The organism is Dysgonomonas sp. GY75 (genome assembly GCF_015234155.1).
In the GTDB taxonomy this organism is placed as follows: domain Bacteria; phylum Bacteroidota; class Bacteroidia; order Bacteroidales; family Dysgonomonadaceae; genus Dysgonomonas; species Dysgonomonas gadei.
Genome location: NZ_JADCLQ010000030.1, coordinates 1 through 57,671, shown reverse-complemented (window position 1 = coordinate 57,671; position 57,671 = coordinate 1). Strand labels below are relative to the sequence as shown.

The 57,671-nt window shown below is 41.1% G+C and carries 43 protein-coding genes (1 of these 43 running past the window's edge); 16 read left to right on the top strand and 27 right to left on the bottom strand.

Annotation, left to right across the window (positions count from 1 at the left end; all coding sequences use genetic code 11):
• Positions 1–637, bottom strand: the start of a protein-coding gene (locus IR083_RS11295) for a catalase (protein WP_194224416.1). Its footprint begins 869 nt before the window's first position; only the first 637 of its 1,506 coding nucleotides appear in the window; it begins with the start codon at positions 635–637; the stop codon falls past the left edge of the window.
• A gap of 208 nt (positions 638–845) precedes the next feature.
• Here IR083_RS11295 and IR083_RS11290 point away from each other — a divergent pair, with 208 nt between their 5' ends.
• Positions 846–1,142 (top strand): putative signal transducing protein, encoded by a 297-nt coding sequence (locus tag IR083_RS11290; protein ID WP_194224415.1) that lies wholly within the window; start codon positions 846–848, stop codon positions 1,140–1,142.
• A gap of 42 nt (positions 1,143–1,184) precedes the next feature.
• Here the strand turns inward: IR083_RS11290 and IR083_RS11285 are convergent, their stop codons facing one another.
• The 6 genes from IR083_RS11285 to IR083_RS11260 all read right to left on the bottom strand — a co-directional run bounded on the left by IR083_RS11285 (position 1,185) and on the right by IR083_RS11260 (position 10,231).
• Positions 1,185–2,381, bottom strand: a complete 1,197-nt coding sequence (locus IR083_RS11285; protein ID WP_006800146.1) for an ABC transporter permease — start codon at positions 2,379–2,381, stop codon at positions 1,185–1,187.
• Between the two features lie 12 nt (positions 2,382–2,393).
• On the bottom strand, positions 2,394–3,563 hold the full coding sequence (locus IR083_RS11280; protein WP_194224414.1) for an ABC transporter permease: 1,170 nt from the start codon (positions 3,561–3,563) through the stop codon (positions 2,394–2,396).
• 35 nt (positions 3,564–3,598) lie between these two features.
• The gene (locus IR083_RS11275) at positions 3,599–4,591 is read right to left on the bottom strand and encodes an HlyD family secretion protein (protein ID WP_006800144.1); all 993 of its coding nucleotides are present in this window, start codon (positions 4,589–4,591) and stop codon (positions 3,599–3,601) included.
• A 35-nt stretch (positions 4,592–4,626) separates the two neighbouring features.
• On the bottom strand, positions 4,627–6,018 hold the full coding sequence (locus IR083_RS11270; protein WP_194224413.1) for a TolC family protein: 1,392 nt from the start codon (positions 6,016–6,018) through the stop codon (positions 4,627–4,629).
• Between the two features lie 179 nt (positions 6,019–6,197).
• Positions 6,198–7,352, bottom strand: coding sequence for a Gfo/Idh/MocA family protein (locus tag IR083_RS11265; RefSeq protein ID WP_194224412.1), 1,155 nt, complete (start codon positions 7,350–7,352; stop codon positions 6,198–6,200).
• 53 nt (positions 7,353–7,405) lie between these two features.
• Complete coding sequence (locus IR083_RS11260; RefSeq protein ID WP_194224411.1) at positions 7,406–10,231, bottom strand: FAD-binding and (Fe-S)-binding domain-containing protein; 2,826 nt, start codon at positions 10,229–10,231, stop codon at positions 7,406–7,408.
• A 537-nt stretch (positions 10,232–10,768) separates the two neighbouring features.
• Here IR083_RS11260 and eno point away from each other — a divergent pair.
• The 3 genes from eno (at position 10,769) to pepE (ending at position 14,071) form a co-directional block, all read left to right on the top strand.
• Positions 10,769–12,064, top strand: a complete 1,296-nt coding sequence (eno, locus tag IR083_RS11255) for a phosphopyruvate hydratase (RefSeq protein WP_006800140.1) — start codon at positions 10,769–10,771, stop codon at positions 12,062–12,064.
• A gap of 137 nt (positions 12,065–12,201) precedes the next feature.
• Complete coding sequence (locus tag IR083_RS11250) at positions 12,202–13,230, top strand: N-acetylmuramoyl-L-alanine amidase (protein ID WP_194224410.1); 1,029 nt, start codon at positions 12,202–12,204, stop codon at positions 13,228–13,230.
• A gap of 133 nt (positions 13,231–13,363) precedes the next feature.
• Positions 13,364–14,071, top strand: coding sequence for a dipeptidase PepE (gene pepE, locus IR083_RS11245; protein WP_194224409.1), 708 nt, complete (start codon positions 13,364–13,366; stop codon positions 14,069–14,071).
• Between the two features lie 17 nt (positions 14,072–14,088).
• On the opposite strand, the gene IR083_RS11240 is transcribed toward pepE, so the two are convergent.
• The 4 genes from IR083_RS11240 to IR083_RS11225 form a co-directional block, all read right to left on the bottom strand.
• Positions 14,089–14,715, bottom strand: a complete 627-nt coding sequence (locus IR083_RS11240; protein WP_194224408.1) for a 4'-phosphopantetheinyl transferase family protein — start codon at positions 14,713–14,715, stop codon at positions 14,089–14,091.
• Positions 14,715–15,476 carry a DUF5040 domain-containing protein gene (locus IR083_RS11235; RefSeq protein WP_199343225.1) on the bottom strand — a complete coding sequence of 254 codons (762 nt, stop codon included), beginning with the start codon at positions 15,474–15,476 and terminating at the stop codon, positions 14,715–14,717. Before IR083_RS11235 ends, IR083_RS11240 begins: the two co-directional genes overlap by 1 nt.
• Before the next feature lie 124 nt (positions 15,477–15,600).
• Positions 15,601–17,382 (bottom strand): biotin/lipoyl-containing protein, encoded by a 1,782-nt coding sequence (locus IR083_RS11230; protein WP_006800135.1) that lies wholly within the window; start codon positions 17,380–17,382, stop codon positions 15,601–15,603.
• A 388-nt stretch (positions 17,383–17,770) separates the two neighbouring features.
• The gene (locus IR083_RS11225) at positions 17,771–18,334 is read right to left on the bottom strand and encodes a YdeI/OmpD-associated family protein (RefSeq protein WP_194224406.1); all 564 of its coding nucleotides are present in this window, start codon (positions 18,332–18,334) and stop codon (positions 17,771–17,773) included.
• A gap of 803 nt (positions 18,335–19,137) precedes the next feature.
• Between IR083_RS11225 and IR083_RS11220 the strand changes: the two genes are divergently transcribed.
• Positions 19,138–20,181: a hypothetical protein gene (locus tag IR083_RS11220; RefSeq protein ID WP_194224405.1), complete on the top strand. Its 1,044-nt coding sequence runs from the start codon at positions 19,138–19,140 to the stop codon at positions 20,179–20,181.
• 94 nt (positions 20,182–20,275) lie between these two features.
• On the opposite strand, the gene gltA is transcribed toward IR083_RS11220, so the two are convergent.
• From gltA to IR083_RS11205, 3 genes are all read right to left on the bottom strand, one after another.
• A complete protein-coding gene (gene gltA, locus IR083_RS11215) occupies positions 20,276–21,748 on the bottom strand; it encodes an NADPH-dependent glutamate synthase (protein WP_194224404.1) in 1,473 nt (490 codons plus the stop codon).
• A 68-nt stretch (positions 21,749–21,816) separates the two neighbouring features.
• Positions 21,817–22,599 carry a sulfide/dihydroorotate dehydrogenase-like FAD/NAD-binding protein gene (locus IR083_RS11210; RefSeq protein WP_194224403.1) on the bottom strand — a complete coding sequence of 261 codons (783 nt, stop codon included), beginning with the start codon at positions 22,597–22,599 and terminating at the stop codon, positions 21,817–21,819.
• 262 nt (positions 22,600–22,861) lie between these two features.
• Positions 22,862–24,517: a tetratricopeptide repeat protein gene (locus IR083_RS11205; protein ID WP_194224402.1), complete on the bottom strand. Its 1,656-nt coding sequence runs from the start codon at positions 24,515–24,517 to the stop codon at positions 22,862–22,864.
• A gap of 271 nt (positions 24,518–24,788) precedes the next feature.
• On the opposite strand from IR083_RS11205, the gene IR083_RS11200 reads away from it, so the two are divergent.
• Entirely contained in the window at positions 24,789–25,232 is a 444-nt protein-coding gene (locus IR083_RS11200) for a hypothetical protein (protein WP_194224401.1), read from the top strand.
• Positions 25,233–25,463: 231 nt separating this feature from the next.
• Here IR083_RS11200 and IR083_RS11195 read toward each other — a convergent pair whose 3' ends face one another.
• Both IR083_RS11195 and ybeY read right to left on the bottom strand, forming a co-directional pair.
• Positions 25,464–26,387, bottom strand: coding sequence for a YeiH family protein (locus tag IR083_RS11195; RefSeq protein WP_194224400.1), 924 nt, complete (start codon positions 26,385–26,387; stop codon positions 25,464–25,466).
• A gap of 4 nt (positions 26,388–26,391) precedes the next feature.
• A complete protein-coding gene (gene ybeY / locus IR083_RS11190) occupies positions 26,392–26,811 on the bottom strand; it encodes an rRNA maturation RNase YbeY (RefSeq protein ID WP_194224399.1) in 420 nt (139 codons plus the stop codon).
• A gap of 213 nt (positions 26,812–27,024) precedes the next feature.
• Between ybeY and fbp the strand changes: the two genes are divergently transcribed.
• The 3 genes from fbp to IR083_RS11175 all read left to right on the top strand — a co-directional run bounded on the left by fbp (position 27,025) and on the right by IR083_RS11175 (position 30,488).
• The gene (gene fbp / locus IR083_RS11185; RefSeq protein WP_194224398.1) at positions 27,025–28,056 is read left to right on the top strand and encodes a class 1 fructose-bisphosphatase; all 1,032 of its coding nucleotides are present in this window, start codon (positions 27,025–27,027) and stop codon (positions 28,054–28,056) included.
• A 65-nt stretch (positions 28,057–28,121) separates the two neighbouring features.
• Positions 28,122–28,673 carry a YcxB family protein gene (locus IR083_RS11180; protein WP_194224397.1) on the top strand — a complete coding sequence of 184 codons (552 nt, stop codon included), beginning with the start codon at positions 28,122–28,124 and terminating at the stop codon, positions 28,671–28,673.
• A 618-nt stretch (positions 28,674–29,291) separates the two neighbouring features.
• Positions 29,292–30,488, top strand: coding sequence for an MFS transporter (locus IR083_RS11175; RefSeq protein WP_194224396.1), 1,197 nt, complete (start codon positions 29,292–29,294; stop codon positions 30,486–30,488).
• Between the two features lie 4 nt (positions 30,489–30,492).
• Here IR083_RS11175 and IR083_RS11170 read toward each other — a convergent pair whose 3' ends face one another.
• The 4 genes from IR083_RS11170 to IR083_RS11155 form a co-directional block, all read right to left on the bottom strand.
• The gene (locus tag IR083_RS11170; protein WP_194224395.1) at positions 30,493–31,878 is read right to left on the bottom strand and encodes a hypothetical protein; all 1,386 of its coding nucleotides are present in this window, start codon (positions 31,876–31,878) and stop codon (positions 30,493–30,495) included.
• A gap of 7 nt (positions 31,879–31,885) precedes the next feature.
• Complete coding sequence (locus tag IR083_RS11165; protein WP_006800122.1) at positions 31,886–32,755, bottom strand: hypothetical protein; 870 nt, start codon at positions 32,753–32,755, stop codon at positions 31,886–31,888.
• 205 nt (positions 32,756–32,960) lie between these two features.
• Positions 32,961–33,815, bottom strand: coding sequence for a hypothetical protein (locus IR083_RS11160; protein WP_194224394.1), 855 nt, complete (start codon positions 33,813–33,815; stop codon positions 32,961–32,963).
• 78 nt (positions 33,816–33,893) lie between these two features.
• The gene (locus IR083_RS11155) at positions 33,894–39,458 is read right to left on the bottom strand and encodes an alpha-2-macroglobulin family protein (protein WP_194224393.1); all 5,565 of its coding nucleotides are present in this window, start codon (positions 39,456–39,458) and stop codon (positions 33,894–33,896) included.
• Between the two features lie 223 nt (positions 39,459–39,681).
• Between IR083_RS11155 and IR083_RS11150 the strand changes: the two genes are divergently transcribed.
• Positions 39,682–40,662 carry an acyltransferase family protein gene (locus IR083_RS11150; protein ID WP_194224392.1) on the top strand — a complete coding sequence of 327 codons (981 nt, stop codon included), beginning with the start codon at positions 39,682–39,684 and terminating at the stop codon, positions 40,660–40,662.
• A gap of 10 nt (positions 40,663–40,672) precedes the next feature.
• Here the strand turns inward: IR083_RS11150 and zupT are convergent, their stop codons facing one another.
• Positions 40,673–41,467 carry a zinc transporter ZupT gene (gene zupT, locus IR083_RS11145; RefSeq protein ID WP_006800118.1) on the bottom strand — a complete coding sequence of 265 codons (795 nt, stop codon included), beginning with the start codon at positions 41,465–41,467 and terminating at the stop codon, positions 40,673–40,675.
• A gap of 233 nt (positions 41,468–41,700) precedes the next feature.
• Here zupT and IR083_RS11140 point away from each other — a divergent pair, with 233 nt between their 5' ends.
• The 6 genes from IR083_RS11140 (at position 41,701) to IR083_RS11115 (ending at position 47,139) form a co-directional block, all read left to right on the top strand.
• Positions 41,701–42,411 carry a type 1 glutamine amidotransferase gene (locus tag IR083_RS11140; RefSeq protein WP_194224391.1) on the top strand — a complete coding sequence of 237 codons (711 nt, stop codon included), beginning with the start codon at positions 41,701–41,703 and terminating at the stop codon, positions 42,409–42,411.
• Positions 42,408–43,784 (top strand): MFS transporter, encoded by a 1,377-nt coding sequence (locus IR083_RS11135; RefSeq protein WP_194224390.1) that lies wholly within the window; start codon positions 42,408–42,410, stop codon positions 43,782–43,784. The genes IR083_RS11140 and IR083_RS11135 overlap by 4 nt, the downstream gene beginning before the upstream one ends.
• Before the next feature lie 522 nt (positions 43,785–44,306).
• The gene (locus IR083_RS11130) at positions 44,307–45,593 is read left to right on the top strand and encodes an Nramp family divalent metal transporter (protein WP_194224389.1); all 1,287 of its coding nucleotides are present in this window, start codon (positions 44,307–44,309) and stop codon (positions 45,591–45,593) included.
• 76 nt (positions 45,594–45,669) lie between these two features.
• Positions 45,670–46,122 (top strand): hypothetical protein, encoded by a 453-nt coding sequence (locus IR083_RS11125; protein WP_194224388.1) that lies wholly within the window; start codon positions 45,670–45,672, stop codon positions 46,120–46,122.
• A gap of 23 nt (positions 46,123–46,145) precedes the next feature.
• A complete protein-coding gene (locus IR083_RS11120) occupies positions 46,146–46,445 on the top strand; it encodes a Dabb family protein (RefSeq protein ID WP_194224387.1) in 300 nt (99 codons plus the stop codon).
• A gap of 1 nt (position 46,446) precedes the next feature.
• Entirely contained in the window at positions 46,447–47,139 is a 693-nt protein-coding gene (locus tag IR083_RS11115; RefSeq protein ID WP_194224386.1) for a DNA alkylation repair protein, read from the top strand.
• Between the two features lie 51 nt (positions 47,140–47,190).
• Here the strand turns inward: IR083_RS11115 and IR083_RS11110 are convergent, their stop codons facing one another.
• The 6 genes from IR083_RS11110 to IR083_RS11085 form a co-directional block, all read right to left on the bottom strand.
• Positions 47,191–49,404, bottom strand: coding sequence for a TonB-dependent receptor (locus tag IR083_RS11110; RefSeq protein ID WP_194224385.1), 2,214 nt, complete (start codon positions 49,402–49,404; stop codon positions 47,191–47,193).
• A 107-nt stretch (positions 49,405–49,511) separates the two neighbouring features.
• Positions 49,512–49,970, bottom strand: a complete 459-nt coding sequence (locus tag IR083_RS11105; protein WP_006800110.1) for a hypothetical protein — start codon at positions 49,968–49,970, stop codon at positions 49,512–49,514.
• 226 nt (positions 49,971–50,196) lie between these two features.
• On the bottom strand, positions 50,197–52,668 hold the full coding sequence (locus tag IR083_RS11100) for a bifunctional UDP-N-acetylmuramoyl-tripeptide:D-alanyl-D-alanine ligase/alanine racemase (protein WP_194224384.1): 2,472 nt from the start codon (positions 52,666–52,668) through the stop codon (positions 50,197–50,199).
• 19 nt (positions 52,669–52,687) lie between these two features.
• A complete protein-coding gene (locus IR083_RS11095) occupies positions 52,688–53,668 on the bottom strand; it encodes a GSCFA domain-containing protein (RefSeq protein WP_194224383.1) in 981 nt (326 codons plus the stop codon).
• A gap of 186 nt (positions 53,669–53,854) precedes the next feature.
• A complete protein-coding gene (locus IR083_RS11090; protein ID WP_006800107.1) occupies positions 53,855–54,628 on the bottom strand; it encodes a LytR/AlgR family response regulator transcription factor in 774 nt (257 codons plus the stop codon).
• A 14-nt stretch (positions 54,629–54,642) separates the two neighbouring features.
• Positions 54,643–57,435 carry a sensor histidine kinase gene (locus IR083_RS11085; RefSeq protein ID WP_194224382.1) on the bottom strand — a complete coding sequence of 931 codons (2,793 nt, stop codon included), beginning with the start codon at positions 57,433–57,435 and terminating at the stop codon, positions 54,643–54,645.
• Positions 57,436–57,671 lie beyond the last annotated feature (236 nt).

Genomic DNA, 57,671 nt, shown 5'->3' with positions numbered 1-57,671 from the left:
CCCAAACATGCTCTCCTTTTTCATTGTACCACATATATGTATGGCTCGAAAAACCATGCATGTGACGATAACCGTCAGGTGTCCCTCTGTCGGAGAAAAGAATGGTAACCTGATGGATACTTTCCGGAGTGAGTGACAGGAAGTCCCAGAATGCATCCGCATCTTTCAGATTGGACAGCGGGTTTCTTTTTTGTGTGTGGATAAAATCGGGAAACTTTATACCGTCTCTGATAAAAAATGTAGGGGTATTATTACCGACCATATCGTAATTGCCCTGATTAGTATAAAATTTTAAAGCGAAACCGCGAGGGTCACGAGCAGTGTCGGCAGAACCTTTCTCGCCTCCTACAGTGGAAAAGCGCGCGAGCATCTCAGTTCGTTTGCCAACCTGTGAGAGGAAATCCGCACAAGTGTACTTTGTCACATCGTGTGTTACTTCAAAATAGCCGAACGCACCGGAACCTTTGGCATGTACAACTCTTTCGGGAATGCGTTCCCTGTCGAAATGAGCCAGTTTTTCTACGGTATGTACATCAGACAGCAAAGTCATTGTGTGTTTCTGAGTAGTGATGGAGGCCTGGTCATTGTCTACGGGATTTCCCTGATTTGTAGTTAGAATCTTTTTGTTCTCTTCCATAATGCAGTGTGTTTAAAGTGGTATGTAAGTTAAAATAACTGTTTGATTCAGATGTATATAGATAGTCTTAATTATTAAAACAATCAGATCGGCGTTTTGTTTTAATAATAATGTCCTATTTTCTGATCATAGTTTAACAAAGGCAGATGATAACTTGGATAAATTATAGGTTATATGTATCTTTAAGAACAACTAATTGTATAATGCTATGAGTGAAATGGTAACAGTAAAGACTTCAAATATTCCTGGGGAATTAGCTGTCGCAAAATCATATTTAGAAGATAATGATATTTATTGTTTTCTGAAGGATGAGCTGATAAATCAGGTTCATCCCTATGCCGTAGGCGGGATAAAGCTACAAGTGAGAGAGGAGGATGCGGAAGAGGCAATCAAACTTTTGCTTGAAGGCGGCTTTACCCGGAAAGAAGATTATGAAATACCCGAATCCACCTTGTTTTTGGTAAAATGGTATGAGAAAATAGCCTCATGGTTTGGGAAGAAATAGGAATGCTATTTTACTCCTACCGGGTAGTGAGGAATCAAAAAATTATTTTCTAACCATTCCCCTATATTCCGGGTCGTAATTTTGTATCCACCACTTATACATGAATACTGCGGTGATGCAATATATTCCGGCCTGTATCCACAACGCGATATATTCGAACCAGACGTCGCTTAATGTCGCCCCCATTGTATTTATCTTTATAAAACCGTGAATACCCGGTGTAGATGGAGCTATATAGGCAATTGCCTTTATAGGTGCGGGGATAGCTGTCCAGGGCCATGATATGCCCGAAATGAATATGAAAAGTACGCTGGTGAAAACAAACAGCATCATACCGAACTCCCGTTGAGAACAGAAGTATGACAATGTCATTGCAAAGAATGTAGCAGCCAGCAGGAAAGGCATCAGAAAAGCTGCAATAGTAAGGGGATCACCTATCTGAGGGAATTTGAAAATATAAGGTATGACTCTCAGTACCCATACAGATATAAGCATATAAAGTGATGCATAGCAGAAAGCTTTCCCTATGGTAAGTTTTACCGGGTGAACGCTTTTGCCTTGCGCTGTATGAGAGGCAATCGTAAAACGCTTCCTGTCGTTGTGTGTACCAACTAGTGTAGCTATGCCTAATATAAGTGTCTGTTGTATAATCAATATTAAGATCGCCGGAACAAGGAAACTGGCAAAGCCATTTTGAGGATTATACATCGTTACCCACTGGTTTTCTACTGTCTGACGTGTTGCGGCATCTTCTTCCTGGCTTCCTCCGCCTGTTTCTGCAACCCGTATATCGGCTCCCATATCGAGGGATACCTCTGTTGCACTTAAAAGCATAGCCTTATAAAACAGCAGGCTGCTCATATCGGAGAATACACTGATCTGTGTTTGTTGCTGTGTGTTTATGTTTTTGCTGAAATCTCTCGGGATATACATGATACCGTATGCCTCTTTCTTTCTCATGGCTTCACGGGCTTCTTCCATATCTGTTGCATATCCGATAATCTTCACGTCGGCTGTAGCATCTACTTTTCGTTTGAATTCGCGGGATAGGGCAGAGTTGGAATTGTCTACGACTACCACTTTGACTTCATGCACAGTCTCATTATTATATATAAAACTATATAAAACAGGGTAGGCGAGAGGCACAATGAAGAACAGGAGTATGACGGCTCCGTCTTTGAAGACAACCTTTAGTTCATTGATCCAAACATAATATATATCGAGCAGTAATTTCTTCATGCTGTTTCTGATTTATTCTTCATAAATATTATCCGTCAGCATTTTTCTGATCACACCGAAGAAAAAGGTTGCAAGCAGTACAAATGCGAGTAAGGCTGCATACTGATACATAGAATATCCTACAGGGATACCATTGAGTGCCTGGTCTACATATATGAGGAAGAAATGACGCAGAGGGAAAAAGTTACTCAACGCACTTAAACTACCATCCATCGCCAACGTGGAAAATGAAAATCCGGTGATAGAGAACGATACCATTCCTATAAGGCTTGCAATGCTTAAAGACAAGCGATAGTTGCGGAATATACCCAGCAGGATAACGCCCATTGCCTGCGCCGCCAGAATAAGGCAGAGATAATTCAGGAACATTGGCCAGAATCCGCTATGCAGTGGGAACTTATTGATATAATAGAATATCGATATGAAAAAGAACGCAATGCCCGTATAGATAATGGTATATGGCAATAATTTTCCAACGATTACCTTTAATATCGAGTTGTCTCCCATTGCCATCAGATTACGTCCGCTACCCGCTTTTATTTCCGAACCGAAACAGGATACTGTAAACATCAGTATAATAAGTTGTAGTATTCCGGGCATCAATATATTATTCAGATAAACCGAATAGTTGAGCCAAGGGTTACCCAAGGGGTGCGCATCTATTGTTATCGGTTGTAGTATCGGCATTATCTGGTTTTCCGTAAAGCCCTTTGCTTCGGCGGTTTGCAGTCCTACGGCTGCTGAGGCCAGTGTGGATATCGTCTTTAAGTCCTGAAACAGGAGAGAGCCGGATATAAGGAATGCATTGTTCGTATAATAAACAAGTTTAGGGCGGTTCCCCGATATGGCGTCTTTTGTAAAATCTTTTGGGATGGTCAATATTGCATATATTTCCATCCGCTCCATCTGCTGTCTTGCTTCCCTGAAAGAAAGACTTTTGTACTTGATATCTGTTTTCTCGAAAGCGTCGAGCTGGCGAATCAGTGTACGTGTGGTGGTTGTGTTGTCGAGATCTACAACCGCAATAGGAATGCGTGACGGCAGTCCGCTGCTCATCATCCACAGCAGTATAATCATGGATAGTAAGGGTGCGACAAATATCCCCCAGATACATATTTTGGAAGAGGAGATGCGCAACCATTCCCTTTTGAATATTGCGAATATGCCGGTTTCTTTGGTCATCTATCTAGTTACGGGTTGCAGATTGTTTATTATTCTTATTCTTTTATGATCAGGGACATTCCAGGAAGCACATCTATCGATTTGTCATTGAAACGGGCCTTTACTTCAAACGTTTTACGGTCGTATTGTCCCGTTGTCTTTGTAGCCTTCCACGCAGCATATGAGCCGAGGTCTTTAACGTAGTAGACGGTCATCTCTACTTCCTGATCCAGTGCCGGTACATACGCTTTAAATGTTTTACCCAAGTCTTTATAATCTTTTAGACGGTCTTCGCGGATATTAAATGAACCCCATTTGTCATCCAGTTTGGCTACATTCATTATTGGGGCTCCTGTACCTACAAGTTCGCCCTCATTAGGGAATTTCTCGGTTACTTTTCCGTCAGTCGGTGATATAAGGAAGCTTTCCGATATGTATGAAGCTACTTCTGCAACTGCACCTTTTGCCCTCTCTAATAAAGCCAGAGCTGCTTCTTTGTCTTCTCTTTCAGCTCCATTCACAGCCATGTCATACTGTGATTTCGCAGCTTTTTCCGTAGCGATGGCAGCATTTAGCTGAGCTTCTACTTCGTCGCGTTTCTGTGCCGTTACTACTCCTTTGTTATATAGATTTTGTACTCTCGTGAACGACTTCTGGGCTATGTCTACACCCACTTTGGCTTTTTGCCACATTTCATATGCACCTTGAATCTGCTCCACACGTGCGCCTTTTATGGCTTTCTGGTTCTGCGCGGCCGCACCCTGTTCGGCTGCGCTGGCCTGAGCCAGTTTGGCATCTATATCCGGGATGCTAAGTATAGCCAGTGTATCTCCTTTTTTTACGAAACTACCTTCGTCTACGAGGTATCGGGAGATACGTCCGGGTACTTTGCTGGATATACGGACCTCTGTAACATCGGCCTCTCCTTGTATGATATTATCTTCCTGATTCAGGAAAAAGAAGCCATAAAGGCCCACTACAATGATTATTGTTGCGAAAACCAGTATAGGTATAAGTTTCGATCCTGATTTTTTGTTTTCTGTATCCATATTTTTTAATAGTTGGAGATTTTTTAATTCTTTATTTAGAACTTACGGCCTAATGCTTTATTCAGATATATTTTGCAGAGAATTATATCTATTTGTGCATCTATCTTATCGGAATGGGCCGCGAGCCACGCTGTATGCGCTGCCATTACATCGGATGCCGCAATAACACCTTCTTCGAACCCTACATTAGCATATCGCAGGTTTTCATCGGCTTTTTCAGTGTTTTTTTGTGTAGATGCCAGTTTCTTATTTGCTTCGTTTAGCTTATATACGGACTGGTTTATCTGTAATGTGATTTTCTCTTTTGCTTCAGCCAGTTCAAATCGTTTAATGCGGGTTTCAGCTTTTGCTGCATTTAATTTTGCTGAACTGGAAACAAAATTCAGAGGCACTTTTAGTACTACTCCGACATTCCACATACCCCCGAATTTTTTCTCAAAACCATCAAATAAATTCGGATTTGTCCAGAGGTAATTGGCTGTAAAAGCCAGGTTCGGCATAAAGTCGGCCTGCGCTATCTTTTCCTGTTTGCCATATATTTTTGTGGCCAGTTCCAGACTTCTTATTTCAGTCCTGTTGGTTAATGCTTCATCTACGTTAGGCATCATCTCATTCTCTCCATTGATAATCAGATTATCGAGATTTTCATCTTGCAGCGTGATTTCATCGCTGATTTCCAATCCGCATATTTGGGTTAGCAGCATTTTGGCCAGGCTAAGCCCATTTTCCGCTTTGGTGAGCGTCATTTCCGCCTCGTTCAGTTTTACATTTACGGATAAGCGGTCGGCCTTGGTAGCAACACCCTCCTGCTCCATAGCTGAGATATCTGAGTCCATTTTTTTCATCAGTTCCACATAGGCCCCGGCTAATTTTCTTTTATTTGCAACCGATACTACCTGCCAGTATGCATTATCCACCTCTACGATTACATCTGTCATCTGGGTTTCTTTCATTGTTTTGGCAAGTTCTTCGGCGTAGGAGCGCAAATCGTTATAAGCGATTATTTTTCCACCCATAAATATCGGTTGGGTAAGGTTGAAGCCTCCTGCCCAAATGTTTTTTATATCTACTTCTCCCATCTTCCAGATGCCATCCCTTATGTTATCAGGAATAGGGATGGAAGATATTTCTCCAATAGGTACAGGTAAAGGGATTGCGCTGGGTATAGCAGAAGATGAGATCAGATGCAGATTTTTCTGGTTATGCATGTACCCTCCCAGAAATTGTATTTCCGGAAAGAATTTGGTTAATGCGTCTTTCTTATTGTAATATGCAATCTTTTCCTGCTCCGATGCTATTTTCAATGCCTTATTGTTTTCTATTGCCAATTGGCGGCATTGCTCCAGACTAAGAAGTTGCTGTGCAGCAACGTTTGTGTTGAAAACGAATATAATAAGGAGAATCGCCCCACAACTTTTTTTAATCATATTGGTTATTCTAATAAATCAATTATTGATTGTCTATGCAACTATTTGCAAAATTATATACATTTTCTAAATTATGATAATTACAATCACTTTTTACTAATAATTTAACATTTAGAAAAAAGAAAGGTTCATGTAGGAGTACATTAAATAGTCATTTATATGTTAATCAAAGGTCAGGTCTACTCAATCATCTTTATCCACTTATCTTCACTTTCTGATGATGCTACAACGGTTTCTATAAACTGCATACCTCTCACCCCGTCTTTTACGGTGGGAAAATCAAGATATTCAGGTTTTGGCTCATTCCCTTTCAGAATACAGTCTAAAGCCAGCGCAAAGTTCCGGTAAATATTAGCGAATGCTTCTATATAGCCTTCGGGATGACCTCCGGGAACACGTGTATTATGTTGTGAGAGGGATGACATATAGCCCGATCCCGTACGGATTATTTCATTCGGCTTATCGGCCCATTTAAGGATTATGGTATTCGGCTCTTCCTGTCGCCACGATAAGCTGCCTTTTTCTCCGTAAATACGGATTGTAAGGTCGTTCTCTTCTCCTATAGCTATTTGGGAGGCAGCCAGCATACCTTTAGCTCCGCCTTTGTAGCGGATCATAACAACCCCGTCGTCATCTAATATACGATTAGGAACGAATGAGTTTAGCTCGGCACATAATTCATCTACTTCCAGGCCTGAAATATATTCGGCCAGATTGTAAGCATGTACTCCTATATCCCCCATACAACCACCCTTACCGGCCCGCCGGGGGTCTACTCTCCATGCAGCCTGTTTATTTTCTCCGGCAATATCGTTAGACAACCATCCTTGCGGGTACTCCACATATATCCTGCGTATCTTTCCTAAATCTCCTCTACGTACACGGTGGCGTGATTCTTTTATCATCGGATACCCGGTGTATGTGTGTGTAAGTGCGAATAAAAGTCCTGTTTCCTTAACCTTGTCTCGCAGCTGATACGCCTCTTCTAAAGTGAAAGTCATAGGCTTATCCAATACTACATGGAATCCATTGTTGAGAGCGAGCATCGCAGGTTCGAAATGTAAGTCGTTAGGTGTTACGATAGCGACAAAATCCATCCGCTCTCCTTCGGGAAGTAAAGCCTCTTTCTCTATCATCTCAGTAAATGTCCGGTATGCCCGGTTCTCAGGAATAAATAAAGCACGGGCCGTAGTTTTCGTGTTTTCGAAGGATGAGCTAAAGCATCCGCATACCAACTCGATTTGTCCATCGAGAAAGGCGGCGATACGATGTACAGGACCGATGAAGGAACCTTCTCCTCCACCAATCATTCCCATTCTTATTTTTCGTTCCATGATCTAGGTATTTAGATTGCGGTAATTAATATTGAGACATTTGAAAACGCTTTTCAGCGTGTCACTTCGTCTATCAGATAAAAAATAGATTTGAAATTGATGTCGCTGTATTCACTCATTCCTATTTCGCAGGTGCGGCTGGTAGAATACCCGTCTTTACAGTCGGCAGGAACCTGTTCGGACAGATGCCTTAACCCGTGCTTGTTCAGTTCAGGGTAAGTAAAGCCCCTGTCCCCGGCAAATCCGCAGCAGTTACTTTCTACAAAGGCAACCTCTTTCGAGCACATTTTAGCAAGTTGCAGCAACTTTTGTTCCATGCCGATTTTCTTAACAGAGCAGACCGGAAATACAGTTACTACTTCCCGTGGGTTATTGACTTGTAGCTTAGGCATTACAAAGTCGATCATAAACTCTATGGGGTCGTATAGCTGAAGGTCTTTATTCGTATAGGTTTCATGGAAAGTATAAAAACACGGGCTCATATCGAACAGCACCGGGTATTTACCTCCTTCAGACGCTTTGTATAATGCGTCTTCCAGTTCTTTCGATTTACGTGCGCCTTCCTCTTTCAACCCTTTACTGCTAAATGCCATACCGCAGCACAGATGGTTGATGCCTTCGGGATAGATGATGGTAAAGCCTGCACGCTGGAGTAGCTCTTTGGTCTTTTGAGTAAGTTCCACATCCCCTTTCTCATAGCCGTTCGATTTACCCATCGATCGATTGATACAGGATGGAAAATAAACCACTTTATCGGTCTGCCCCTTGTTAACTACAGTGTCCTTTATCTTGTGCGCGCCCTTTGGCATATCCTTGTTCCATTTGGGAATGGTCTTGAAGGATGCGGTTCTCATTGCGGATGCAATGCCTCCCATCAGCGTATCTCCCAATATAGTATGGAAAGCATGTACGAAGTTGAGTCCGCCCCGCATCAGAGAAGTGGTTCCTGCCATACGATTACCTATATATGAAGCGATACTTTTGGCTGTATCTGATGCCTCATTGTGCCGCAGGTCCTTTATAAATTTGCCCGTATCTATCTTTACAGGGCATATCAGCCCGCAAAGGCCATCGGTTGCACAGGTTTCGTCCGAATAATATTTCGCGTCGTGCAACATCTGTTTCAGCCGTGCCGGGTTTTCTCCCTGTGTTTTCAGCCTTGAAATCTCCCGGGCTATGACAATACGCTGACGGGGCGATAAGGTCAGGCCTTCGGAGACGCAGTTAGGTTCGCAGAAACCGCATTCCATACATTTGTCTACAATTTCATTTACGGCAGGTAACGGTTTCAGGTTCTCGAGATGTATCTTCGGATTCTCATTGATCACCACACCCGGGTTGATGAGGTGGTAAGGATCGAATATTTTCTTTATGCGGAGCATTATCTTGTAGGCGGCTTCGCCCCATTCTTTCTCCACAAAAGGAGCCATGTTCCGGCCTGTTCCATGCTCGGCTTTAAGTGAACCGTCAAATTTGTTGACAACAATATCCGCCAGTTCGTCCATCATATCGGCATAGCGTTGCACTTCGCTCGGGGTACTGAAATCCTGCGAGAAATTCAGGTGCAGGTTGCCTTCCAGCGCATGTCCGAAAAGTACCGCGTCATGGTATTCATATTTTTTGAACAGGGCCTTCAGGGCAATACATGCTTCCGCCAGACGGGGAACAGGAAAAGCCACATCTTCGATAATACATGTAGTTCCTGTCTTTCGAAGACCTCCTACTGAGGAAAGCAGTCCTTTACGGGCTTTCCAGTTGAAATTATATTCTTTCGGGTCCGAAGTAAATCTGTATGGTTGTATGGTAGGGATCGTTTGTACAGCCTTTCGCACAGCGGTTTCTCGGGCATCCATATCCGCTTTTTCGTTCGCCTGTATTTCTACCAGCAGCACGCAAGCGGTTTCGGGCATAGTACGGAAATATTCCGGAGCATCTGGATCATCTTCCACCGAGCGGATAGAATCCCTATCCAGTAATTCTACAGCTGAAACAGGGCTTTCACGCAAAAGCGGAACAGCTTCACATGCCAGTTCGATGGTTTCGAATATCATCAGGGCACAAGCCTTGTATTTCTCGTCGGTAACGGTATGATAGGTGATATCGGAAATAAAGGCAAGTGTCCCTTCCGAGCCTATCATGAGGTGTTTGACGATATCGAAAGGGTCTTGATAGTCTACCAGAGCGTTAATGCTGTAGCCGGTTGTATTTTTAATCTTGAATTTACGCCTGATGCGTTCGTTCAAAACAGTATCAGACTTAATGTCGTCCCTTAACTGTTCTATCTCCTTTATTATGCCGGGATGCTTTGCTTTGAATGCTTTTTTACTTTCCTCGTCCGATGTATCGAGGACGGTGCCATCGTAAAGAACGATACGGATGTCGGCAATTGTTTTATATGAGTTCTGGGCCGTGCCGCAACACATTCCACTGGCATTGTTGGCGGCTATTCCACCAATCATGGCTGCATTTATTGAGGCAGGGTCGGGACCGATTTTCCGACCGAACGGTTGCAGGTAGATATTGGCTCTTGCACCGGTGATTCCCGGTTGCAGCCTGATCTTCATACCGTCATCATCCAGGATGGTATATTTGCGCCATTCGTGAGTCGCTACCATAAGTACGGAATCGGAAATTGCCTGTCCGGAAAGGCTTGTGCCTGCCGCCCGGTATGTTACGGGAAGATTCAAACGTCCGGTTTGGCGGATTACCTCTACGGCTTCCTCTTCGGTATGTACTTGTACTACTATTTTCGGAATCAGGCGGTAAAAACTGGCGTCTGTCCCGTAAGCTAACAATTGCAACGGATTTGTAATAATGCGTTTAACAGGGATTGTCTTTGATAATTCGTCTTTTAATTGCTGATAATTAGCAGGTAGCATAGCAATACTTCTTTTAGTTGATTGAAAATAAACAGTTTGAAATAAAACAGATGCAAGTTATAAAACATATTCGAGAAATCAGTGCTAATAGCAGGTGGATAATAAGGTCTCTATCAAAAATCGTTAAATGGGAGTTGCAGGCATGATGTGGTATCTTACTTTATAGGTATAGTAAATGATGAATGGCTGTTTAAAAAAATACAAAACCTATAAATTCCATCTTATTAGTTCTTTAAATACAAGAAAAAAGACTAATTTTGTGGGTCAAATTTAAGAGCCTGTTTAAATTTTAGCGAAAATTTTTTCGGGGGCTCTTTTAACTAAATCTTAGCTACTTTTTGTATTGTTTTGAGCGTCTTTTTTACTTTTTTCTTTTGATTTAGCCCGCTAATTAGCTCCGCTGACCGTTGGTTCTGCAAGTGAAAATCAAAAAATTCATCTCGAAATAATTATAAAAAAGTTCAGCTATAAAATTTAAACAGACTCTAACAAACGAAAAAACGAAATACATTATTCATTTTTAAACAAATAAAAACAATGAGAATCGAGAAAATTTTCGCACGTGAAATCTTGGATTCAAGAGGAAATCCTACAATTGAAGTTGATGTAACCCTTGAATGCGGTATACTTGGCCGCGCTGCTGTACCGTCAGGTGCTTCAACAGGAGAAAACGAAGCTTTGGAACTTCGCGATGGTGACAAAAAACGTTATGGAGGTAAAGGTGTAACTAAAGCCGTAGATAATGTAAACAAAATAATAGCTCCTGCCTTACTAGGTGAATCTTCTCTTGACCAAAGAGGAATCGACAGCAAAATGCTTAAACTGGATGGAACTAAAACCAAATCTAAACTTGGTGCTAATGCTATTCTTGGTGTTTCTCTTGCTGTAGCTAAAGCTGCTGCTAATTATCTTGAACTTCCTTTGTATCGCTATATCGGCGGTACTAACACTTATACGCTGCCTGTGCCGATGATGAACATCATCAATGGTGGTTCTCACTCTGATGCTCCTATCGCATTCCAGGAATTTATGATCCGCCCTGTAGGTGCAAAATCATTCAAAGAAGGTTTGAGAATGGGTGCTGAAGTTTTCCATTCATTAAAAAAAGTGCTTCACGACCGTGGCCTTAGCACTGCGGTAGGTGATGAAGGTGGCTTCGCTCCTGCTCTTAACGGAACTGAAGATGCTTTGGATTCTATCCTTAAAGCAATCAAAGATGCAGGTTACAAAGCCGGAAAAGACATCACTATTGCTCTTGACTGTGCTGCTTCTGAATTCTTCAACAGAGAAACTAAAGTGTATGACTATAGTAAATTTGAAGGAAAAGGCGGTGCAAAACGCAAAATCGCTGACCAGGTTAAATTCCTTAAAGAACTGACTGAAAAATATCCTATCGACTCTATCGAAGACGGTATGGACGAAAGCGACTGGGATGGCTGGAAAAAACTTACAGATGCTATCGGTGACAAAGTTCAGCTTGTAGGAGACGACTTGTTCGTAACTAACGTTGACTTCCTTCAAAAAGGTATCGAAAGCGGATGTGCTAACTCTATCCTTATCAAAGTAAACCAAATCGGTACACTTTCTGAAACATTGGATGCTATCGAAATGGCTCACCGTGCAGGATATACAAGCGTAACATCTCACCGTTCGGGTGAAACAGAAGATGCTACCATCGCTGACATCGCCGTTGCTACTAACTCAGGACAGATCAAAACAGGTTCTCTTAGCCGCACAGACCGTATGGCTAAATACAACCAGCTTCTCCGTATCGAAGAAGAACTTGGCGACAAAGCTGTTTATGGCTGGAAACGCGTTCAACGCAAAAAATAAGAAGTCAATTCTTAATATTATAGAAAACCGGTGTCTGAAAAGACATCGGTTTTTGATTTTTATATGAATCTGCATATATTTGTATAAGCCTATGCGGGAAGGCTATTGTTTCTTCCTCAGACAGACAGTTCAAGCTTATGAATCAGATTTATATTTTATTACTTTTCTTCTCTATTTCATATATCAGCGTTTTCTCCCAGAACGATAAGGCTACCCCGCGAAGCGGTGAAGGAGTGAAGGCATTCCTAAAAAGGAACAACCGGAACAGCGTTCAATATGAGCAGTTTCTGGAGCTGAATAAAGGTAAATTCGGGCGCAAGAACTCTTTATTGATGGGAGTTACATATACTTTGCCTCCTTTGTCGGGCGATAATAGTTCTGCATCTCAGGAGACAAACTCTTCTGTCAGCACTCAATCAGGGCAAACACGTGTGAACAAGCTGTTCGGAAGCAAGTATCAGGAATATACAGTTAAATCGAATAAGCTGAAAGGTACGTGTTTCTATCTTTCGAGTGGACATGGCGGCCCTGATCCGGGGGCTATCGGCAAGGTTGACGGTTATGAACTTCACGAAGATGAATATGCCTATGATATAACCCTGCGGCTTGCCCGAGCCCTGCTCGAAGAGGGAGCGACGGTGCATATGATTATACAGGATGCGGTGGATGGTATCCGTGACGACAGGTATCTTTCGAATAGTGATCGTGAGACCTGTATGGGTGAAGCGATTCCTCTCAATCAGGTGAAAAGATTACAGCAACGGAGTGATAAGATAAACAGTCTGGCGAAAAGAACGAAGGAGAAATATAAAAGGGCTGTTTTTATCCATGTAGACAGCCGCAGCCAGAAGGAGCAACTGGATGTCTTTTTTTACTGGGCGCCTAAAAGCAGCGGTGGTAAAAAGCTGGCGAATACAATGAGAACCACTTTCGAAAGCCATTATGATAAACATCAGCCGAGCAGGGGTTTTACGGGGACGATTGGCGAGCGCAGCCTTTTTATGCTGGATAAGACGACACCTGTAGGTATTTACGCCGAACTGGGCAATATTCAAAACAGTTTCGACCAGCGTAGATTCTTAGATCCGAATAACCGTCAGGCTTTGGCAAACTGGATGTGCCGCGGGTTTATTACGGATTATGAGAACTGGAAGAAGGGGAAGTAATCTTGCTTTTATTCTATCAGTTATTCAACTTTTTATTATCTCCAAGCTCCAAGGGGACTATGGGACTTGAAAAACAGCGTACGTCTTCTGTAAGTTTAAATAGTTTCGTATATTTGTGGAAAACGTTATTATTATGAGATTACTATTAATCAGCAATTCGACCAATCCCGGAGAAGCTTATCTGGACTATCCGAAGTACAATATCAAAGAATTTTTAGGAGAGAAACCGGTTAAGGCACTGTTTATTCCCTATGCGGCGGTGACTTTCTCTTATGATGAGTACGAAGAAAAAGTAAATAACCGCTTCAAAGAGATAGGACACAGTGTGGTTGGTATCCATCATTACGATGATCCGAAGAAAGCTGTGGAAGAAGCTGAAGCTATTATAGTTGGCGGTGGAAATACATGGAAACTCGTACGTATGATGCGTGATAATGGGTTGATTGACCTTATTCATAAAAAGGTAAAGGGCGGAACACCATATATTGGATGGAGTGCGGGTTCAAATGTAGCTTGTCCTACATTGCGTACGACGAATGATATGCCTATTGTCGACCCTAAAGGTTTTGATGTAGCTAATTTAGTCCCTTTCCAGATCAATCCTCATTATCTGGATGATCATCCTTCCAATCATGGGGGAGAGACCAGAGAAGTGCGTATTAACGAGTTTATCACCGAAAATCAAGATGTATATGTAGTCGGTTTGCGTGAAGCAACGATGCTCAATCTGGAAGGAGATGTATTGAAACTGATAGGGAAAAGATCTGCCCGTATATTTAAATATGGTCAGGAACCAAAGGAGCTGACTGATAAAGATGATTTTAACTTCTTGATGAAATAAAGGTATTGGTCTGGGGGTCAGTTCTGCTCCTCCAGACAAACCATCACAAAGTCCGGTTCCACTTTGTAATAAGCTGTGAACTGATGCCCTGAACCTGTACGGTACTCCGATGCTTCGAATATACCTTTCTGTCCGGGGATAAAATTTCCGACAAACAGATGTTCCCTGAAATCAATACTGTCCGCATCCAGAAATTTGAACATAGCTTCTTTGGCTGACCAATGCAGGAGGAGATGCACCAGTTCGTTATCCTTATCTATGTATTCATCTTTCCCTATGACGCGGCTTTGTACCCGCTTTATCTTATCGGATATCTGTTCTATATCGAGTCCTATTGGCTTTTCTCTGTTAATGGCTACAGCAACGAATTTTTTGGTATGTGATACACTTATATGGAACGACTTGTCTGTCAGGTAAGGTTTTCCCGACGGGTTGTAATATACCTGCTTTTCTTCACCTGCCAGTTCTTTGATCAATAGCCGGGCAGAGAGTATTTCCAAAACACGGGATTCGGACTTGATGGAATATATGTTCTCAACCCAGTTATGATGAGATAAGGCCGAGAGAAGTTCTTCCCTGGTCTCTTCTATTTTCCATACACCTATCAGTGTAGCTGCGGTTATATATTCCTTGTAGTAAAGCATTACGGTTTCAAAGGTAAAACTTTTTCCATCAACTCAGCAAAGATGGCAGCCATACGTTGCTGAATATATTTATCCTGTCCTTCGTCGGGATGCCAGCCAAATTCTTCTCCGTTAATTGTCTCATTATTATGGGCGTATAATATGCTGTATTGCTTTCCGGTAACAGGGTGCAAATGGTTTCGTGAAAAACCGGTGTATTTATCGAATTCCACGATGGGGAATCCCCATCTTTCCCCTAGTTTGCGAATAGCCGGATTGAAAATGGTACGGGCATCGTGCCAGTGGGTACACATAACGATTACGACAGGCTTGCCGTTTTCTGTACCATAGTATTTAGAGTCTTTGTCGAACTTCAGATTATAGCATTCGGTAATGTAGCGTTTGATCACATAATCGTATGCTGCCGCATAGTTAGAACGGTCGAATGGGACAGGATAATCTTTGTAATTCTGCTTTAGTCCGGCTGTATCGGCAACATTCTCGTCGTGAACATGCATGATAACGAATGCGTCTATGTCCTCGAGTTCTTCTTGGGTATATAGTTCCCCTTTAGCCATCCGGTTTGCGGCATCGGAGATCGCTGTGCCGCCTGTGGCAGTATTGATCGGTTTCGCGTTCAGTTGTTTGCAGGCCAGTTCGAACCAGCCGTTGTTCGATGAGGCAAAAGATGCTCCGGTCAATAGGATAGTGTATTTATTATTATATTCTCCTTTTCCTGCTTCTCCTTTTCTATCCTTGCACTGTGCGTTTGAGAATATCATAAGGATCAGCGATAGACAAAGTACTACTTTCTTCACTGCTGCTTATTTTAATTATGTAAATGACATAAAAAGAGAAAGGAGCTCTATTGTTATAAAACTCCTTCCCAAGTATACTTGTGGAATATTAGTTAACGTATGCCAGTACTTGGTTCTTCTGAACTTTTGCACCTTGTTTAGTCTCTATCTGGATGACCTTACCGGAAGAAAGAGCCTTCACTTCTTCTATGCCATAGTAAGTCTGAACGAAGCAGATAACATCGCCTTCTTTTACCTCTGTACCTATTACAGGAGCAGTAGATACATCATCTACATCCACCTGCCAGATCACCTGGCCGCTTACTGTAGCTTGAATAGGTTTTGCATCAGGGTATTTTGCCTGAATAGCTTCTGCGTCGAATGCAGGTACTTCAATTACCTGACGTGTAACGATAATAGGAGCTCCGGCTTTTTCCTTCTGTTTCTCCAAATCTTCATTGAAACGTTCTTTAGCCAGACCGGACTTATAGTCACGGTATTGACGGTCGTGCATTGCGAGTTCGAACAGTTCTTCATCATCTTGGCCATAATCCCATCCGTTGTCGTCCATTTCCTTGCGGTATGTATCCAACGCATCAGGATATTCGTCCTGAGGGTTGCCGGTATAGAATTCAAGATTTTTAGACTTGGCCAGTTCAATGATTTCATCATCCAGTTTGCCCGGAAGAGTACCGGTTTTACCCAGAATCATGTTCCAACTGTCTTTGTCTATATTTGAGAAACGAGGTTGTCCCTGAGCCATAGCAAAGATGTTCATCAGTGCGATATTCTTCACATACTGGCTGAATGGTGTTACCAATGGCGGATAACCAAGTTTAGGCCATATATACTCTACTTCCTCGAATAGCTGAACCACAAGGTCGTTCAGTGTTACTTCGGCTTTTCCATTGTTGCGAAGTGCCATATTGATAGCAGAATGCATACCGCGAAGGTCAGCCATCATAGAGCCCATCATACCACCCGGAAGTCCACAGCCTACAAGCAGAGAGTTCAGGAACTTATTGGATGGGTCGATCCAGTAGCCTAAGAAGTCATCGATGAAAGACTGTGTCAGAGCACGAGCTTCCATATATGCATTCATATTGATATCAGGAACAGAGAAGCCGGCATCTTTCAGCATGGCCTGTATTGTGATAACGTCAGGATGTACCATTCCCCAAGCTAATGGTTCGATAGCAGTATCCAGATAATCAGCCCCAGCTCTTGCAACTTCGAGCATAGACGCAACGGAGAATCCGGGGCCTGTATGTCCGTGATATTCGATAGGGATATTCGGATGTCTGTCCTTTAATGCTTTTACAAGTTTACCGAGGAAAGCGGGGCGGCCTACTCCGGCCATATCTTTTAAGCAAATTTCGTCTGCTCCGAAATCAATCAGTTTATCAGCGAAATTTACATAGTAATCAACAGTGTGTATCGGGGAATGTGTGATACAAAGAGCAGTCTGGGAAATCATACCTGCTTCTTTTGCATATTTTACCGATAACTCCAGATTGCGGGGATCGTTCAACCCGTCAAAAGAACGGGAGATGTTTGTTCCCTGAGCATGTTTTACCTTGAACATCAGGCGACGCACGTCTTTCGGAACAGGATACATGCGCAGAGCATTCAGTCCGCGTTCGAGCATATGAGTCTGTATACCGACCTTGTTGAACGGCGCTGTCCATTCGCGAACCGCTCTATTGGGGTTTTCACCATAAAGCAGGTTTACTTGTTCGAAAGCACCACCGTTTGTTTCAACACGGGCAAAACAGCCCATATCGATGATTACAGGTGCAATTTGTGTTAATTGGTCAACACGCGGCTGGTACTTTCCGGATGACTGCCACATGTCACGATAAACGAGGCTAAATTTAATTTCTTTTCCCATGACTGTTTTTAGAGTTATATTGAAAAAGAGTAGCATAAAACGGCTTATGCAGACTCTAAAATCTGTTAATTCACCAACTGTATATCAATCTATTGATTGCCTCACAAATTTAAGTTTTTATATCTGAATAAAAGAATAAAATAATTATTAAAATTATCAATTTGTCATAAAAAGAGTGTAATATTTCCGTTTTTCATCCCCTATCTGTAAGGCTTGCACAAAGAAGGTAAAAGTGAGCAGTCTTTTTGTTTGATAAATCTTATTTTTTGATCAATAAGGGTTTTGTAATGAATGGAAGGAATAATTGCTATTTGGTTTTATTTCAGCTTATAGTATATCTACAGTTTGAAAAAGTAACACATGTAACACTTTTTGCACTTTATTCAGATTAATAGTATTTTTCAATTCCACCAAATCCTTTTATTATTTTATTCTCTTTTGTTTTATTGATAAAGTTGTTTAATCGCTTTTCAAATTCTTCCGGTCGTTTCCTTGCTGCCTCAATGTATGCAATCCGGATACGTTTATATGTGTCGGAAAAATGTTGATAGTTTTTCCATACTATATCATCTCCTTTCAATTTGTCGGTGATATCATTTGGAAAAATAAAAGGGTCAGACAAGAGATTTCGTATTTTATCCTCAAATTTTTGGTGTACCATTTTATTTTCCAATAACCATTTAAGTCTTTCTTTGTTGGCTTGTGAGTATGTACTTTTAGGATTTCTGGGCGTGAAACGCTGAATTTTATGTTCTTTATCAAGCGATTTTATCGTACTGTCAATCCATTCGAAACAAAGTGCTTCTTCAACGGCATCGTTGTATATAATACTTTTTTTTCCCGATGATATCGTGGGGAATACAAACCAGATTTCATTGGCAGTCTCAAAGTTGTCGGTTAGCCACTTTCGCCAATCTTTTCTATTTTCAAAGTATTTTATTTCTATTGACATAACAGGGTTATTCAAACTAATTATTATACTGCCTTTACCTTCATAATAACGGAGCATTTATATGTCGGCATTCTCACCCGGAGATGCTAAGGCTCAGTAAAGGTAACAAAGGTAACACAGAAAACAATTAATAATTAATAATGAAAAATTAATAATTAGCTTGCTGAACAGAGCATCTCGTATCTTCCTTCAAAAGGTAACAAAAGTAACACTTTTTTCAGTTAACAGTCATCAGTTAACAACTTGTATCTCGTGTCTTGTCTACCCGTATCTCATATAACTTTCAACTCATTACCCACTACTTAAAATTCATCGCTCATCATTTTATTTACGTTTATTAACTATATTTGGTTAAAATCTGACACATCTGACAGTTTTTTATTGTTTTTATCTTGTTGTTTTTGCATCTGTTAACCATATGTGGTTAAAAAGTAACAAAGGTAACAGCTTTTAGCTATTAGCTGATAGCTTTTAGCCGATAGCTTATGTACAAAACCTGACAAACCTGACGACTTTTCACACAATTTTTATTGTCACTTTTTCTTCTAAAAACTCCGTGCTACTCCGTTTACTCTGTGGTTAAAAATAAAAGGTAACAAAGGTTACACTATTTCACTTATTTGCTAATTAATTATTTCAAAGAACTCTTTTTCTTGTAAACTAGTAAACTGATAACTAGTATACTTCAAAATACATAGATAAACTTTTTCAAAAAGATTAAATCTCTCTACCCTGGAAAATTCAAACAGGCTCTTGTGTATTTTGAGTATTATATTATCTTTGGTAAGTAATTAATAACTACCATGAAAAAGCTATTTATACTGACTTTGTTAGTCTATGTATTTATCATCGGCATTATGGCACAAGACAAGCGCACTAAAGCTTTTAATCTTGTAATGCCTGAAAATGTTGTAGAGAACAGTTTATATAACAACACAGAATTCCTCGACTCAAGATTATACAAAGAAGATCTTGGATATGTACAAACGGGAATGCTCAATAATTATGCATATTTGGTAGACCAGATTCCTTTTGCGCACCAATTCGACTCCCTCATAAATAGTATTACAAATGAAACGGCACAACACAAAACATTGTTGCTGCAATTGCGCAACCTGAATTTTAGTGAAATAACCAAGGCGATGAGTGAAACCGGATATTGTCATGTCCGTATGAGTTTATATGAAAAAGAATACCCGGATTATTATCTCATAGCCACCCTCGATACATTACTTACAGTTAAAGCAATGGATGTTACCGGTAAACTGATAAAAAGTTCATCCGGTATTATTACTACATTTATTTCGGATAACCTAGTTAGCAAAAGAACAGATGAAGCTCCCTTTTTGCTGGCAGATATTCATAATATTGATTTTTTTGAGAAAAATAATATGAAGCTTTACAGTGCCGATACATATATAGATGGCATTTATCCGGATTTCGCCTCTTTTGCAAATCAGACTCCGATAGCAGATGAACTTACTCCTAAATTTGATAGTAGTAATAACTTAAAGGAAATAAAAAAACTCAATGAGCAAAACAAGCTTAAGAAGCTCAACCCTAAGGATTTTTATGCTGTAGTGGTTGATGGGCAGCCTTATATCACCAGTAATAAAAGCTATATCCCTGTGTATAAGGTGAAAGATGAATTTAAGTTTTTGAATGACGGTAATATAAGAATAGATATGGGAGCATATGTTGGCGCGGGAATTGCTGCCGGGATAGTAGGAGGGCTTCTCGGAGTAGCCATCATTCCGGTGCTGAGCAATCAGCCTGAGAAGGTAGAAATGACAATTGACCACCTGAATGGTCATTTCATCGTATTGCCCGATGTCGCAGAACCCTGAATGGTCACGGATCTGTATTAGAATATACTTTTAAATAAAAAGAGTCCCTATTGATTCTTATCACCAGGGACTCTTTTATCTGTAATTAGATCTCTTATCCTTTCAGCGCTTTATCCATTGCTGCGGCGGCTTTTCTTCCATCACCCATGGCAAGGATTACGGTTGCTCCTCCACGTACAATATCTCCTCCGGCATATACTTCCGGCAGGGCGGATTGCATGGTTTCCTGATTTACAACGATTGTGCCCCATTTAGTGACCTCTAGCCCTTTGAATGTAGATGGAATCAATGGGTTAGGAGAAACTCCCACACTCACAATTACCTGGTCTACATCGAACCACTCGGTTGCACCTTCGATAGCAACCGGTTTACGGCGTCCCGAAGCATCAGGCTCACCCAGTTCCATTTTTTGAAGAAGCATACGCTGTACACGTCCATTTTCGTCCCCTTCGTATCTGAGCGGATTGTGTAGAGTATGGAATATTATACCTTCTTCTTTGGCATGTTTCACTTCTTCGATACGTGCCGGCATTTCTTCTTCCGAACGACGATATACAATATATGCCTTTTCTGCGCCTAAGCGTTTCGCTGTACGTACGGCGTCCATCGCTGTGTTCCCTGCTCCTATGACAGCAACTTTTTTACCCATCTGCACAGGAGTGTCACTTTCCGGATTTGATGCATCCATAAGGTTTACACGGGTAAGGAACTCGTTGCATGACATCACGCCGATAAGGTTCTCTCCCGGAATATTCATAAAATTAGGTAATCCAGCGCCACTGGCAGCGAATATTCCTTTAAATCCGTCGTTCAGTAAATCCTCACGCGAAATAGTTTTACCTACTATACAATTGTTGATGAACTTCACACCCATTTCGCGAAGGACATTTATTTCAACATCCACTATCTCATTAGGGAGACGGAACTCGGGTATGCCATATTTCAATACACCACCGATCTCGTGTAATGCTTCAAATACAGTGACGTCATATCCCAGCTTCGCCATATCTCCGGCAAAAGCCAGACCGGCAGGGCCTGATCCTACCGCTGCGATTTTAATACCGTTGGCAGGAGCTAGTTCAGGTAAGGACATTTGCCCGCTTTCGCGTTCGTAATCTGCTGCGAATCGTTCAAGATAACCGATAGCAACAGGTTCTTTTTTCATTTTTTGTATATAGATACATTTTGCTTCGCACTGTTTTTCCTGTGGACATACACGTCCGCAAACGGCAGGCAAGGCGCTGGTCTCTTTCAGTACTTTTGCAGCTTCGAGGAATTCTCCCCGCTCAATATTCTTAATAAATGAAGGTATCTGTATGTTTACCGGACAACCCTCCATGCATGTAGGGTTGGCACAATCGAGGCAGCGTGCAGCTTCAAACATTGCTTGCTCCTTTGTTAATCCCAGATTAACTTCCTCCTTCAATGAATGGCTTCTGTATTCGGCATCCAGTTCCGGCATATGCACACGCGGCCTCTCGCCACGCTCTTTGGCTTTCATGCCTCTGCGTAGCTCGTCTCTCCAAGGTTCACTACGTCTTGCCTGTATGTTTTCTTGTTCTGTCATAACTTATATTTCGCTGATCGCTATTGGCTTATGGTTGTTAGTCTTATGGTTTGTTTTTAGTCCTCTGATTAATTGTATGCTTTCAATCTCATCAACATTTCATCGAAATCAACTTCGTGAGCATTGAATTCCGGACCATCTACGCATACAAACTTGGTTTTACCTCCAACGGTGATGCGGCATGCACCACACATTCCTGTTCCGTCTACCATTATAGTATTCAGGGAGGCCATTGTAGGTATATTATACTTCTGGGTAAGAAGGGATACGAATTTCATCATAATGGCAGGTCCTATGGTTACACACAGGTCTACCTTCTCCCTATTTACTACCATCTCGATTCCGTTTGTAATCAAACCCTTGTATCCATACGAACCGTCGTCTGTCATAACAATTACCTCATCGGAATACTCGGCAACCTGCTTTTCGAGGATTACCAGATCCTTTGTACGTGCAGCCAAAACTGAAATTACTTTATTTCCGGCCTTCTTCATGGCTTCTATAATAGGCAGCATAGGTGCAATACCAACACCACCGCCAGCACATATTACGGTGCCGTAATTTTCGATGTGGGTAGCTTGTCCCAAAGGTCCTACAACATCTGTGATATAATCACCTGTGTTGAGGTCGCAAATCTTTTTAGATGATGCGCCTACAGCCTGTATAACTATCGTTATCGTACCATTGGCCACATCAGAAGCGGCAATTGTGAGAGGAATACGCTCTCCTTTTTCGCCTACCCGTACAATTACAAAGTGCCCGGCTTTACGACTTCGTGCTATCAGAGGTGCTTCTACCTCAAACTTTACTACATTTTCAGAGAAATACTCTTTGTCTACAATTTTATTCATTCCAGAATATTAGTTTAAGAGACTATTTAGATTTTATGATTAGTTTTTTTAGTGTTATAAACAATTTACCTCTTTACGTGTTATATTAAAAAAATAGAGATTGGGCTATTAAAATATCAAAATGCAGCCTTTTCATCGAAAAAATATGTGATTAGGGTTTAAAATAATTCTTTTGTCAAGATATTTTTCAAGCCTGACATGCAAAGTTACGACAAAGTTTATTTACTAAGTCATTATCTGCTATAAAATATCATATAATTTGTTAGTTTAAGTTTTTGTGAAAAAATTCGACAATGTTTCCATAACCTTCTATTTCCAATTTCTTACGGATAACAGATTTTTTCATCTGAATAGTGTTGATGCTGAATTCCAGTATGATAGCTATTTCATTGTTGCTGAGCCCTGCATATTCAAGGCAACATATGCGGATTTCAATTTCGTCAAGCTGAGGATACTTTTTTCGAATTGTATCCGGAACGCCTTTATATAGCTGGTTCATTATATCAAATAATTTATTCCAGTCAAGATTCTCCTGATTGTAAACGATTTCGTTTACCTTTTTCAATAGTTTCTGACCATGTTTCTTTTCCTCTCCTTTCAATTCTGTTTTAAGTAAAGCGACCTTTTTGAAGATATCGAAGTGCTGGAATAGAACTTTTCTGAAGGAGTTTTCTTTCTCATCAATGTTATCGGCCATCTCCTGCATTTGGAATATTTTTTCCTGAGCAACAGCCAGTGCCGCTTTGTCTTTAATTCTCTTACGGTAAAAAACAAAGCTCATAGCCAGAATAAGTATAAACATCAGTAATATAATGAGAAATGCTGTTTGTCTCTGAATAAGAAGCCGGTTGTTTTCGTTCTGTAACAGCTCGATGTCATACTTTTTCTGTACATCAAGAGCTATATGATTATTTGTGTCTTTGAGCATCTTTTTCAGGAGTGCGGTATATTCTTTATAATCGCTCAATGCCTGTTGATAGTTTTTGTCTTTTTCTGCTGTCTTGGCCAGTAGTTGATAGATTATTAATTTTAACGGGTGGTTGTCATACCCTTCTATCAATGTCAGTGATTTATTGATATAGAATAGTGTGGAGTCCTTGTTCTGTTCATCGTCGAATGAATAAGCTATGTTGAGATAGTTTCTTGCTACCTCTTCATTATCATTTAAGTAAGGTATAGAATGCCTGAAATATGCTCTGGCTTGGTCTCGTTTGCCAATGCTGCCGAGAGCAAAACCCATGTTGCGAATAATAAAGGCTTGTTCTATAGAGTCGTTGTGTGCCTTGGCCAGAGATAGGCCTTTATTGTAATAGTAGAAGCTACTATCCGTATCTCCTCTCGTTAGCAGATTGGAACCTATTTTGTCATAGGCTATGATTTCATTCTTATAGTTTCCTGCTTTATTGAAATGTAGAATTGCTTGTCTATACTTGAGTATTGCTTCGTTATTCAAAAGCTGATCCTGATAAAGGTCTCCTATGTAGGTTTCTATCAGTCCCTTAAGGGCATTGTTGTCGCTCTCCTTTGCGTAAGTTTCAGCATTTAAGTATGTACTCATAGCCATTTGGGTGTCTCCTCGTGCCGCCAGAACATATCCGCTGTATAGGGAAGCTATGGCTGTATTTTCCATATCACCTTTGTCTTCGTAATATTTCTTTGTTTCAAAGATTATAGTGTCATTCGTTATATCTTCCAATGTTTTGTCTTTGGCTTGTATATGCAGAAGGATATATTTGTTGTAGAGTTCTTTGTCCAGATCTTTAGGGTCAATCTCATTGTTGAGTATCTGTAGAGCCTCTTTGGGATTTTGTTCTAAAAGGACTTCTGCCCGGCTTAGTGTTTCTTCCGTTTTTTCGTTCGGGTTACAAGATAAAAATGCAGTGCACAGCATGAATATAACCCCGATATTTCTATACATAATTTCACTCATTTGAAGGATAATTGTTGAAAAAGACTTCATAGTTACTTAAAAAAAGGCTTCAAAACAAGAAATATGGTATAATTTTTCTAAGAAAAAATCTATATAAAATAACATATTTATAAATATAATTATTTTATAATTAAATATATATGTAAAATAGGACTTATAAAAATCTATATCATTCAAAAAAACATTGCATTTGTTTATTTCATCCATTAGTTTTGTATCAGACTTACAGAGAAAGACAACCTTGCAATTCCTTGTGGCTATGAGAAAGATTTATCTGTGTTTTTTGGTTTTGGTTGTTTCATTTATTATAAACACGTATATGTATTCGTTCAATAGTAAGAATAGTTATTACATCCTAAGTGTGAATGATGATGATGTTGACTGGGAAATTACAGTAAAAATCCTCACAGGATCCAATAGACCAAGGATGGCAGATGCCGGCAAGACTGTATCTCTCTTTAAGCCTGTACAGATTTATCAAAGTAATTTTGGTTTAAAAGTCAATCTGTTTATTTACGGAAAGATAAATATCAAAATTGTTGATAATGCAGGTATGCCGGTTTATTTACGGCAATTTACACCGGATGGTGTGAATAATAAAGTTGAAATAAATACCTCCGGATGGAATAGTGGTAGTTATACTATTACTCTATCAGATGCAACAGGAACAAATATTGCTGTCGGAGAATTCGATATACGTTAGGTTTATTAGGCAAAGATACTTTTCCCGCAAGACTTAGCTTACTTACAATTACAATTTATTATTGGGGAAGTCTTTTGCAACAGCTACTTGCAAATAGCTATGGAAAGGGTGAATCTGGACAGATTTGCCCTTTTGCATTTTAGAGGCTATTGAATTATAGCGAAATGAACGCTAAAAATCTATCTTAAAAGCAATTTAAAACAGACTGGCGGTATAACTCAAAACAGTTTCTTAGAAAACAAAGCGGATCCAGCAATACGAAAGAACGGCGATTATGATCCATAAGATTATACCCAGCAGGAATGTGTTCACACCTGTTTCCTTTACTTCTTTCATATTTATGGATGTACCTATAAAAAATAAAGAAATCATCATTCCTTTCTTGCCGAGCCAGCTTAAATGGTCGTTAGTCTCGGCCATTCCCGGTATGTAATTGCCTATAATGATAGCAACGACGAATAGGAAGATGAACCAGGGGATATTTATTTTAGATGCTTTGTTTTTATTGAAGAATGCGATACACAAAGCTAAAGGGATAATCCATAACGTACGGGTAAGTTTTACTGTAGTACCTACCTGTAAGGCTTGTTCCCCATATGCGGAGCAGGCGCCGACTACAGAACTGGTGTCGTGGATGGCAATGGCGGCCCAATAGCCGAAATGTGTCTGATCCATTTCTAGTAAATGGCCGATCACGGGGAATATAAATAGTCCCACGGCATTTAATACGAATATCACAGCCAGAGAAAAACTTATTTCGTTGTTTTTTGCCCCTAATACAGGTGCTATTGCTGCTATGGCGCTTCCTCCGCAGATAGCGGTCCCTCCCGAAATAAGCATGGTTGTATTTTTCTGCACCTGAAGAAATCTTCCGAGAATAATACCGCAAACCATGGTGACGGCGACAGAGACAACAGTGATCATAAATCCTGTTTTTCCCGTTTGCACAACATCGTGTACCGACATAGAAAATCCCATGCATACAATTGATGCCTGTAGCAGATATTTTGTTAGTTTTCCTGTTTTTACAACCTCTTCTCCTTTATAGAAGATAGCAAGCAATATACCGATAAACAGGGCCAAAGGAGCGGAGAAGAACGGGAAAAGACAGCAGATAGGAATGATGTAATATAATTTACCCAGATATTTTTGCATCGTTTTATTCCTCCAGCATTTTAAGCGCTTTGTTCTCGCACCCGGTCATAAATTCACGTTCTCCGGGGCCTTTGTCATTGATCCCGCACAGGTGAAGGATTCCATGTATGATAATCCGGTGGATTTCTTCGTCGTAATTTGTCTCAAATTGTTCAGCATTGCTCTTTACCGTATCCAGGCTTATGAATATATCCCCAGATATAGTCTCGCCCTCAGTATAGTCGAAAGTAATAATGTCTGTATAATAATCGTGCTGTAAGTATTGATTATTTATTTCCAGAATTTTCTTGTCGGAGCAAAAAATGAAGGAAATATCTCCGACCTTTTTTTTATAAGAAGCCGCTACGGATTTTATCCAGCTTGTGGTCTCACGCTTTTTTATAGAGGGTAGTTTTACCTCTTCCGCCTGATATATTATCGCCATAACCGATTTTTGATTAGAGAAATGATTTTACAAAGGTAAATCATAATAAAATCAGGAGCAAGAAAATATCGGGAAAAGCAATACGAATCCGACTACAGACACTATAGACGGTATTTATCTGATAATAAATAAACCTTATGTAAGAAGCCGCTAAACAATATAAATAATCACTATCTTTGAAACATTAATAACATAACTAACGCATTTAATAGTATGAAGAATATCACAAGAAAAACTCTCGACGAGTTTATTATTGAGAGACAAGAGGATTTCAGGTACTCTACAGGTGAACTTTCCCGTCTTTTAAATTCTATATTGCTTGCTGCCAGAGTGGTAAGCTATAAGGTGAATAAAGCCGGACTAGTAGATATACTTGGTGCAGCCGGTAATGTGAATGTACAAGGCGAAGAACAGAAAAAGCTGGACGTATATGCCAATGATGTATTTATACAAACGTTGGTTAACCGTGAAATTGTTTGTGGTATTGCTTCCGAGGAGAATGACAATTTTATAACCATACAGGGGCTGGATGAGGGACATAACAATAAATATGTGGTATTGATGGACCCATTGGATGGCTCTTCGAATATTGAAGTAAATGTATCTGTGGGGACTATCTTCTCCATCTATCGGCGCATTTCGCCAATAGGATCTCCTGTGACAATGGAAGATTTTCTCCAGCCGGGAGTGAATCAGGTAGCAGCAGGATATATCCTGTACGGCACATCTACCATGATAGTATATACAACCGGACGCGGGGTGAACGGGTTTACGCTGAATCCGGCTATAGGCAGCTTCTATCTGTCGCATCCCAATATGAGATGTCCTAAAAATGCGAAGATATATTCAGTGAATGAAGGCAACTATGTGCATTTTCCGCAAGGTGTAAAAGATTATATCAAATATTGTCAGGAAGAGAAGGAAGATCGTCCTTACTCTGCCCGGTATATAGGTAGTCTGGTTTCCGATTGTCACCGTAATCTGATCACCGGAGGTATCTATTTTTATCCGTCTACACATAAGTCGCCAAAAGGAAAACTGAGGCTGCTCTATGAGTGTAACCCGATGGCTTTCATTACCGAGCAGGCCGGAGGTAGTGCCACAGATGGCATAAACCGTATTTTGGAGTTGCAGCCCACCGAACTTCATCAGCGCACACCGTTCTATTGCGGAAGTTCTAATATGGTGGAGAAATTGAAGGACTTTATTGTTCAGGCACAAGAAAAGGAGAAGAAACAGCAATAATATAAAAATATAAAACTCCCATTGTCAATTTTAAAACAATGGGAGTTTTTCTATATAGCTTATCAATGTTAGAATTGAATTATGAACTCGAAGAAGAAGATTTACTTCAACTTCAATTGTACTTTGCATCGAAGGACGAGATGCAAATAAAACAACGTAGAAAAGAAAAATACAGAATGATAGGCCTGTCGCTCCTGTGCGGGCTTCTGTTGTTTTTCGATGAAGGCTATCGCCTGCTCTCCTACTTTTTTCTAGGCTCATCAGTTCTCTTTTTTATTATTTATCCATGGTGGTCGGTCTGGTTCTATAAGCGGATGTATAGAAAACATATATCAGAAAGTATGCGGGCAGAATTTCCTTATAATACAAAGCTCTTATTGGGAAGCGAATTTATCGAAATTGAAACAAAGAAAGGCTATCGGCATTATGATGTAAAAGAGATGGATACTATAATTGAAACGGAGCATCATTTCTTTATTGTGACGAGCCGTCAGGTAAGTATTATAGTACCGAAGCACCGGATGAATAATACAGAGGAGGTAAAGATGCGATTGTTACGATACAAAGAGAATAATCCCATCTCTTTTGTTGAAGATATGGATTGGAAATGGAAATAGGGGAGTTAAGCCTGTTTCAAATATTTTATAATAGATTATAGTTACTTACATTGTTATACTTATCCTGCAACTTTATATATGTATATAGCCAATAGCATTTAGCTGTTAGCCGATAGCTCTTTGAATTGATAAATTAGCAAATTTGTAAATTAGCAAATGAGTGAAATAGTGTAACCTTTGTTACTTTTTATGGAACTGTAGGGGCGAAACATCTTTCGCCCGCAATGATCAACGGGCGAAAGATGTTTCGCCCCTACAAAAATTATAAAAACTGTTACCTTTGTTGCTTTTCAACTATATATAGTCAACAGATGTGAAAACGGCAAGATAAAAGCAGTGGAAAAACTGTCAGATGTGTCAGGTTTTAACGAAATATGGTTAATAAATGAAAATCAGACGATGAGTTATGAATCTCACTTCACTATAACGAAGCGCAACATTGTTAACTGCCGACTATTTACTGAGACAAATGTTACCTTTTAACAAGTAGTAAGTTTAAGTAATAAGTCGTTGGTTTCTGTTAATCAATAAAAGCTAATTCTTAATTATTCATTCTTAATTATTCATTGCTTTCTATGTTACCTTTGTCTCCTTTTAAGAATACATTAATAGTAGAAAATGGTTTTATCTAACAACGAAAATAAACAGTATCTGGCAAAAAGTACGCTTTGGCTGATGGCAGTCGGAGCCGGACTGGTTGTCGCAAATAACTATTATAACCAGCCTTTGTTGGGGATGATAGCCAAAGAGTTTGGTGAGTCCGAAGCCGCTGTCAGCAGGGTGGCCATGTTTACCCAGATAGGTTATGCGGCAGGACTTCTGCTCATAATCCCGTTAGGTGACATGTTTAAACGGAAAAAGATAGTACTGACAGACTTTATCTTTATTATCCTTTCATTGCTGATCTTTGCTTTTAGCAAATCACTTTCAGTAATGATTACCGCCAGTTTTTTCATAGGGCTTACATCTGTAGTACCACAAATCTTCGTGCCCATAGCCGCCCAGTTATCTGCACCTGAAGAGAAAGGCAGAAATGTAGGAATAGTAATGAGTGGCCTGCTTATCGGTATATTGGCCTCACGCGTCTTTAGCGGCCTGCTGGGAGAATATCTCGGCTGGCGTGAGGTATTTTACATTGCAGCCGGAATGATGGTTGTACTGGGCGTTCTTATCGCATGGCTGTTGCCGGATATGCAACCGACCTTTAAGGGGACTTATAGTCAATTGATGGGATCTATATTCCGTTATACGAAAGAAATACCCACCCTCAGATTAGCTTCCTTACGGGGTGCATTAGGTTTTGGTTCTTTTTCCATATTCTGGACCACCCTAACTTTCAGGCTCGAACAGGCGCCGTTCTTTCAGGGAAGCGATGTCGCGGGTTCGCTGGGTCTTGTTGGCATAGTCGGCGCATTGGCTGCATCAGTTACCGGTTCTGTGTCGGGGAAAGTAAATAAGAATAAGATAATCCTTATAGCCTGCCTCCTGATGCTTCTGTCGTGGGGGATATTCGGATTCTCCGGAAATACTTATATAGGACTGATTGCAGGTATTATCCTTCTGGATATGGGGCTACAGGGAATGCATGTCACCAACCAGACCATCGTTTTTTCTACACATCCGGAGGCTTCTAACAGATTAAATACGGTATATATGGTATCCTATTTCATAGGAGGCTCTGTAGGTACATTCCTCGGAGGCATAGCATGGCAATACTACGGATGGAACGGCGTTGTGGGTGTCGGTGGCCTGCTTGTCCTGCTTTGTTTATCCGTACATATGCTGTTATGTAATAGAACCAAATACAAGATGTAAGCAGTTAGAGTTTTTCTGCCCTTTTCATCTTGGATATCAACAAGGATATTGCAGTACCTGTCACGGCAAAGCCAAGTAAAAGGAATGGCATGTACCATACGATTATATCGAGTTGGATGTGCCAGAACGCATGCTCTTTGAAGATAATGAACCACGATAAAGGACACACTACCGAGGTAAATGTAGCAAGTATCAAAGCGATATATTTGCGGTCATGCAATTTACGGTTAAAAAAACAGATAATGCCAGCACATACGATGATAATGAATATGAGATAGGCAAAGCGGAAACGGATGAAAACAGGAGTAAAGCCCCAGTCCCAGCTATTTTCGCGAAGATAGTATTTAATGACATTATTCCATACAAACGAAAGTGATGAAGGGTCGTTATCCGTTCCCTCCAGATCGGAGAACTGGACAAACGATGAACGACGGACAAAGGCTGTTTGCAGATAGCCAAGGGCCCCTCCCAGACTGCCCAGATAAGTCCATAATTGAAGGATCAGGACAAGGAATTGTACCAATACTGCACCTAAAGCGGCTAATCCGGCTTTGAAAGAAAACATGAAGAACTCTGAGAATCGTTGCCTTTCCAGATAGGAGTAATACACTATCGGGATGAAGATAGACAGCATTGTTGTAGAACTGAACTCAAGTCCTGAGAAGAAGAATTTGACAAGGACGGCAAGGAACAACGTGACAAAAATCCGTTTATCGGATATACTCCCCGGAAATGAGTGCCTTTTCTCCAAAACCAGGAGTATGGCAAGGAACGGAACATAAAAGTTCCACAGCGACCACCATAGCCCGTTACCGCCAAACATAACAATCTTAGGTGAGAGGAATATAAACAGGAAAGTGACAATAGCGGGAATAGAGCCGAAATTGCGCAACACCCAGCCGGTAAATACAAGGAAGCCTATCGCCATCAGCATGGTATTCAGAAAGCGGAGCATCTGATAGCTAGTCTCATTGCTGAAAGGGAGCGCTTTCTGTATCAGGTAATAGAGGGAAGCCTGCCCTCCGGAATGGCTGACATAGACACAATAGCCGTCAGGAGCATCCTTCTCGCCAAGATAATACTTAATCTGGTTGAACTGGTTTTCGGATACAATGGAATCTCGCAAGCCCAAGTCATTAACACGCAGTTCATCCTTTACGCTATCGGGTTTAATGTAATTCACACCCATGAATCCGGATGAAGCGAAGAATCCGTCTTTCTCTGCCTTTACCATCCGCCCTATAACCAGCCCTTCTTCAAAGGTTTCGTACTCCTTGTAATGAACAGGGACGGCCACCTTGAAAAGGTTGCTATAAAAGCTGAAGGTAAGCAGTAGGAATGCGATACCAAAGAAGAGCAGACGAGCCTTTCCGGCCTTGTTAATATTCATAGCCTACTTATGATTTCCCTAAAAGGTCTTTGAAGAAATACTTTACCTTCCACCAATTGGTATAAAGCTGCCTGTAACGGTAACGGTGCCTGTAATGGAAAGTCGATTCATAATACAGATTGCGGGTGGCCCATATCGGATAATCCTTTAGTAAACCCCAGTCGTAATGTTCATCGAAAGGGCAAATCTCATTCAGGGAAACCTCAGCTATCTTGTATTTCTTTGCCAGCATGGAATATATACTCTGGTCGTGCCGGTTCTCTACGAAGCCTTCAAGGTTTGGCGAGCGAGAAGGTTCGTCTGTGATAATGCTATAATTGTCCAGATACGGCTGGTACCAATCCTTTACAAATTGCATTACCAAAGGGCTTTTCTTAAGGAATATAGCCGTGGATTCGAATTGGGGTGTATGGGTGAAAGTCTTATCGTTGCGTACACCGTAATAGTCGAATATATCGCCTTTCGTCCATTCATTGTCGCAGCGTATCATTTCGGGCATATCGTTTGTAGGGATAACCTGCCCTCTGAAGCCAAGGATACCTGTTTCCGACTTATCCAATATGTCGTAGTATTCCAGCATACGCTTGCGCCCGTCCGGATTATAGAAGCAACCCAAATCGGCATACAGCAGCACGTCCCCGTCATTCATTCTTTCCAGTGTCTGCAATACCAGATAGGGCTTCCAGCACCAATAGCCGAATCCGCGGGAATAAGGAATCAGATAGCGTCCCCACTTCTTTTTGAAGTCGGCATCGAGGTCTTTATCGTTATAGGTATATATTTCATCGAAAACATTCAGGCTCTCAGCGGATTTCCGGTATCGTTCCGCTCCCTTAAACATGGGGTAATTGCCAAATGTGCATAAAACTCTCTTCATCTAAGTAACTGTTTAAATTTTACCGAAATTATTTCTTACATAACCACTTTCATTCTTTGGCATTCTCTTTATGGTTCTTTTGAGCATATTTTCTACTTTTTCCTTTTGGTTTAGCCCGCTAAACCTGCAAGAAAAAATCAAAAAATCTATCTCAAAATAACTCATAACAGAATACCAATAAAATCTAAACAGTTACTAAGTCGTGTTAATTGTTGAATAAGTCTTTGAACCAGTATTTCACCGCCCACAATCTGCGGTAGAGCTTCCTCAACCTGAAACGGTGCTTATAGTGGTACTTGCTAGTATAATACTTATCGCGGCGTGCCTGTATGGGATAGGTATCCAACAGAGACCAGTCACGCTGGAAAATCTCGTTCGTAGAAATCTCGGCTATGCCGTATTTCTTTCCCAGAATGGAATAGATGCTCTGGTCGTGCCGGTTCTCTTTAAAGCCCGGCAAGTTCGGCACACGTGAAGGAGAATCTGTGGCCAGACTATAATCGTCCAGATAAGCCTGATACCAGTCTTTTACGAACTGCATCACCAAAGGGCTTTTCTTAAAGAAAATGATTGTGGATTCGAACTGAGGAGTATGAGTATATGCTTTATCCTCATATACATTGTAGTAAGCAAAGACATCCCCTTTCGTCCACTCATATTCATGATAGAGCGTTTCAGGCATACCGTTATAAGATACTTCCTGACTCTTAACACCGAGAATCCCTGTGGGCGTCTTCTCCACCAGATCATAGTATTCCAGCAGACGTTCGCGTCCTTTAGGATTGAAATAGCAACCGATATCAGAATAGAGAAGCACATCGCCATCCTGCATTCCTTCCAGAATTTTGAGAATGAAATAAGGTTTCCAACACCAGTAACCGAATCCACGGGAGTAAGGGATAAGGTACCTTCCCCAACGTTTATAGAAGTCTTTGTCCAGATCCTTTTCGCAAACGGTATGGATATCATCAAATATACCCATGCTTTCGCACATCTTCCTGAAACGGGGGAAACCTTCAGTTAAGTAATAGCTGCCGAATGTACAGACTGCTCTCTTCATTGATGTTGTGTTATTATAGGGTACAAAAGTAGGGTATTTATTTGATAAATACCCTACTTTCTATCTTGTATATCAGGCTTATTGTTTCACGTCCACCCAGCGGCCTGTGGTACGGCTTTGCTCCGACGGGTTGTACATAGGTTCATTGCTTATGGCAGGGAGGTAGAACCTGCCGCAATATGCAGCCTGTAACCTGATGCGGAACGAAGATGAATAACCGGAACCGATATTATAATAAGTATATACCCTATCGTCTCTTATATCCTGATAGTTGAACGAACCTGCCGTCCTGCTATCCGCTTCGTTGAACAGGCGGGTATTGAATATCTCCCATCCCGAAGGGAATATCTGACTTAGCGTCATGTCGGTCAGGTATTGCCCCGAAATGTTCTGTACGATTATATTGGCAAAGAATTCCGTTCCTTGTTTCAGGGAAGTGACATCCAGCTCCTTACCGTTTTCATCCACATATTTCACATACAGGTTCGTTCCGTTGCTTTGAGCCGGAGTATTATCCACAATCGGCTGAGTACGTCCAAGTAAGCGGACGAAGATTTGTCCCTGTCCTTTGTTCTTTATAGAAACATGAACTTTCTCCTGTGGTTTCAGGGCTATTTCCTGGAACACGTCTCCCGAATTACCGGTCTTCTGTTTCACGCCGTTCAGTTCCCAATCGTAGGAGATAACACCTTTACCCATCTTCTCGGCAAGTTTCGACATGGTAATCAATCCAAAAGCTGCTGACTGTGTCGTAATATATTTGTCACTCAGGCTTTCCGATACCTTAAACGACAAGGCCAGCGCCCTTTCTGTTTTTCCTAACAACAGATAAGTTTCCATTATCATCGACATATCACGTGATGAACTACCATACGTATTGTTGTTGAAAGAATAAGGGCTTACCTGATCGCTCAGATTGGTTATCAGTTGATTTGCCGCATCTTTCTTTCCTGCGAGGGCATAAGCCGCAGCCAATCGCCAACGAGCCTGTGCCGACAACCCGCTCATCTCCTTCAGACGGTTCATAGCCCCCAGTTCCGGTTCTCCGGAAAGGGCAAGTGTATATAGACGGTATGCCTGTTGCAGGTCGGCCATCGAATTACTGTAATATGAAGTATAGAGGTCGCCTCTGTTCCATGACTGAGCGGCTTTCTTCTGGAATTGCTTCCATTTGTTTATCACCGACGCCGGCACGTCACGCCCTGCCCGCTGGGCTTCTACAAGGAAATGCCCTGCATAAGTGGTTACCCATTCGTTAGGTACAGTATTACCCGGCCAGTAGGCGATGCCTCCGTCTATCAGTTGGCGCGAAGTAATCATTCTTATACCCTCACGAATGTTATTATCCATCACATCTTTCTCTTTATTGGAGAACGGACGGAATGCCTGTACATACAATAATGGGAACACCCTCGATGTAACCTGTTCGGAGCATCCGTGCGGATAGTCGTGCAGGTATGACAGGTTTTTGTTGAGGTCTACACCCGGCATGCGGGATATCTCCAACTTAGCCCAATCCTCGTCTCCGATAGCATCGAAAGCTATGTTCAATTCAGAGGTTCCATCGGCTGGTACTAAAGCCTGCGATGACAATAGTACAGGTGGATTAGGGTTGCGCACTTCTATATCGATGGTCTCTGTCGCCGCTTCTCCGTTGCCAGTAGCCTTGATTATTATCTTTTCAAATCCGATTTTCTTACCCACCTTCACTTTGAAGTAAACCATCTTATCGCCCGTCTGGGTAAAGGCCACCGATTTGGTAGTTCCCTCTGTGAACTGGAACAATCCTTTCGACTGGGCTGTCAGGCTTACATTCTTTATCTTCTTGTCCATAGCGAATACATTGACAGGAAGCAAAATCTCTTCATCCGGCCCTGCTACGCGCGGTAGGGTAGATAATATCATCAACGGGTTGCGTACAGGCACAGCCTTTTCGGCACTGCCATATGCTCCATTCGGATTTCCGGCAACAACCATTACACGTACCGAACCGAAATATGGCGGCAAGGTAATCTTATGTGTATCGGTCTTTCCTCCGCTAAGAGTAAACGGTCCTAAGTATTTCACCACCGGTTTGAAACGGCTCATTGTATTATTGCCCGGCTTTAACGCTTCGTCACCTCCGATGCTTAGCAATGGTCCGAGTTTTCCTGTCTGTGCGCCTACCACCATGTCGAACATATCCCATGTGCGGACGCCCAATGCCTGACGTGTATAGAATTCGTCCCATGCGTTCGGGGTACGGAACGAGGTAAGATCGAGTAATCCTTCGTCTACAATGGCAAGAGTATAGGTCATATCTTTGCCGTTCTTTTCAGATACGGACACAGTAAATTCTTTTTCAGGACGCAACTCGTCCGGCATCGTTATCACAGGGGACAATTTGGTCTCACTATTTTCTACATTTATATTCAGTACGCCATACATGCGGATAGGCAAATCATTATCCGTCTGCGCATGAGGCTGGAACAGGCTGGCGAAGATATAGAAATTAGGCGCCATCTCCTCAGTTACTTTGAATGTGTGTTTGGTATCTTCTTTGGCCGTGGTGGTTACCCATTCACGGGAAATGATGCGGGAACCGTCTTCCAGACTTAGTAAAGCCCGTCCGTCAGAACTCTTAGGAAGGATGACCGTAACTGTTTCCCCTACCTTATATGATTGTTTATCCGTTGTGAACGAAAGCATTGTCAGCCCGCTAGGGTCTTGCTTATCGGAACGCCCACGCCATGACGGCCAGTCGGCATATAACAAACGGCCTGATGTATGCCCTCCCTGTCCATCGGTTACCATAATCAGATAGCGTCCCCATTCAGGATAATCGACACGGAACTTCACTTTCGCTTTTCCCCCGCCTGAAGTAGAAATGGTCTGGTCGAGGATAACTTTTGTTGATGTATTATTTACATATGAAGACAAATTATCGTTGGAATTCCACCACCAGGACCAGTCGAGTTTATATATCTTGACCTCCAGATCAGACCGGTTGAGAGGTTTACCCTCAGGTGTAAGGGTAACGATATCTATCATATTGTCCTTATCGGTCTCCAGCCATCCGTATTGAGTGTCGGTCGGAGATTTAATTCCTATATAAGCCGAAAACGGAGAATAAGCCGCAGTCTGTGTATATATGCTGGCATCACCTCCCGATTCGAAAACACGCGAAACAATATTGGCCCTCAACATGCCCGGTGCACTTGCCGCCTGAGGAAGATTCGCCCTTACGGTCGCATTGCCGGAAGCATCCAGCCTGCCATCGAAGATGGTATATGTATCCGAAGTAAAGTTTGACGCCGGATTATTAAACGCATATTGCTCATATCCCTTGAAAGGTGTGCGCACCTGACTCAAAGTCATTTCCACTTTAGCCGCCAGATTTACGGCCGGAGCGCCATGCAGCCATTGTGAAGACAATAAACCGGAAAATGAGCCGGAACCGGCATTAATCATATCACCTACATCGAGGCGGATTTTCAGACGGTTTGGTTTCACCGTTTCTATCTTTAATGTCTTATAGAATGTAACGCCTCCTACTTTTACCCGTGCCTGCCAGTTACCTGTAATGGCATTGGCATCTGTTGCCATACGGAACGGATAGAAGCCATTTTTACCCGTAGTGGAAGTATATCGCTGAGCCATTTGTCCGCGAGGGGTGTAAAGCTCGAGTGAAACAGGATGTTCTTTTGGCAGGGTCTTGGCTTTATCTTCCAGAATGAAAGTTACAAATATGGAATCGCCCGGACGCCACACGCCACGTTCGCCATAAATATAGCCTTTCAGTCCTTTCTTTATTTCTTTTCCGCTTACATCGAAGTTGCTTAATGAAAGGGAAAGATTTGAAGTTACTTTCAAATAGCCTTTTTCTTTTTCGCGGGATGCAATTACAACAAATGGCACGCCACCTTTGTAGTCTATATCGGCGAATCCGTTTCCATCTGTCTTTCCACTACCGATACGTTGCATCTGATAGTTATAGATGTCTACTACGCCGCCCGATATAGGCTTGGTGGTAAGGATATCTGTAAGAGCCACGAACATTTTCTTTTCAGCACCCAGTTTGGTGGTTATTCCGATATTGGAAGAAAGTACAACACAACTATATGACTTATTCATGTAGAATGTAGGATCACATGGGTTTTCTCTTTCTTCCCAGTTATAATTATCCCAATCCCAATCATCCGAATAGTAATATCCCGGCCTGTCCCATTTAGCTTCGTCCTCTTCCGAGAGTTGGTTGTCGAAGCGTTCGAGGGTTGCTTCTTCGGGTATCTGGGGAGTTGTACCGCCACATGGGTAGAGAGAATATTCTTTCTTCATGGAGAACTCAACTTTGTAGACAGCCCCCGGATCCTGCTTTATCATTGTAGCCAGATCGAGGGAGAAGTTGTTCCACTCTTCAAGTTTCATTGTAGGGTCTTCGTCCAGCCGGATACGTTTCTTGAGGATAAGGCGTCCGAAACGTTTCAATTCGTCACTCTCACCAAAGTCATTAGCTTGCAGATAACCCAATATATTATTTTCGAATATCTTAATCACCTTTACATCTACTGCCCACAGATTAACTGCCTGAAATGGGATTATCAGGTTGTCGGAATTAGGAAGGATATTTCCTGTGCTCAACAGTTTTATCTCCGGACTGTTCTTCTGAAAATTGACACTATAGGTATAATCGTCTTTGAGTGATATGTTGGCAACACTTTTTATCTCCTTGAATATCTTGAGTTCGACACTCGTGCCTCTCGTAGTTTTGTCCAGATACAGTCTCAACACATTTCTGTCTATGTCGAAAGAAAAACTTTCGATAGTACCGGGTTTTACCAGACCTTGTATATTCTGGCTGAGAGAGAGCGGATCGCTAAAGGTAACACGGATACACTCCTGCGGATCGTATTCCATAGCTACATCTATTACTTCAAACTGTGATATTTTGGGTATCACTATCTTTATATCTTCATCTTTTTTCAATCCGATAGCGTCTCCTTTTACATGTAGGGTATATTCATTGTCTGAATTGCCCCGGTAAAGGCTATCAACTAAAAGGCTGAAGCGTCCTTTTGTTTCAGTCGGCGTAATCTTTATCTTCGCATCTCCGGCCTTATCTCCGCCCGAAAGTGAAAACATTTTGGTGACATTATCAAGTTGGGCATCATCGGCCAGCAATACAGTTCCTTGAACTGCGTTCCATTTAAGGTCGGTCTCTTTGATCGGAGAATACGGCATCAGGCTGACACTATAATTTTGTTCCGGAATATGGAAGTGAAAATAAAACTCTTTAAACTCGCTTTCTACTTTCAATACCTTATCAAGCTTGAACCAGGCTTCGTATTCTTGTCCCTGCTTCAGTTCGCCGGCATCAGGGATGAACTTTATGGTACGGGAACTGGACCAGTAAGCCTTTCCTTTTATTGATGGGGAAAATTTGAATAATTCCTGATCGATCTCCTTATTCAATTCCACAGTCGGAATATCCTGAGTAAGTTCTATTTGTATTTCAGAGGATGAGGAAACCTTTCCGTATGTAAATGCTGCAATATATTTTGCAAACTCGGAATTAATTTCATGGGTACCGCCCTTCTTACATGAATTCACGATAAAAAGACACGATAAAAGAAAAACAGGGATGAGGAAAAGATTTTTTTTCATAGCTATATTTATTTGTGTCCATTGCCATTTTTTATATACTAATTCACAAATATAAAAGAATATTTGCGATTAAGGGTAGGTAAAAAGGGCTAATTGTAGGAAGTGTCCATTTCCGGTGATGAAATGGCTACACAGCTTCATGTAATTTTATATTTCTATAAAATCGTTTATTGTTGCCCGAAAACATTTATTTATCTTTGGATATCAAAAAACTTAACACACTATGGACGTTCGGATAAATTGGATAGACTGGGCTAAAGCACTGACGATGCTACTCGTTGTTTTCGGGCATTTTGGGCATTGGGGAAAAGGCGTCATACTGCAAGAGTTCATTTACAGTTTTCATATGCCTTTATTCTTCCTGTTATCTGGATATTTACACAAACAACCTGATAAACTCAAGAATCTTTTATCAAAGAATATTAAGACTTTAGTTGTCCCATACATTCTTCTGAACCTGTCGGTATTTGTTATCATGTTCCCGTATTATCATTACTCAAATATTAGCATTCAACACCGCTTGTTCAATTTCATAATCTGCGAATGCCCCCTTCCGTCCTCTCCATGCTGGTTTCTGATAAGTCTGTTCTTTGTCAAAGCCATATCTTTCTATATCTTAAAACTGAGACATTTTTTGCGAATTTCAATTGTTGTATTTCTATCTGCATCATGCTTTTACATATCACAGAAACTCAAGATAAACATCTATTTTTCAATAGATGCAGCATTCATAGCTATCTCATTTTATATAGCAGGTTATTATTTAAAACAATACCAGATAGTAGAGAAGCTAAAAAATAATTATATCAGCCTGATACTAATTGCAATAACGTTTATTTCTTTATGTATAGGAAATTTCATTAACGGAAAAGTAGATATTCATACCTGCAATTTCGGTAAATATCTGATTTTATTTTATGTTGATGCATTCATTGGCTGTGCTATGGTTGTCAGCCTCTGCAAGTTGCTTGATAATATGGAATTTAACTTCATCAAAAGGATGTCGTCAGGCACATTGGTAATATTGGCATTTCATACTTCTCTGATAATACTTTTTAATTATTTATATTTTCATGTATTTGCATTTTACCCGAATATCCCGGTTAAAATAGTAATGTCGATTATTATCATGTTGTTATTATATTACCCTATCATACTAATTCAAAAATATTGTCCTATACTGATTGGAAACAGGAAAAGCTGAATAAGGGATTTTACACAAACAGGTATAAACTAAAAGCCATAACCAGCATACCTGCTACTAATCCCATGATAGAAATATGATGTTTTCCGTACTTCTCGGCACTGGGCAGCAATTCGTCGAGGGAGATAAATACCATAATTCCCGACACGGCGGCAAGGATAATCCCGTTCATAGCCGGAGTCCAGAACTGCATGAGGAAGAAATATGCGATCAACGCACCGAAAGGTTCGGCCAGACCGGAAGCGAACGATAGCCAGAATGCTTTTTTGCGGCTGCCCGTAGCGTGATAGATAGGTACGGCGACAGCTATTCCTTCGGGAATATTATGTATGGCAATAGCAATGGTTATGGGGATGGCAACATCGAGGGAGCCGAGCGCAGACGTAAAAGTAGCGATACCTTCGGGGAAATTATGTATGGCAATGGAAAGGGCGACTACTATGCCTGTACGCTTTAGCGAACGTTTTTTATCCATATCTTCCACACCTTGAATCTCATGCGGATTTAATGACTTGGGAATTGCAAAGTCAATCATATTTATGAGGGCAATGCCGGCAAAGAAAGCAAGTATAAGATAGAGTGTCCCCATTTTCTCGCCATAGACCGATACCAGTTCCAGTTTGCCTTGCGGCATCATCTCCATAAATGAGACATACAACATTATACCTGCCGAAAAACCCAGAGAGGCACACAGGAATTTTGTATTCGTATGTTTGGCAATCAGCGCTATAAGGCTGCCTATACCAGTCGATAGCCCGGCAATAGCTGTCAAGATAAATGCAAGTAGTATATTCTGTTCGGTCATTATTCTCCTGAAACGTTAAGATTGCAAAGATAAGGGATTACCGTGAGGTATGGTAAAGATTTACAGGATGAAATGAAGAATGTCCGATTAAATTTCTTTTAAGTATAAACAATTTGATAATTTTATGAGTTCAATAACATTAAGTGTTTTCGAGACCCGGAATAAACGGAACAGATTTTGCTTTTGCTTCCGTGGCTTAGATGCATTCATATAAAATGACATATACTATCTCTATGGCAAATAAAAGTAATTACAGAATCCATTTCATACAACATGTTCCCTTCGAAGGGCTTGGATATATTGGAACATGGATAGATGAAAACAATTTTACCCTTTCCACAACCAAAATGTACGAAGACTACGAATTTCCCGATTTGTCGGAATTCGATCTTCTCATCATTATGGGAGGCCCTATGGGCACATACGAAGAAGATAAATATCCGTGGCTGAAAGAAGAAAAAGCATTTGTGAAGGAGGCTATAAATGCAGACAAGACTGTTGTGGGTATTTGTCTGGGTTCACAAATCATAGCCAATACATTAGGGGCGAAAGTATATCCGAATAAGGAAAAAGAAATAGGCTGGCTGCCTGTTACTTTCTCCGATACCCGGGCGCAAGCCTTATTCACCTCTAAGGATAAATCACCAATCGTTTTCCAATGGCATGGAGATACCTTCGACCTCCCTGTTAACGCAAAGTTGCTGGCCTCGAGTGAAGCGTGTAAGAATCAGGCGTTTTTGTACAGAGACAATGTGCTGGCTCTGCAATTTCATTTCGAAGTGACAGAAAAAAGTTATGCGGAAATGCTGGACAACGGATTAGACGAGCTGACTGGCGGAAAATACATCCAGACAGAAAATTACATACGAAGTAATACTCATTACATTCCGGAATGTAACCGGATGATTAAGTCCGTGATGGACAAACTTATTGAAAATATATGACACAGAAAACATATAACACAGGTACAGGCGCGCTGATATTCATTATCTGCCTGTCGGCCTCTCTGGTTCCATTCATGGGTTCGGCTCTGAACCTTGCTTTACCGTACATAAACAGCGACTTATCACTGGACGCGGTTATGTCCGGATGGGTGCCGACTTCCTATATGCTGTCTACGGCAATACTTCAGATACCTTGCGCGCGTATCGCCGATATGATAGGGCGCAGGAAGGTTTTTATATGGGGTGTCATTGTGCTTACTCTATTTTCTGTTTTAAGCGGATTTGCCTCTACCGGAACAAGCCTTATCATATACCGCTTTTTGGCCGGAGTGGGCAGCGCGATGATGTTCGGCACAAGCACAGCCATACTGACCTCATCTGTTCCCGCCGAAAAACGCGGAAAAGCACTGGGTATGGTTGCCGCGGCCGTATATTTCTCCCTCGCGGCCGGTCCGTTTATAGGGGGAATACTTACCCAGTACTTCAACTGGCACAGCATATTCTTTGTGTCGGCGGCACTCAGCCTGATTGTGGCTGTCGGTGGCATAGTGATAATTAAAGACGACTGGAAGGAGGAAGGAAAAAGTACGTTCGACACTGTCGGGGCTATATTGTTTGCCCTGGCTCTTTCATCTTTGATCTATGGTTTTTCGGAACTTCCACATGTCAGCGGATTCATTTTTATCGGTATCGGTATTGTTGTTATCCTTTACTTTGCTGTATATGAGAAAAAACAGGAATTCCCCGTATTCAATATCAGGGTATTCCTCGGCAACAGGGTATTCCGCTTATCTTCCCTCTCGGCACTGATTAACTATTCGGCAACTTTTGCCATATCTTTTATGCTCAGTCTCTATCTGCAATATGTGCGTGGCCTGTCGCCCCGCGATGCCGGACTGATACTTATCGTACAATCGGTGGCCTCACTTAAATCGGGAAGTCTGTCGGACAAAATGTCCGCGACATTTCTGGCAACGCTCGGTATGGGAATTATAGCTGTAGGATTAGTCGGATTATGCTTTATAACCGAAACTACCAACCTGTATTATCTGGGTGGCATACTTATATTATTAGGACTGGGATTCGGTATTTTTTCCTCACCGAATACCAATATCATTATGAGTTCGGTAGAGAAGAAACATTACGGGCTGGCCTCGGCCACTATGGGAACAATGCGTCTCACGGGGCAGGCATTCAGTATGGGTATCGCTATTATGGCTATTTCGATAATGATAGGAAATGTGAGGATGTCGCCTGCCTTGTCGTCTCAATTTATCGGTAGTATGCGGATAACATTTGTTATTTGTCTTGTATTATGTTTATTCGGAGTATACGCTTCATCGGCAAGGGACAGGAAGAAGAAAGATGTGTAAAGGTATTCCGGAAAGTTTATCTATGTATATAGCCAATAGCATTTAGCTGTTAGCTTATAGCTCTTTGAATTGATAAATTAGCAAATTTGTATATTAGCATATTAGCAAATGAATGAAAAGGTGTAACGTTTTTTAAGAGTTACAAGTTACTGCGCCCTGCGGGCAGTTACGAGTTACAAGTTAGTTCACTGTTTACTGCTAACTGTTTACTGTAAATAGTGTTCTTTGTGTAAATCTTTGTGCCCCTTGTGGTAAAGAGTTTTAACCACTAAGTTCACGAAGGGAATCACAAAGGGTACAAAGGCTAAGAAAACTGTTACCTTTGTTACCTTTTAACGAGTAGTAAGTATTGAGTAATAAGTTGAAAGTTATATGAGATACGAGTAGACAAGAAACGGGATACAAGTTGTTAACTGATGACTGTTTACTGTTAACTGATATCCCTGTTACCTTTTGTATATTTACAAAGGATTTTTAAACACAGAATAAAAGGAATAAAAAAATAATAGGTGGGGAAAGAAAATGAAAAACCTGTTTAAGAAGATAAAAAAAGACTATAATACAATCAATCCCAAACAAAAATCGGGACTTCTTGAGGTATTGAAATATATCGGACCCGGACTTCTGGTTACCGTCGGTTTTATCGATCCCGGTAACTGGGCCTCAAATTTTGCGGCAGGGTCGGAGTTCGGCTACGCTTTGTTGTGGGTGGTTACATTATCTACAATAATGTTGATTATTTTACAGCATAATGTTGCCCATCTGGGGATTGTTACAGGATTGTGCTTGTCGGAAGCCGCAAATAAATATTTGCCGAAGACCGGGTCGCGCATTGTACTCTGGTCTGCGATAGGGGCATCCATTTCCACATCACTGGCTGAAATTCTGGGAGGGGCAATAGCCTTGAATATGCTGTTTGATGTACCCGTTAAAATAGGGGCTGTACTTGTGGCGGTCTTTGTATTTATAATGATGTTCTCCAATTCCTATAAGAAGATAGAACGCTATATCATTTTCTTTGTTTCCATGATTGGACTTTCCTTTATATACGAACTGTTCCTGGTAGATATAGAATGGGGCGAAGCGGCGAAAGCATGGGTGGTACCGTCTGTACCGGAAGGCAGTATGCTGATAATCATGAGTGTACTCGGAGCGGTAGTGATGCCACACAACCTGTTCCTGCACTCGGAAGTTATACAGAGCCGCCAATGGAACCTGCAAGATGAAGAAGTGATGGAAAAACAACTGAAATACGAGTTTTTCGATACGTTCTTCTCGATGCTTATCGGCTGGGCGATAAACAGCGCCATGATATTATTGGCTGCATCTACGTTTTTCAAACAGGGAATAATAGTCGATGACCTGCAGCAGGCACATTCCCTTCTGCAACCGCTATTGGGCAGCAATGCCGTTGTTATATTTGCTGTCGCGCTGTTGCTGGCCGGCATATCGTCATCTATGACATCGGGTATTGCAGCAGGTTCTATCTTTGCAGGGATGTACAACGAACCATACAATATAAAGGATATACACTCCCGGATGGGAATACTTATTTCCTTAGGTACGGCTTTACTTATAATATTTATGATAGGTGACCCCTTCAAAGGGCTGATTATATCGCAGGCAATATTGAGTATGCAGTTACCTGTAACAGTCTTTCTGCAAGTCCGGCTCACGTCATCGAAAAAGGTAATGGGTAAATACGCGAATTCGTTGCGGACTAAGATATGGCTCTACGGTATAGCATCTATTGTGACATTCCTGAATATACTTTTACTCGCAAGTTTTTTTACAGACATCAAATTATAGGATAAGATTGTTACTTTATTACCAAATACCTATCTTTAAGGCCGTAATCCTATCCCATTTTATAACATAGAAGCATATGAAAAAGATTATATTATTTATCCTTTGCTCTACTCTGATAACAGGAGTATCGACAAGTTGCAGACCGAAGACTAATTCTGAAACGTCTTCCGACACTGAGAAAGTAATAAATAAAGCCGATGCACCTGATGCTAAGTTCGTAAAACTGGCGGAAGAAACCAATAAAACAACACCGATGCCCATGCCGGGAGGTATAAGATTGGACAAAGCGGAGGCCATGTCTAAAAGAGAATATAAATATTCTTATACTTTTACTCAGGCTCCGACTGTTTCTGTAGAAGAATTTACCAGAAATGTAAAGCCTATGCTCACCTATGCTTTGCAGAATACAACAGGAAAGGATATAGATATGTTTAAAGACAATAAAATGATTGTCTATTATGCATATTATACAATGGACGGAAAGCTTTTTGCGGAAGTAAAACTGATGCCGGAAGACTATATTAAATAACAATAAAATACAATTCAACAATAATGATCAAACATATTGTAATGTGGAAGCTCAAAGACGAGGCTCACGGAAACGACAAGGCGACTAATGCCAGACTCGTAAAAGAAAAACTGGAAGCCCTCAGCGGAAAAATCGACGGCTTATTAAAAATAGAAGTCGGCATTGATTTTCTGGGAGGAGGAAATTTCGATGTAGTACTCTATTCCGAGTTATCAAGCAAAGACGCGCTGGATACCTATCAGAATCATCCTTTGCATCAGGCAGTGCTTCCGTTTATCAGAGAAGCGGTTATGGATAGAAAAGCGGTAGATTACGAGGGATAAAATGCAACAGGAAGAAATAATAAGAGATATCCGTCAGCGTTGTCGCAAAGCCATGAACGGTATCGCATCTACCAGTATGCGGCAGCGGGGCATATCTTACAAAGTGAATTTCGGACTGAATATCCAGCAGATAAAAGAGTTGTCCGGTCGTTACAAACCTGATGCAGAGCTAGCTGAAATACTCTGGAAAGAAGATACCCGAGAACTAAAAATACTGGCGACTCTCCTCTATCCTGCCGATGACTTTACAGAGGTCGTCGCCAATAAATGGGTTACAGAGATTCCGAATCAGGAGATAAGGGAGCAACTATCCCTTAATCTGTTACAAATCCTTCCTTTTGCCGGTAAACTGGCTTTGGAATGGAGTAACAGCAAAGACGAGAGTATCCGCACAACAGGCTATTGGCTTCTGGCCCGCCTGTTTCTAATAAAGAAAGCAGATAAACAGTCTGCAAGTGATTGTACCTTTATATGGGATGATGTTATTTCAGATAATATGTTTCTTCGCAATGCTGCATCGTTGGCATTGAAGCACATAGGGCGTCAATCGAAGATCGAAGCTGATATAATACTGGACAAGTTATCTATATATAAGGATGATGAGAATCTGGTGAAGCAGGAGGCATATAATAGTCTGGCTTTCGAATTTGAGTATTATAGCCTCCCCAACCCCTCCGAAGGAGGGGCTTCATGAGAGACTCTATACCGGACACCTCCCCAAGGGGGAGGCCGGGAGGGGGCTCGTTTACTTCCCTATAGTATATCTCAGGCCGGCGTAGAACTTACGTCCCATTGTAGGGCCCCAGACCATTGTAGCGTCAAAATCATCTCCGAATGGATTCTCGGAAGATATGATAGGATTCTTCTGCCTGAAGTCAGTTATATTTTCCGCACCTACATATACACTCCAGTTTCGGAAGTTCTTGGTCACCTGAGCATTCAGGATAGTAAACGAATCGAATCTGGTATCCCACAGCGGATTTGCTGCATCGGGAGTAGGCATACGTCCGCCACCATTGAATTGAGATGTAAGATCGAATACCCATTTTCGTAAAGGAGTTTCATATGAAGCTGTAACCAGTGCCTTGTAGTCACTGATAAGAGGCTTCTTCATCAGCTTGCCGCCATAATTAGTCTTCGCGTCCGTCCAACGGTAAGCTCCCAGTATATTGAAGCCTTTGAATAAAGGATAAGATGCCTCTATCTGGAAGCTATTGGCGTATGACTTTCCTTGCAGGTTATAGAATTGTACTGCATGAGGGTTGCTGTCCACGTCTGTTACTACCTGATTATCGAAGTCGGTACGGTACCATTCTCCGGAGATAGTAAGCTCTTCGCCTTTGACCGGGATATGGAAAGATATGCTTGTACCGTAGTTCCATGCCGATTCCTGCTTCAGATTATCGGCTATCTCTATCTTCCTGCTGCTGGCCAGATAGAAACTATTCTCCGGCATAACAAATACAGTCCGGTAGCCTTTGCCTGCCGAGGCTCTCATGTTCAGCCATTCTACAGGCATATATTTCAGATGTAGGCGTGGAGTTACAAACATTTTGTCGTGCAGGGAGCTGTAATCGGTACGCAGACCTGCCAGCGCGATAAACTTGTCATCCTTGTTGAATGTGTACTGGAGATAACCGCCTGTTGTTGTTTCCTGATCCGGCTGGTTGGTAATCGGCTGTGCCAGATATATGGACTGGTTGTATTTATCCCAGTTCATACTGAGTCCTGCACTTAGTTGATGCGCCTTTCCAAGCCCGGTTTCATACATCAATGAGGCATACAGATTGTTACCGTACACATTATATTTATTGGCTGCATACTGTGATTTCTGGTCGTGATATGAGCCTGTGAATATCAGCGCCACATTGCCATTTCTTTCTTCATCGACAATATAAGAATTCTTTGTATAGAACTCTCCACGGTTTGCATTCACCGTTATTTCATAAGGGTTATCCTTATTCAGGGATGACGGAGTCAAGGTATGCATTGTCTGTCCGCTGGTACGGTAATCCTGCACAAAACGGACACCAAATTGGGAAGCATAGCGTCCCGACATATAATGCCAGCGGTTCATCAGATTGAACTGATGCTTCTTCGGCGCATCCAGGAAGCTATCGTCATTATCGTCATGTGAAGCCGACTCATTCGAATAATGGAGGAATAGGCCTGTATTCAGCTTATCATTCAATATAAAGGCTGCGTCGGCATTTCCTTCATACCGGCCTGCATCACTCGCAAACAGATTCAGACTGAGGGGATCGGCGCTATTCGGTTTCTTGTATTCCACATTCATTTGCCCGGTGATAGATTCATAGCCGTTTTTCACCGATGCTGCTCCTTTGGATATTTGTATGCTTTCCATCCACGGGCCGGGAATATAGTCCAAACCATAAATAGAAGCCGGCCCGCGAAAGTTCGGATAATTTTCAGTTAGAGTCTGCACATATGTTCCTGCCAAACCTAAAAGCTGGATTTGTTTTGCCCCTGTCACAGCATCACTGAACGATACGTCTACCGAAGGGTTGGTTTCAAAACTTTCGGACAGATTACAACATGCGGCGCGATGCAGTTCTTTGGTTGTTATCTTTTCGGTATTCAAGAGGCTGGTACGGGACTTAATCGTTCCCGGAGGGGTCTTTTCTATAATGACCTCACCCAATTCATTATCTTCATCCAGTGTTATATTCTGCATATCCGCAAAATCGTGGATGTGAACGACCTTATTTTTAAAGCCGATATAGTTCACTTCGAGCATATGATCCTTGTGAGGCGTACCGTTTATCTCAAAGTAGCCTTTTTCGTCAGTGATCACACTCGTTTTGGAATTTTCCCAATGTACGCTGGCGCCTATCAAAGGCTGCTTCTGAGCGTCGTAAATATATCCTTTCAATATGTCTTTACTGAAAGCCAGTGTGGGAAGAAGTAGTAATATTATAAATAGTTTTATCGTTTTCATTTGATTCTCTTTATTAGTAATGAGTTAATAAACACTTAGTAGTAAGTACAAAGCATTAAGTACAGGATTATCTGAATATCCTGTATAACATAACTAAGGTAGAGAAATCAAATGATAAGTACCCTGATAAGGGACAGGTAATCCCTCGGAGGACTTTCGGGAGGTGATTCAAACTGAGTATATTCATCGGTATATTCTACCTTTTCGGGTAAAATATTCGAAGTAACAGCCAATGAAGCATCCGATATCCACACAAAAGGAGTTGCCACCTGAGGACGGAATGATGAGGCATCTATATCTATAGACAAGCGGGATGCCGAACAGTGCGTCTCACTTTTAAACGAAGTTTCACATGTATCGTGATGTGCTGTATCTTTAACAGAACAGCAGCCTGAAGCTTCTTCAGTTTGACCAGCCTGTGCGCAGCATACATGTTGTTCGGTCATAAAAAGAGTCTGGCCACTGCAAGTAGTACAGCAGTAGTTTATAATTGTCACCCCTGCACCTGTAAAAAATACAGTTGCGGCGGCAATCAATAATATAAGTGTTTGACCAAACTTTTTCATTTCAAGTACAAAGGTAATTATTTTTATATAACAGATAAGTTTTTAAGAAGTTTTAGCAGAGACGTACTTATGATGTATTTCTTCTAAATAAATTTATCTGTAAATAGAGCTGATAACCTTTAGCTGTTAGCTTATAGCTCTTTGAAAGATTGATAAATAAAAAAGTATACAAAAGTTTTCTACTTTGTCAGTTTTTCGCCAATCTGCCCTTCAAGAGAAAAGCTGATTACTCTTTATAATATATATGCTTAACCCTGTTGGATATCGATGTAAATATTTCATAAGGGATCGTATTTATTTTTTTTGCCAAATCGGTTACCGGAAGATTTTCTCCGAAGATAGTAACAATATCGCCTTCTTTGACTTCTACGCCTGTAACATCTATCATTGTCAGGTCCATACATATGTTACCTACAATAGAGACCTGATATCCGTTGACAAGGACAACCCCTACACCGTTCCCAAACTGCCGGCTGATACCATCGGCGTAACCAATCCGGATAGTGGCTATTGTAGCATCGTGGTCGAAATGTCCCTTGCGCCCATAGCCTACGGTTTCTCCGGCCTTGATGTGCTTTATCTGCAATATAGTGGTTTTCAGCGTACACACATTGCGAAGTCCGTTTAAGCCACTGGCACTGACACCATACAGGCTTATCCCCAGGCGCACCATGTCTAATTGTTCTTCAGGGAAACGTTCTATTCCTGCTGAATTGAGAATATGCTTCATCACCGGATAATGACAGCTCTCTTCAATTTCTCCGGCTATCTTCTTAAATGTCTTGATCTGTTGGAGGGTGAAATCATCAAAGTTCCAACTTTCGCTGGCAGCCAGATGGGAGAATACGGATTGTATGCGTACACCGGTCTGCCCTTTGACGCGATCCATTAATTCAGGTATATCCTCTTCTGTAAATCCAAGGCGGTGCATACCCGTATCTATCTTTATATGTATCGGGTAATTAGTAATACCCTGCAATTTAGCCTCTTTGATAAAAGCATCCAGTATCCTGAAATTATAGACCTCAGGCTCTAAAGAATACGTGGCGAGTTCCTCAAAGCCTCCGACTTCCGAATTGAGAACTATAATAGGAACTTTTATACCTTGTTTACGCAAGACTACACCTTCTTCGGCAACAGCCACAGCAAGATAATCGCATTTATGGTACTGGAGCGTCTTAGCAACCTCGGACGAGCCTGTACCATATCCATCAGCCTTAACCATACAGATCATCTTTGTTTTCGGATTCAGCTTAGACCGGTAAAACTTAAAGTTATGGACAATAGCATCCAAGTCCACATCCAGTACGGTCTCATGGGTCTTTACCTCCAGCAGTTTATTTATACTCTCGAAAGAGAAGCTTCTCGCCCCCTTCAACAGGATGAACATATCATGGAAATCGTGCCAGATGTTGGAGTGTATAAAGTCTTCGGTAGTATTAAAGAACAAGCTTTCGGTATCTTTAAACATCTCCTTGTGAGCCGATATTTCCTGCCCTATACCTATCAGAAGGTCTATTTTCTTATTTAACACCAGATTGGCGGCCAGATAGTACAACTCGCGCGGAATAAGTCCCGATTGTGGAATGTCGGATATGATAAGTACCTTTTTCTGTTCGCTGGTGGTAGCACGCTGTGCAAGAAAGTCCAATGCTATATTCAACGAGTTGATATCTGAGTTGTACGAGTCATTGATGAGAGTAGAATTATTCTTCCCCTGACGTACATCGAGCCGCATAGCTACAGGCTCGAGAGTCGACATACGCTCATTTATGTCAGGAAGCGACATATGAAGATAGAACGCTGTAGCCAGTACATGGATCGCATCTTCGATAGAAGCATCGTCAGAGAATGGAATCACCAGCTTAGATGCCATACCCAAAACAGAATAATGAATAGTCGTAGATTTTTCCTGCTTCTCTATTTTCATTATGTATAACGGGCTCTTACTTGAACCCCTGCGTGACCATGTCAGACGTTTATGTGACAGACACGCAATTTCCATACATTCATCTATCAGTTCATTTTCTTCTTCGCAAATGATGACATCGCAATTGATAAACAGTTCCAGTTTCTCCAGGCATTTCTGCTTCATGGATTTAAAGCCTTCCTGATGAGCCTGTCCGATATTGGTGAGAATGCCTATAGTAGGACGGATAATCGCCTCCAGCTTCGACATCTCTTCCGGTTGGGAGATCCCTGCTTCGAAGATGCCGAGTTGCGTATGATCATTCATTTGCCACACTGACAGCGGCACACCTATCTGGGAATTGTAACTGCGGGGCGAGTGGGTTATATTAAAGTCCTGATGAAGTATCTGATATAACCATTCTTTAACTACTGTTTTTCCATTGCTGCCTGTTATACCAATAACAGGAATATCGAACTGATTGCGATGATATGCCGCGATACGCTGCAATGCAGCCAGGGTATTTGTTACTACAAGGAAGTTCGCATCGTTATAATTCTCCCAATCGGGAAGTATCTGCGAAACAACAAAGTTACGGACTCCCAGTTCATATAGTTCGTTGATATATTTATGTCCATCGTTATTCTTCGTGGATAAGGCAAAGAATAATGTTTCAGCCGGATAAAACACTTGACGGCTATCGGTAAGCAATATACTTATGTCTGCATCGTTCAGGTCGGATGCAATAGCATCAAGTATTTTGGCTATTTTATGAATGGAATATTTCATGTCAGTCTCTTCTTTCTTTTTATAGACGGCTCTCTAATTCAGAGGCTTCGTCACTACAGCAAATGTATGGATATTTCTCGTTGAAGGCTTTAATCTTTAACAAAGTTTGCCTTAAAAAATGCTTATACTCATCGGTTTCAGCATTGAAAGGCCGATGATTGAGAGCAAGGTATATCTTGTTCCATTCTTCTATTACCGGATGAGTTTCGGCTCTAAAATACGTATCGGAAAATCGTTCCCATATATAGTTGATCGCAATTGTATTCGGATGCGTCATATCATCATTATAGAATCGGTAGTCACGCAGTTCATCTAGAACAATTTCATAGGAGGGAAAGTAGTGCAACCCGGTTGCTTTCTCCCTTAATTTATCAATAGCGAGGAGCAATGTCGATTTGCTAAGCTGATTTTCGTGGGCGCCATCTTTCATGTGGCGGATAGGACTTACAGTAAACAGGATTTGGAGAGTCGGGTTTATCAGTCTTAGTTCGTCTATCAAGGATTTCCAATCATTCACAATATCATCGACAGAAAGCCGGTATCTGTCAAAATCCGATGCGGGCAGTTTATGGCAATTGCCTACGACCATATTGCTTTTTTTCGACCGGAAGACATATGCCGTACCGAATGTGATGAACAGAATATCTGCCTGCCGTAAATCAGCAGAAGATTTTTCGATTTTAGTGTTTATTCCTTCAATACATTTATCTATATCTATATTAGAGAATATACTATGATGGAAAAAGCTATGATAAAGCCCTTTGTATTCGAAAACATCGTTTTCGGTGAATTTCTTTTTTTCGATGAGTAGCCTTAAAGCCTGACTGATCGATTTAGGATTGTAAAGTACGCCAAACGGATTGAGATTTACATTGAATTTATTATCGGTAAGCAATCTTCCCATATTCTCAATAAAGCAGGAACCAATCATTAATATGCTGCTTCTATGAGAAACTGTCAGGTCTGATTTTGGTATTTCTATTTTTGTCCTGAATTCCATTTGTTAGATAAGATATGGTTGCACAAAAATAAGAAAAAGGAAGATAAGAAAGGGGTATATTCTAATGATATATTTTATATCTTAAATTTTTAGTTTGTATTTAAAATTAAATTTTGTGCCGCTTTAAACTCAGGATATTTTGGGTTAGAATGTTTTTTTCGAACGGTTATATAATCGAACGAAACCCTAGCGTTCTTTGAAGTCGTTTTTATGTAAAACACGTAATACCATCTCTCGTCGCTGACGGGATATCGTGATACTCGACCCATCTTTCATCAATATATACCCTCCGTCGGTTTTCACAAAACTTTTTACTTCATTCAGATTTATCAGATGGGACTGGTGTACCCGAAGGAAATTTATAGGAGAGAGTAATTCGTCGTATTCCTTAAGAGTCTTTGATATCAATAATTTCTCGCCACTCTTGAGATAGAAGAATGTATAATTCCCATCCGATTCGCACCGGATAATATTCATAATCTCTACGAATTCAATTTTATTGGACAGGGGTAGGGCAATTGTTTTCTTATTATCCTGTTTACTTCTGTTATTCAGTAGATTAAGCATTCGTGTGTTATTTTGTTTGCTGTGTATTGTTTCTATAGCCTTATCCACTGCTTTCAATAACTCCATAGTATCTATTGGTTTTACAATGTAATCTAGTGCCGATATTTTTATTGCTTTAACTGCATAATTGGTGAATGCAGTCACAAAAATCACTTCGAAATCAAATTTGGAAAGACTCTCCAGCATAGAGAAACCATCACCGCCCGGCATTTCCACATCAAGAAAGACCAGGTCGGGTTTTAATTCTACGATATTCTGCCGGCCTTCAAGCGCCGACGAACATAAAGCAACTATCTCAACCGCAGGACAGTATTCAGAGAGAAGCTGCTGAAGGTTTTCACGATTATTTTGCTCGTCTTCTACAATAATTGCTCGTATAGGAATATTTGTCATTTATATCTTAAGTTTTAAACGGGTATCGATATTGTAACCATGCACCCGGTGATTTTGCGATCTGTTTCAATATTCTCTATTTGCAAACCGATCTCGAGTTTCAGCTCCTTGTTTAACAGCTTCAACCGTTCACGGATTGCCTGTAATCCAAATCCTGTTTTTGTGGTGTCTTCCGGTACAACATAGCCATTGCCTGTATCTGTTACGGTTACATACAACACTTGTCCGGTCATTGTAAAAGTCAACTTTATATGTCCACCTCCCTTGGGAACAACTCCGTGTTTTACGGCATTTTCAACAATCGGCTGAATCAACATCCCGGGTATTTCCTCGTTCTCCACGTCGATACTTTCATCTATATCAATAGTATACCTGAAAGGTACACGCAACTGTTCGAGGCGAAGGTATAATTCCAGTTGCTCTATTTCTTCCGACAGAGTAATCAGTCTCTTCTCCGATGTTGATAATACCAGACGAAGCAGTTTTGCAAAGTTAACCAAATAGTCATTCGCTTCTTTATCCTTTTTCTGATTTATAAGATTCTGAATGGAACCTAGAGCATTGAAAGTAAAGTGTGGATTCATCTGAGCACGGATAGCCTTCAGTTCAAGCTCTGAAATATGTCTTTTGGTACGCTCTCGCCGTTGGATTACCAGCCGTACTATGAAGAATGTGAGTATCACAGAGAAAAGTGAAGATAAAATAATAGGCACCAGAATACCGCCCGAAGCGGTACTCTGATTCTTTTGTTTTTGAATATCTTCTTCTATTACCGATAAGATAAGAATGCCTGAGTCGTTATAGTTACCCAGTACCCTATCCAGAATAGTCCCATCACTTCTCATTATGATATAACATCCTTTTCGGGTGATAACTTTATCATAATAATCGCGTAATTTATCATCGGATACAAAAGTAATATACTCCTGCGCATTGTTATTTTTTTCAAAAAGAGATTTCCTTGATTCGGAAGTTATTACGCAGGGCGTTATTTTATCCCGGAGATAATCATTTTCCTTATCTGATTCTTTATACGGATTCTTCAGTTGAAGGTTAAAGGATTCTGTTAATCCTTCATCTACAAGCAATACGATATAACTATCAGATGCATTTTTCAATGGTATATAGTTCTGAATTGCCAGATTGAGATCTTTAATATTCGCTCCGGGTTCTACTTTTTCCACCTGTTCATGCATAGAAGTTATGCTTGTACGTAATCCGGGTTCAGCGCATTTTCTCAGGAAGTCGTCGTATTCTCTTTGGCTATCCTCCAGATGAAAGCCTGTCATCAGATATTTTAGTGTCTCAGAGGTCAGATAGAACCGCGGATATCCCCAGAATATGGCATCAGCAAAGTAATATTTGGGAATATGTTCTTGAAGATACCTCATTCCGGTAAGCACATCATCATTTGTCTGCCATGCTTTGTAGCTATAATAGCTATCCAAAAACTTTCCATAAGTATAAGGCTGGTATAAGTAGTCGGAAGCAGGAAATATACACCCAAATTCTTTACTCGTCCAGTCTATTTGATACTGTAGAGGCATTGGTTTCATTAAGTCCCCAATATTCTGCTGCGTTATGGCATTATGCATGTTAACTTTTTCGGACAAATACCAATAGTTGTATGATAGCTCTGCCGATCTTATCCAATAAGCATTCATTTCTTTGCCATAAGTTTGCAGCAGGGTCTGATGTTTGGCTTTACCTTTGTCGAAGAAGTCGTCTATCTGTTGCTGTGTAATTTTCCAGAGTTCGCCAGAGTTTTGTAATTCTTTTTCCTCCTTATAAAACTTTACGATTTGATTAGTATAGGCTGAATTGGCACTGCCCCTGCCTGTAAATAAATAGCCATTTTCTACAGTATTATATTCTATCTTTATTGAATCATCAGGTGTGAGGTCCAGTAAAATGCCATTAATTTCCATTCTTTTTGGTGATGGCAGGAAGAATTCAAAGGTATATGAACCATCAGATGGCTTTTTTTTAGGCCTGATTCTTTCGTCATTATTAGTTATAAAGATACGATCCTCGGGTATATCTTTTGAGGACGTATATATCAGACGTACATTCGGCTGAAGATCAAACGAAGCCGAAACTATTTGCACAAAAGTAGGAGTTTGGGTATTCTGGGTAGTGACAGGGTCTCTTAAATCGACAAACCACGGCATCAGATTGCCTTTTCTGCTCTTTTCGATCCAATTGTGAAAGAAGCCTTGAGCCGCAGTTCTCAGGACTGCCTCAAAGTCTAATGTCAAATCTTTCGGAATGCCACCTCCTCCTATTATTTTTACCCCTGTTGTTATCTGAAGTAAATCGCTGTACCATCTTTTTCTGTCACGTGTGAATATTCCGCTTTCTTCGGGAATGGGGAGGAAGTTTGTACTTACTCTTCCATCCTTTATACTTGCAGAAAGGATAACATTATTATCTCTAAATAAATAGAATATGCTTTCACCATTTGCATAACGGCTAAAGAAATAAGAGTCGTAATAATTATATACTTTAAACAGGCTATATGGGTTTGGATCATATTGATCCTTATCTTGGAAATGTGCAAACCAATTGGCAGGTTTGATTCCAAATCTGACAGAATCTTTATCCACAGAAAGTACATCGAACTGTACTTCTAACTTTTGCGCTTGATCGAAATCCCATATCGAATTATGTCCAACCGCTCCATCTGACACAGTTACTTTAAGCGTGAATGAGTCGCCTTGCCTCAGTTTGTCGAAGGTTCGCACTTCTTTGGCTTGAGCAAACATGGAGGTTAACACCAGCAATACAATCAATAGTTTTGTTTTCATACGTAAATAAATTATAGTTTATAGTCCCTAAATAGGACTTTTAGTTATTAAATCATTATTTCAGGCGAAACAAGAGAGAGCACTTATCGTAATAAATGCATGGTTATTGGATATATTAAAAGGGAACAGCCAAGAAGATTAAAATTTCATACACGTGCTCACAGGTCACAATCTTTGGTGCTAAGCTGTTGAAGTCAGTTTCATAATCGGCTTATGTGTTACCTTTGAGATAACTG

Excerpts from the sequence above, each read along its gene's own strand:
- IR083_RS11290 (WP_194224415.1), top strand. The coding sequence starts at position 846 with ATGAGTGAAATGGTAACAGTAAAGACTTCAAATATTCCTGGGGAATTA.
- IR083_RS11285 (WP_006800146.1), bottom strand. The coding sequence starts at position 2,381 with ATGAAGAAATTACTGCTCGATATATATTATGTTTGGATCAATGAACTA.
- IR083_RS11280 (WP_194224414.1), bottom strand. The coding sequence starts at position 3,563 with ATGACCAAAGAAACCGGCATATTCGCAATATTCAAAAGGGAATGGTTG.
- IR083_RS11275 (WP_006800144.1), bottom strand. The coding sequence starts at position 4,591 with ATGGATACAGAAAACAAAAAATCAGGATCGAAACTTATACCTATACTG.
- IR083_RS11270 (WP_194224413.1), bottom strand. The coding sequence starts at position 6,018 with ATGATTAAAAAAAGTTGTGGGGCGATTCTCCTTATTATATTCGTTTTC.
- IR083_RS11265 (WP_194224412.1), bottom strand. The coding sequence starts at position 7,352 with ATGGAACGAAAAATAAGAATGGGAATGATTGGTGGAGGAGAAGGTTCC.
- IR083_RS11260 (WP_194224411.1), bottom strand. The coding sequence starts at position 10,231 with ATGCTACCTGCTAATTATCAGCAATTAAAAGACGAATTATCAAAGACA.
- eno (WP_006800140.1), top strand. The coding sequence starts at position 10,769 with ATGAGAATCGAGAAAATTTTCGCACGTGAAATCTTGGATTCAAGAGGA.
- IR083_RS11250 (WP_194224410.1), top strand. The coding sequence starts at position 12,202 with ATGAATCAGATTTATATTTTATTACTTTTCTTCTCTATTTCATATATC.
- pepE (WP_194224409.1), top strand. The coding sequence starts at position 13,364 with ATGAGATTACTATTAATCAGCAATTCGACCAATCCCGGAGAAGCTTAT.
- IR083_RS11240 (WP_194224408.1), bottom strand. The coding sequence starts at position 14,715 with ATGCTTTACTACAAGGAATATATAACCGCAGCTACACTGATAGGTGTA.
- IR083_RS11235 (WP_199343225.1), bottom strand. The coding sequence starts at position 15,476 with ATGATATTCTCAAACGCACAGTGCAAGGATAGAAAAGGAGAAGCAGGA.
- IR083_RS11230 (WP_006800135.1), bottom strand. The coding sequence starts at position 17,382 with ATGGGAAAAGAAATTAAATTTAGCCTCGTTTATCGTGACATGTGGCAG.
- IR083_RS11225 (WP_194224406.1), bottom strand. The coding sequence starts at position 18,334 with ATGTCAATAGAAATAAAATACTTTGAAAATAGAAAAGATTGGCGAAAG.
- IR083_RS11220 (WP_194224405.1), top strand. The coding sequence starts at position 19,138 with ATGAAAAAGCTATTTATACTGACTTTGTTAGTCTATGTATTTATCATC.
- gltA (WP_194224404.1), bottom strand. The coding sequence starts at position 21,748 with ATGACAGAACAAGAAAACATACAGGCAAGACGTAGTGAACCTTGGAGA.
- IR083_RS11210 (WP_194224403.1), bottom strand. The coding sequence starts at position 22,599 with ATGAATAAAATTGTAGACAAAGAGTATTTCTCTGAAAATGTAGTAAAG.
- IR083_RS11205 (WP_194224402.1), bottom strand. The coding sequence starts at position 24,517 with ATGTATAGAAATATCGGGGTTATATTCATGCTGTGCACTGCATTTTTA.
- IR083_RS11200 (WP_194224401.1), top strand. The coding sequence starts at position 24,789 with ATGAGAAAGATTTATCTGTGTTTTTTGGTTTTGGTTGTTTCATTTATT.
- IR083_RS11195 (WP_194224400.1), bottom strand. The coding sequence starts at position 26,387 with ATGCAAAAATATCTGGGTAAATTATATTACATCATTCCTATCTGCTGT.
- ybeY (WP_194224399.1), bottom strand. The coding sequence starts at position 26,811 with ATGGCGATAATATATCAGGCGGAAGAGGTAAAACTACCCTCTATAAAA.
- fbp (WP_194224398.1), top strand. The coding sequence starts at position 27,025 with ATGAAGAATATCACAAGAAAAACTCTCGACGAGTTTATTATTGAGAGA.
- IR083_RS11180 (WP_194224397.1), top strand. The coding sequence starts at position 28,122 with ATGTTAGAATTGAATTATGAACTCGAAGAAGAAGATTTACTTCAACTT.
- IR083_RS11175 (WP_194224396.1), top strand. The coding sequence starts at position 29,292 with ATGGTTTTATCTAACAACGAAAATAAACAGTATCTGGCAAAAAGTACG.
- IR083_RS11170 (WP_194224395.1), bottom strand. The coding sequence starts at position 31,878 with ATGAATATTAACAAGGCCGGAAAGGCTCGTCTGCTCTTCTTTGGTATC.
- IR083_RS11165 (WP_006800122.1), bottom strand. The coding sequence starts at position 32,755 with ATGAAGAGAGTTTTATGCACATTTGGCAATTACCCCATGTTTAAGGGA.
- IR083_RS11160 (WP_194224394.1), bottom strand. The coding sequence starts at position 33,815 with ATGAAGAGAGCAGTCTGTACATTCGGCAGCTATTACTTAACTGAAGGT.
- IR083_RS11155 (WP_194224393.1), bottom strand. The coding sequence starts at position 39,458 with ATGAAAAAAAATCTTTTCCTCATCCCTGTTTTTCTTTTATCGTGTCTT.
- IR083_RS11150 (WP_194224392.1), top strand. The coding sequence starts at position 39,682 with ATGGACGTTCGGATAAATTGGATAGACTGGGCTAAAGCACTGACGATG.
- zupT (WP_006800118.1), bottom strand. The coding sequence starts at position 41,467 with ATGACCGAACAGAATATACTACTTGCATTTATCTTGACAGCTATTGCC.
- IR083_RS11140 (WP_194224391.1), top strand. The coding sequence starts at position 41,701 with ATGGCAAATAAAAGTAATTACAGAATCCATTTCATACAACATGTTCCC.
- IR083_RS11135 (WP_194224390.1), top strand. The coding sequence starts at position 42,408 with ATGACACAGAAAACATATAACACAGGTACAGGCGCGCTGATATTCATT.
- IR083_RS11130 (WP_194224389.1), top strand. The coding sequence starts at position 44,307 with ATGAAAAACCTGTTTAAGAAGATAAAAAAAGACTATAATACAATCAAT.
- IR083_RS11125 (WP_194224388.1), top strand. The coding sequence starts at position 45,670 with ATGAAAAAGATTATATTATTTATCCTTTGCTCTACTCTGATAACAGGA.
- IR083_RS11120 (WP_194224387.1), top strand. The coding sequence starts at position 46,146 with ATGATCAAACATATTGTAATGTGGAAGCTCAAAGACGAGGCTCACGGA.
- IR083_RS11115 (WP_194224386.1), top strand. The coding sequence starts at position 46,447 with ATGCAACAGGAAGAAATAATAAGAGATATCCGTCAGCGTTGTCGCAAA.
- IR083_RS11110 (WP_194224385.1), bottom strand. The coding sequence starts at position 49,404 with ATGAAAACGATAAAACTATTTATAATATTACTACTTCTTCCCACACTG.
- IR083_RS11105 (WP_006800110.1), bottom strand. The coding sequence starts at position 49,970 with ATGAAAAAGTTTGGTCAAACACTTATATTATTGATTGCCGCCGCAACT.
- IR083_RS11100 (WP_194224384.1), bottom strand. The coding sequence starts at position 52,668 with ATGAAATATTCCATTCATAAAATAGCCAAAATACTTGATGCTATTGCA.
- IR083_RS11095 (WP_194224383.1), bottom strand. The coding sequence starts at position 53,668 with ATGGAATTCAGGACAAAAATAGAAATACCAAAATCAGACCTGACAGTT.
- IR083_RS11090 (WP_006800107.1), bottom strand. The coding sequence starts at position 54,628 with ATGACAAATATTCCTATACGAGCAATTATTGTAGAAGACGAGCAAAAT.
- IR083_RS11085 (WP_194224382.1), bottom strand. The coding sequence starts at position 57,435 with ATGAAAACAAAACTATTGATTGTATTGCTGGTGTTAACCTCCATGTTT.